The sequence below is a fragment of the Kitasatospora sp. NPDC092286 genome, assembly GCF_044755565.1.
Lineage (GTDB): Bacteria > Actinomycetota > Actinomycetes > Streptomycetales > Streptomycetaceae > Kitasatospora.
The window spans coordinates 113,268-165,940 of the sequence record NZ_JBIVRD010000009.1 but is presented as its reverse complement, the minus strand read 5'-3'; the positions used below and the strand labels follow the sequence as shown (position 1 = coordinate 165,940).

The 52,673-nt window shown below is 72.4% G+C and carries 57 protein-coding genes and 3 tRNA genes; 40 read left to right on the top strand and 20 right to left on the bottom strand.

The features are described 5' to 3' along the window. Together ACIQIB_RS11900 and ACIQIB_RS11895 are read right to left on the bottom strand one after the other, a co-directional pair. Positions 1-460 (bottom strand): ALF repeat-containing protein (locus ACIQIB_RS11900; RefSeq protein WP_400757728.1); only part of this gene is annotated, 460 nt, incomplete at its 3' end. Between the two features lie 170 nt (positions 461-630). Further along, positions 631-1,971 (bottom strand): hypothetical protein, encoded by a 1,341-nt coding sequence (locus ACIQIB_RS11895; protein WP_363607207.1) that lies wholly within the window; start codon positions 1,969-1,971, stop codon positions 631-633. A gap of 211 nt (positions 1,972-2,182) precedes the next feature. Between ACIQIB_RS11895 and ACIQIB_RS11890 the strand changes: the two genes are divergently transcribed. Beyond that, positions 2,183-2,674 (top strand): ATP-binding protein, encoded by a 492-nt coding sequence (locus ACIQIB_RS11890; protein WP_363607205.1) that lies wholly within the window; start codon positions 2,183-2,185, stop codon positions 2,672-2,674. 63 nt (positions 2,675-2,737) lie between these two features. Beyond that, positions 2,738-2,965, top strand: coding sequence for a hypothetical protein (locus ACIQIB_RS11885; protein ID WP_363607204.1), 228 nt, complete (start codon positions 2,738-2,740; stop codon positions 2,963-2,965). 83 nt (positions 2,966-3,048) lie between these two features. Here ACIQIB_RS11885 and ACIQIB_RS11880 read toward each other — a convergent pair whose 3' ends face one another. Continuing rightward, positions 3,049-3,522: a hypothetical protein gene (locus ACIQIB_RS11880; protein ID WP_363607203.1), complete on the bottom strand. Its 474-nt coding sequence runs from the start codon at positions 3,520-3,522 to the stop codon at positions 3,049-3,051. Positions 3,523-3,544: 22 nt separating this feature from the next. Next, a complete protein-coding gene (locus ACIQIB_RS11875) occupies positions 3,545-4,789 on the bottom strand; it encodes a helix-turn-helix domain-containing protein (protein WP_400757727.1) in 1,245 nt (414 codons plus the stop codon). Positions 4,790-4,836: 47 nt separating this feature from the next. Here ACIQIB_RS11875 and ACIQIB_RS11870 point away from each other — a divergent pair, with 47 nt between their 5' ends. Then, positions 4,837-5,487 carry an ATP-binding protein gene (locus tag ACIQIB_RS11870; RefSeq protein WP_400757726.1) on the top strand — a complete coding sequence of 217 codons (651 nt, stop codon included), beginning with the start codon at positions 4,837-4,839 and terminating at the stop codon, positions 5,485-5,487. 149 nt (positions 5,488-5,636) lie between these two features. Next, positions 5,637-6,146 (top strand): DUF3592 domain-containing protein, encoded by a 510-nt coding sequence (locus ACIQIB_RS11865; protein ID WP_400757725.1) that lies wholly within the window; start codon positions 5,637-5,639, stop codon positions 6,144-6,146. A gap of 14 nt (positions 6,147-6,160) precedes the next feature. On the opposite strand, the gene ACIQIB_RS11860 is transcribed toward ACIQIB_RS11865, so the two are convergent. After that, positions 6,161-7,666 carry an MFS transporter gene (locus ACIQIB_RS11860; protein ID WP_400757724.1) on the bottom strand — a complete coding sequence of 502 codons (1,506 nt, stop codon included), beginning with the start codon at positions 7,664-7,666 and terminating at the stop codon, positions 6,161-6,163. A gap of 89 nt (positions 7,667-7,755) precedes the next feature. Here ACIQIB_RS11860 and ACIQIB_RS11855 point away from each other — a divergent pair, with 89 nt between their 5' ends. Next, on the top strand, positions 7,756-8,640 hold the full coding sequence (locus tag ACIQIB_RS11855; protein ID WP_363607197.1) for a helix-turn-helix transcriptional regulator: 885 nt from the start codon (positions 7,756-7,758) through the stop codon (positions 8,638-8,640). On the opposite strand, the gene ACIQIB_RS11850 is transcribed toward ACIQIB_RS11855, so the two are convergent. After that, positions 8,580-9,053, bottom strand: a complete 474-nt coding sequence (locus tag ACIQIB_RS11850) for a hypothetical protein (RefSeq protein ID WP_400757723.1) — start codon at positions 9,051-9,053, stop codon at positions 8,580-8,582. The two genes, ACIQIB_RS11855 and ACIQIB_RS11850, sit on opposite strands and share 61 nt — an antisense overlap. Further along, complete coding sequence (locus ACIQIB_RS11845; RefSeq protein WP_400757722.1) at positions 9,050-9,781, bottom strand: hypothetical protein; 732 nt, start codon at positions 9,779-9,781, stop codon at positions 9,050-9,052. The genes ACIQIB_RS11850 and ACIQIB_RS11845 overlap by 4 nt, the downstream gene beginning before the upstream one ends. 134 nt (positions 9,782-9,915) lie before the next feature. Between ACIQIB_RS11845 and ACIQIB_RS11840 the strand changes: the two genes are divergently transcribed. The 9 genes from ACIQIB_RS11840 to ACIQIB_RS11800 all read left to right on the top strand — a co-directional run bounded on the left by ACIQIB_RS11840 (position 9,916) and on the right by ACIQIB_RS11800 (position 19,683). Further along, entirely contained in the window at positions 9,916-11,145 is a 1,230-nt protein-coding gene (locus ACIQIB_RS11840; protein ID WP_400757721.1) for a histidine kinase, read from the top strand. Further along, a complete protein-coding gene (locus tag ACIQIB_RS11835; protein WP_363607192.1) occupies positions 11,133-11,777 on the top strand; it encodes a response regulator transcription factor in 645 nt (214 codons plus the stop codon). The genes ACIQIB_RS11840 and ACIQIB_RS11835 overlap by 13 nt, the downstream gene beginning before the upstream one ends. A 2-nt stretch (positions 11,778-11,779) precedes the next feature. Beyond that, positions 11,780-12,556, top strand: a complete 777-nt coding sequence (locus ACIQIB_RS11830) for a DUF4097 family beta strand repeat-containing protein (RefSeq protein ID WP_363607191.1) — start codon at positions 11,780-11,782, stop codon at positions 12,554-12,556. A 95-nt stretch (positions 12,557-12,651) separates the two neighbouring features. After that, positions 12,652-13,821, top strand: a complete 1,170-nt coding sequence (gene dusB / locus ACIQIB_RS11825; RefSeq protein ID WP_363607189.1) for a tRNA dihydrouridine synthase DusB — start codon at positions 12,652-12,654, stop codon at positions 13,819-13,821. Positions 13,822-14,384: 563 nt separating this feature from the next. Continuing rightward, on the top strand, positions 14,385-17,093 hold the full coding sequence (ppdK, locus tag ACIQIB_RS11820; RefSeq protein WP_363607188.1) for a pyruvate, phosphate dikinase: 2,709 nt from the start codon (positions 14,385-14,387) through the stop codon (positions 17,091-17,093). A 210-nt stretch (positions 17,094-17,303) separates the two neighbouring features. Beyond that, positions 17,304-17,855, top strand: coding sequence for a ribonuclease (locus ACIQIB_RS11815; protein WP_400652056.1), 552 nt, complete (start codon positions 17,304-17,306; stop codon positions 17,853-17,855). Between the two features lie 71 nt (positions 17,856-17,926). Continuing rightward, positions 17,927-18,397, top strand: coding sequence for a hypothetical protein (locus ACIQIB_RS11810; RefSeq protein WP_400757720.1), 471 nt, complete (start codon positions 17,927-17,929; stop codon positions 18,395-18,397). Continuing rightward, a complete protein-coding gene (locus ACIQIB_RS11805) occupies positions 18,397-18,750 on the top strand; it encodes a transcriptional regulator (RefSeq protein ID WP_363607184.1) in 354 nt (117 codons plus the stop codon). The genes ACIQIB_RS11810 and ACIQIB_RS11805 overlap by 1 nt, the downstream gene beginning before the upstream one ends. A gap of 54 nt (positions 18,751-18,804) precedes the next feature. Continuing rightward, positions 18,805-19,683, top strand: coding sequence for a hypothetical protein (locus ACIQIB_RS11800; protein ID WP_400757719.1), 879 nt, complete (start codon positions 18,805-18,807; stop codon positions 19,681-19,683). 48 nt (positions 19,684-19,731) lie between these two features. Here ACIQIB_RS11800 and ACIQIB_RS11795 read toward each other — a convergent pair whose 3' ends face one another. Next, the gene (locus ACIQIB_RS11795) at positions 19,732-20,727 is read right to left on the bottom strand and encodes a hypothetical protein (protein ID WP_400757718.1); all 996 of its coding nucleotides are present in this window, start codon (positions 20,725-20,727) and stop codon (positions 19,732-19,734) included. Between the two features lie 109 nt (positions 20,728-20,836). Between ACIQIB_RS11795 and ACIQIB_RS11790 the strand changes: the two genes are divergently transcribed. After that, on the top strand, positions 20,837-22,096 hold the full coding sequence (locus ACIQIB_RS11790) for an ADP-ribosylglycohydrolase family protein (RefSeq protein ID WP_400757717.1): 1,260 nt from the start codon (positions 20,837-20,839) through the stop codon (positions 22,094-22,096). Positions 22,097-22,099: 3 nt separating this feature from the next. Here ACIQIB_RS11790 and ACIQIB_RS11785 read toward each other — a convergent pair whose 3' ends face one another. After that, on the bottom strand, positions 22,100-22,828 hold the full coding sequence (locus ACIQIB_RS11785) for a GNAT family protein (RefSeq protein ID WP_363607178.1): 729 nt from the start codon (positions 22,826-22,828) through the stop codon (positions 22,100-22,102). A gap of 669 nt (positions 22,829-23,497) precedes the next feature. Here ACIQIB_RS11785 and ACIQIB_RS11780 point away from each other — a divergent pair. After that, entirely contained in the window at positions 23,498-24,442 is a 945-nt protein-coding gene (locus tag ACIQIB_RS11780; RefSeq protein WP_363607177.1) for a PAC2 family protein, read from the top strand. A gap of 179 nt (positions 24,443-24,621) precedes the next feature. Then, the gene (locus ACIQIB_RS11775) at positions 24,622-25,617 is read left to right on the top strand and encodes an SGNH/GDSL hydrolase family protein (RefSeq protein WP_400757716.1); all 996 of its coding nucleotides are present in this window, start codon (positions 24,622-24,624) and stop codon (positions 25,615-25,617) included. Positions 25,618-25,725: 108 nt separating this feature from the next. Here ACIQIB_RS11775 and ACIQIB_RS11770 read toward each other — a convergent pair whose 3' ends face one another. Beyond that, positions 25,726-26,151 carry a YjdF family protein gene (locus ACIQIB_RS11770; protein WP_400652075.1) on the bottom strand — a complete coding sequence of 142 codons (426 nt, stop codon included), beginning with the start codon at positions 26,149-26,151 and terminating at the stop codon, positions 25,726-25,728. A gap of 327 nt (positions 26,152-26,478) precedes the next feature. On the opposite strand from ACIQIB_RS11770, the gene ACIQIB_RS11765 reads away from it, so the two are divergent. The 3 genes from ACIQIB_RS11765 to ACIQIB_RS11755 all read left to right on the top strand — a co-directional run bounded on the left by ACIQIB_RS11765 (position 26,479) and on the right by ACIQIB_RS11755 (position 31,033). Then, entirely contained in the window at positions 26,479-27,789 is a 1,311-nt protein-coding gene (locus tag ACIQIB_RS11765; protein ID WP_363607173.1) for a deoxyguanosinetriphosphate triphosphohydrolase, read from the top strand. A gap of 41 nt (positions 27,790-27,830) precedes the next feature. After that, the gene (dnaG, locus tag ACIQIB_RS11760; RefSeq protein WP_363607171.1) at positions 27,831-29,738 is read left to right on the top strand and encodes a DNA primase; all 1,908 of its coding nucleotides are present in this window, start codon (positions 27,831-27,833) and stop codon (positions 29,736-29,738) included. Positions 29,739-29,938: 200 nt separating this feature from the next. Further along, a complete protein-coding gene (locus ACIQIB_RS11755) occupies positions 29,939-31,033 on the top strand; it encodes an RNA polymerase sigma factor (RefSeq protein ID WP_400652336.1) in 1,095 nt (364 codons plus the stop codon). On the opposite strand, the gene ACIQIB_RS11750 is transcribed toward ACIQIB_RS11755, so the two are convergent. The 4 genes from ACIQIB_RS11750 to ACIQIB_RS11735 form a co-directional block, all read right to left on the bottom strand. Next, a complete protein-coding gene (locus ACIQIB_RS11750; protein WP_363607169.1) occupies positions 31,030-31,209 on the bottom strand; it encodes a hypothetical protein in 180 nt (59 codons plus the stop codon). The two genes, ACIQIB_RS11755 and ACIQIB_RS11750, sit on opposite strands and share 4 nt — an antisense overlap. A 67-nt stretch (positions 31,210-31,276) precedes the next feature. Continuing rightward, the gene (locus ACIQIB_RS11745) at positions 31,277-32,680 is read right to left on the bottom strand and encodes a glutamate decarboxylase (protein WP_363607168.1); all 1,404 of its coding nucleotides are present in this window, start codon (positions 32,678-32,680) and stop codon (positions 31,277-31,279) included. An 85-nt stretch (positions 32,681-32,765) separates the two neighbouring features. After that, on the bottom strand, positions 32,766-34,196 hold the full coding sequence (locus ACIQIB_RS11740) for an FGGY family carbohydrate kinase (protein ID WP_363607166.1): 1,431 nt from the start codon (positions 34,194-34,196) through the stop codon (positions 32,766-32,768). 118 nt (positions 34,197-34,314) lie between these two features. Beyond that, positions 34,315-34,611 carry a hypothetical protein gene (locus tag ACIQIB_RS11735; RefSeq protein WP_400652338.1) on the bottom strand — a complete coding sequence of 99 codons (297 nt, stop codon included), beginning with the start codon at positions 34,609-34,611 and terminating at the stop codon, positions 34,315-34,317. A gap of 243 nt (positions 34,612-34,854) precedes the next feature. Between ACIQIB_RS11735 and ACIQIB_RS11730 the strand changes: the two genes are divergently transcribed. Next, positions 34,855-34,927: transfer RNA gene (locus tag ACIQIB_RS11730), tRNA-Asn, on the top strand. Positions 34,928-34,988: 61 nt separating this feature from the next. Further along, positions 34,989-35,061: transfer RNA gene (locus tag ACIQIB_RS11725), tRNA-Asn, on the top strand. Positions 35,062-35,184: 123 nt separating this feature from the next. Here ACIQIB_RS11725 and ACIQIB_RS11720 read toward each other — a convergent pair. Further along, complete coding sequence (locus tag ACIQIB_RS11720; protein ID WP_363607163.1) at positions 35,185-35,931, bottom strand: trypsin-like peptidase domain-containing protein; 747 nt, start codon at positions 35,929-35,931, stop codon at positions 35,185-35,187. A gap of 117 nt (positions 35,932-36,048) precedes the next feature. After that, positions 36,049-36,894: a trypsin-like serine peptidase gene (locus ACIQIB_RS11715; protein WP_400757715.1), complete on the bottom strand. Its 846-nt coding sequence runs from the start codon at positions 36,892-36,894 to the stop codon at positions 36,049-36,051. A 189-nt stretch (positions 36,895-37,083) separates the two neighbouring features. Between ACIQIB_RS11715 and ACIQIB_RS11710 the strand changes: the two genes are divergently transcribed. After that, a tRNA-Ile gene (locus ACIQIB_RS11710) sits at positions 37,084-37,157 on the top strand. Between the two features lie 287 nt (positions 37,158-37,444). Beyond that, complete coding sequence (locus tag ACIQIB_RS11705) at positions 37,445-38,845, top strand: hypothetical protein (RefSeq protein WP_400757714.1); 1,401 nt, start codon at positions 37,445-37,447, stop codon at positions 38,843-38,845. A 61-nt stretch (positions 38,846-38,906) separates the two neighbouring features. On the opposite strand, the gene xerC is transcribed toward ACIQIB_RS11705, so the two are convergent. Further along, complete coding sequence (xerC, locus tag ACIQIB_RS11700; protein WP_400757713.1) at positions 38,907-40,532, bottom strand: tyrosine recombinase XerC; 1,626 nt, start codon at positions 40,530-40,532, stop codon at positions 38,907-38,909. A 290-nt stretch (positions 40,533-40,822) separates the two neighbouring features. On the opposite strand from xerC, the gene ACIQIB_RS11695 reads away from it, so the two are divergent. Both ACIQIB_RS11695 and ACIQIB_RS11690 read left to right on the top strand, forming a co-directional pair. Beyond that, positions 40,823-41,080, top strand: coding sequence for a DNA-binding protein (locus ACIQIB_RS11695; RefSeq protein ID WP_400757712.1), 258 nt, complete (start codon positions 40,823-40,825; stop codon positions 41,078-41,080). Positions 41,081-41,155: 75 nt separating this feature from the next. Next, positions 41,156-42,160: a recombinase family protein gene (locus ACIQIB_RS11690; RefSeq protein ID WP_400757711.1), complete on the top strand. Its 1,005-nt coding sequence runs from the start codon at positions 41,156-41,158 to the stop codon at positions 42,158-42,160. A 16-nt stretch (positions 42,161-42,176) separates the two neighbouring features. On the opposite strand, the gene ACIQIB_RS11685 is transcribed toward ACIQIB_RS11690, so the two are convergent. Then, positions 42,177-42,947 (bottom strand): hypothetical protein, encoded by a 771-nt coding sequence (locus ACIQIB_RS11685; RefSeq protein WP_400757710.1) that lies wholly within the window; start codon positions 42,945-42,947, stop codon positions 42,177-42,179. Positions 42,948-42,990: 43 nt separating this feature from the next. Further along, positions 42,991-43,521 (bottom strand): hypothetical protein, encoded by a 531-nt coding sequence (locus ACIQIB_RS11680; RefSeq protein WP_400757709.1) that lies wholly within the window; start codon positions 43,519-43,521, stop codon positions 42,991-42,993. A 620-nt stretch (positions 43,522-44,141) separates the two neighbouring features. Here ACIQIB_RS11680 and ACIQIB_RS11675 point away from each other — a divergent pair. The 11 genes from ACIQIB_RS11675 (at position 44,142) to ACIQIB_RS11625 (ending at position 48,843) form a co-directional block, all read left to right on the top strand. Beyond that, positions 44,142-45,239, top strand: coding sequence for a ParB/RepB/Spo0J family partition protein (locus ACIQIB_RS11675; protein ID WP_400757708.1), 1,098 nt, complete (start codon positions 44,142-44,144; stop codon positions 45,237-45,239). A gap of 149 nt (positions 45,240-45,388) precedes the next feature. Next, on the top strand, positions 45,389-45,787 hold the full coding sequence (locus ACIQIB_RS11670; protein ID WP_400757707.1) for a hypothetical protein: 399 nt from the start codon (positions 45,389-45,391) through the stop codon (positions 45,785-45,787). Further along, positions 45,784-46,176, top strand: a complete 393-nt coding sequence (locus ACIQIB_RS11665; protein ID WP_400757706.1) for a hypothetical protein — start codon at positions 45,784-45,786, stop codon at positions 46,174-46,176. The genes ACIQIB_RS11670 and ACIQIB_RS11665 overlap by 4 nt, the downstream gene beginning before the upstream one ends. Then, a complete protein-coding gene (locus tag ACIQIB_RS11660) occupies positions 46,173-46,625 on the top strand; it encodes a hypothetical protein (protein WP_400757705.1) in 453 nt (150 codons plus the stop codon). The genes ACIQIB_RS11665 and ACIQIB_RS11660 overlap by 4 nt, the downstream gene beginning before the upstream one ends. Continuing rightward, positions 46,622-47,056 (top strand): hypothetical protein, encoded by a 435-nt coding sequence (locus ACIQIB_RS11655; protein ID WP_400757704.1) that lies wholly within the window; start codon positions 46,622-46,624, stop codon positions 47,054-47,056. Before ACIQIB_RS11660 ends, ACIQIB_RS11655 begins: the two co-directional genes overlap by 4 nt. A gap of 265 nt (positions 47,057-47,321) precedes the next feature. Beyond that, positions 47,322-47,489: a hypothetical protein gene (locus ACIQIB_RS11650; protein WP_400757703.1), complete on the top strand. Its 168-nt coding sequence runs from the start codon at positions 47,322-47,324 to the stop codon at positions 47,487-47,489. A gap of 269 nt (positions 47,490-47,758) precedes the next feature. Next, entirely contained in the window at positions 47,759-48,001 is a 243-nt protein-coding gene (locus ACIQIB_RS11645) for a hypothetical protein (protein WP_400757702.1), read from the top strand. Beyond that, positions 47,998-48,120 carry a hypothetical protein gene (locus ACIQIB_RS11640; protein WP_400757701.1) on the top strand — a complete coding sequence of 41 codons (123 nt, stop codon included), beginning with the start codon at positions 47,998-48,000 and terminating at the stop codon, positions 48,118-48,120. Before ACIQIB_RS11645 ends, ACIQIB_RS11640 begins: the two co-directional genes overlap by 4 nt. After that, entirely contained in the window at positions 48,117-48,359 is a 243-nt protein-coding gene (locus tag ACIQIB_RS11635) for a hypothetical protein (RefSeq protein WP_400757700.1), read from the top strand. Before ACIQIB_RS11640 ends, ACIQIB_RS11635 begins: the two co-directional genes overlap by 4 nt. Then, positions 48,356-48,595 (top strand): hypothetical protein, encoded by a 240-nt coding sequence (locus ACIQIB_RS11630; protein WP_400757699.1) that lies wholly within the window; start codon positions 48,356-48,358, stop codon positions 48,593-48,595. The genes ACIQIB_RS11635 and ACIQIB_RS11630 overlap by 4 nt, the downstream gene beginning before the upstream one ends. Then, positions 48,592-48,843 carry a hypothetical protein gene (locus ACIQIB_RS11625; RefSeq protein WP_400757698.1) on the top strand — a complete coding sequence of 84 codons (252 nt, stop codon included), beginning with the start codon at positions 48,592-48,594 and terminating at the stop codon, positions 48,841-48,843. The genes ACIQIB_RS11630 and ACIQIB_RS11625 overlap by 4 nt, the downstream gene beginning before the upstream one ends. Before the next feature lie 98 nt (positions 48,844-48,941). Here the strand turns inward: ACIQIB_RS11625 and ACIQIB_RS11620 are convergent, their stop codons facing one another. After that, positions 48,942-49,133, bottom strand: a complete 192-nt coding sequence (locus ACIQIB_RS11620; protein ID WP_400757697.1) for a hypothetical protein — start codon at positions 49,131-49,133, stop codon at positions 48,942-48,944. Between the two features lie 573 nt (positions 49,134-49,706). Between ACIQIB_RS11620 and ACIQIB_RS11615 the strand changes: the two genes are divergently transcribed. From ACIQIB_RS11615 to ACIQIB_RS11605, 3 genes are all read left to right on the top strand, one after another. Beyond that, entirely contained in the window at positions 49,707-50,375 is a 669-nt protein-coding gene (locus tag ACIQIB_RS11615) for a ParB N-terminal domain-containing protein (RefSeq protein ID WP_400757696.1), read from the top strand. Then, positions 50,368-51,780, top strand: coding sequence for a ParB N-terminal domain-containing protein (locus ACIQIB_RS11610; protein ID WP_400757695.1), 1,413 nt, complete (start codon positions 50,368-50,370; stop codon positions 51,778-51,780). Before ACIQIB_RS11615 ends, ACIQIB_RS11610 begins: the two co-directional genes overlap by 8 nt. Before the next feature lie 78 nt (positions 51,781-51,858). After that, positions 51,859-52,527, top strand: coding sequence for a hypothetical protein (locus tag ACIQIB_RS11605; RefSeq protein ID WP_400757694.1), 669 nt, complete (start codon positions 51,859-51,861; stop codon positions 52,525-52,527). Positions 52,528-52,673 lie beyond the last annotated feature (146 nt).

Here is a 52,673-nt window from a genome sequence, read left to right as displayed (position 1 = left end):
CGCGGTCGTCGTCCTCGGCGCGGGCGGTGTACTGGCCCTCCTTGAGGAACTTGAGGATGTCCTCGTGGGTGCCGCCGAACGCGGCGTTGGCGGCCTTCTGGACGGCGGGGCCGCCGGCGCTGAGGATCTGGGCGACCTTCACCCGGTCGTCGTGCTCGCGCCGATTCGGCAGTTCGACCTCCAGGAAGTGCCGGAGGTCGGCGGCGGTGCCGTCGAGTGCCTTCTGGGCGGCTTCGCGAACGCCGGGCCCCGACTCCTTGTCGGCCAGGATCCGCTGCACCTCGGCGCGGTCCTGCGCCTCCTGGGCCGAGTCGTGGTCCGCCGCGGCGTCGGACGCCGTGTCCGGACCGGAAACACCGGTGGGCTTCGGCTGCTCGGCAGCGGAGGCCATCGACGGGAACAGGACGGTGGGCGCCAGCGCAGCCGCAGCGAGGACTGCGGACACCTTGGGCAACTTCATCAAGCAAACCTGCTTCTCAAGCGGAGATCACGGGGAGAGTTCGTGAACCCGGTCAGCATAGATCGTTTTGCATGATTGGCATATCGACTTTCTTTGCCTGGAGAGCGCCGCCGGACCGGCCAACTCGACGCCCCGCCGTCGTTCTGTTTCCAGGAGTGAGAGGCCACCGGTCAGGCCGCCTTCTGCCGGGCCACCTCGCCGGTGCGCTGGTGGAGCTGGCGGACCGTCCGGTTGCCCAGGTGGGCGGGGAGAGCGGCGTCGAGGGCGCGGAAGTGCTCGTCGCCGCGGACCGAGCTGATCGTCACGTAGTCGTCCAGGAAGGTGTCCCAGGTCGCGCAGGCGGCCTCGATGTGGCCGAGCTCCATCTGGCGCCGCGCGAGCAGCCCGTTGGCGTGGACCCGGCCCTGTTTCCCGTTGGCGGGCCGGGCCCGGTTGGAGAACTGGAGTTCTCTGATGGCCCCGGGGAGGTCGCCGAGTTCGTACAGGACGTGTGCGACGTGGAAGTGATAGGAGGACTGGTCGTAGCCGCCGACGGCGTCGTTGCGGCCGTCGGCCCTGGAGAGCGCCGTCTCGGTCTCCGCCAGCCGGGCGAAGGCCTGTCTGCGGTCCTTCACCATGGCCGCGCCGTGTGCCTGCTGACCGGTCAGGAAGGCCCGCAGGCGCGGGCCCGCGACGGGGGCCGCCTGGGCGGCCGAGTCGGCGAACTCCAGGGCCTTCGAGCCGTAGCCGAGGTTGGCGGCCTGGAGGGCCATGCCGCGCAGGGTGCGGCAGTAGGTCACATGGTCCTGGGCCTCGCGGGCGAGCCTGAGGGCCTGGACGTAGTACTGCTGGCCGAGCCCGTGCGCGGTCTCGTACATCGCCATCCACCCGGTGAGATAGGTGAGATCGGCCGCGGCCGCGAGCAGGTCGGCCTTCACCCGGTCACTGCCGGACGCCTGGAGCCAGGGCCCGACCGAGTTGACCAGGAACGCCGCCGCCATCGGCCGGGCGTGGGCCGCGCCGAGCTCGTCGAGGATGCCGGCGATCCGTTCGGTCACCGCCCGGACGGTCTCGACCTCGCCCTGGCCGATGCGGACGGTGCGGCCCGCCGCCGCGCGGTCGACCGGTTCGGCCGCGCCGTCGAAGCCCGGCAGCGTCAACGCGACCGAGTACAGCCCGGCGGCGAGGACGCCCCGGCGGGACGGGTCCATGTCGGCCCGGCCGATCGACATCAGCTCGGACAGGACGCCCTTCCTGCCGCTGGGCTGGGCGGCGTCACCGAGGCCGGTCTCCTCGGGCGTCACCGGGCGGCCGAGCCTGCGCGACAGCGTCTCCCGGATCACCTCCTGGACCTCGGCACGCGGCCGGGCTCCCGAAAGCCAGTGTGAGACGGACGACTTGTCGTAGGTCAGATGGAGGCCCGCCTCGTTCCCGACGCGGTTCACCGCCCGCGCGAGCTGGTCGTTCCCCCAGGTCGCCTCGTGCATGAGCGAGGCGAGTTCGGTGTTCGGTGTGCGCGGTCGTTGCGCCATCGCGACCCCCGTTCTTCGTTCAACCGGTTCAACGCGGGCACCAGCATCGCCGGTTCTCTCAGGCTCTGTACCCGCGTTGAATCAATGTCAGGCTCCCGGGTGACGCGGCTGTGTTCGCACGATCGTGGTGGGCGGGGGCCGGGTGCTGACGCGGCAGACGAGTCCCGGGCCTCGGCCGGCGGACACAGGCTCACCATCGGATGGAGAAGCAGTGATCACGCGCAGTCCACTCAACACCGCGAGGTTCCCGGTGCCGTACGCCTGGGAGGTCGCGCCGGACGCGGCCGCGGTGCCGTCGGCGCGGAGGCGGGTGGTGGAGGTCGTCCGGGCCTGGGACGCCCCCCTCTCGGACGAGGCGCTACGGGAGGTGGAGCTGTGCGCGGACGAGGTGATCGCCAACGCCGTGGAGCACACCGGCGGCCGCTGCACGGTGACCCTCCGGTGGAGCGACGGCCGGCTCCGGGTGGAGGTCGCCGACCTGTGTTCGGAGCTTCGCGACCGCCAGGACGAGACGGATCCGACCGGCGGTCGCGGTCTGCTGCTGGTGGCGGGGCTGGCGCACGGCTGGGGCTGGCACCCGTCCGGTGCGGGCAAGGTGGTCTGGTTCGAGTACGCGGCCGATCGCGAGCCGGACGGCTCCCCGCGCCCCGCACACGGGTGGGGTGCGGGGGAGGACCTCCGGCCCCTGTGGCAGGTGGCGTGATGGGGGCACCTCCCGCCCGCGCGCGCACCGTCCTCGTCGGACTTCTCCGGAAGGGACGTCCCGATGAGCGGCGGGAAGCTGCCGACCAGGGCTGAACTGGGCTGCACCGCCCTGACCTTCACGCTCTCCGGGGGCGTCGCGTTCGCGGCCGCGAGCCTGATCGACGCCGACCAGCCGGAGGTCGGCCGCCTGGTCTGGTGGATGTTCTTCGCCGCCGCCCTGATAACCGGGACGAACTGGTCCGCCGCCTGGCTCCAACGCCGCGACGCCGACCGGCACCGCGACCACTGACCCCTGACGAAGGCCCCTGCGAGGAGGAGGACCAGCGATCCTCCTCCTCGTACCATGCGTGGAGGACTTCCGTCGACGTGCGGCTACCTGGCCGCCCCGTGCGGCCAGAGCACCTGAACCGGCACTCCGCGCCGTTCCGCGTATGCCACCACGTCGGCCGTCCCGCCGTAGCCCCGGGCCGGCAGGCCGTCCCAGACAGCGAGGAGTCGCTCCGCCAGGCCGACCACCAGCTCACTCCCGGCCATGTGGGCGGCCTCGTCGGACGGCACCATGCCGGTGCGGTGGACGGCCGAGGCGCCGCGCAGCAGCCGGTCGTAGACCGGGTGGTGCCACACGGGCAGGCTGTTCCGGTACTCCTCGGCCGGGATCACGACCTCGAGCCGTCCGCCGCGCTCGAGGACGGTCCCGGCGAGCCAGCTGTCCGGCCCGTCGGCGATACACGACACGACGGTCAGCCCGGCCGGGTCCTGGTCCCGGACGGCGTTCTCCAGCAGCCGTCGGACCTGCTGCTCGATCTCGGCCGTCAGCCCCCGGTGCCCGGTGATCCCGATACGCATCGCGTCCCCTCCCTGGAGATCCCTACAGATACACGCCGTGCAGATGCTCGTCGAAGTCCCTCACGACCTTGGGCGGTGAGGAGGTGGTGAGCGAACGTCGCAGAGCGCGGGCTCGTTCGACGATTCGCCCCGAACGGTAGTGGAGCCCGGTGTCCATGGCCCGTGAAGCGAGCGCAAAGGCCGCTTCAATCCTTCCCGCCGCAAGGTGCCCCGCGGCGATGTCCAGGACCAGCAGCGCGCGCTGCTTCGCATGGCCGGTGGCGAGAGCGGCCGCATCAGCGGTGACGGCCCATTCCGGAAGACCGAGCTTGGCGCCACAGGTCACCCTGAACGAGGCGACCTTGGCTTCGTCGAACGCGAACACCCAGGGCCAGGGCGGCGGTTCATCGCGGGTGTGGGTCTCCGCCGCAGCCCGGCTCCGTGTCAGTGCGCGGTCGGCGCTGCGCTGGTCGCCCCTGGCGGCGTGCCCAAGAGCCTCGACCGAAGACAACCACGCATCGGCGATCGCAGGACGAGTCGGCCCCAGGAACCGGCGCGCCGCGGCTGCGAGGCCGAGTGCTTGTGCGGCATTGCCCGCGTGGGCTTCGAACTGCGCAAGGCTGCCGGCCTGGTAGGCGGCCAGGAGGGGATCCCCTGCCGATCGGGCAGCCTTGACGGCGGACCCGTAGAACGAGCGCGCCGATCCGTTGTCGCCCATGTCCCAGGCCAGCCATGCGGCAAGGCCGGCTGCCTCGCTGGCGACGGCGGCGAGCTTCGTCCGATGGCCGGGGGTCGGGGCTGAACCCACCAGCGCCTGAATCAGCCGCATATGGGAGTGCACCGCACCGGACAGTTCCCGCGAGGGGGTCGATCCGTCCAGGCGGCGGTACGAGGTCGTGCCGAGTCGGAGTGCCGCAGCCTGTTGCCCGGACTCGTCGGGCAGCTCTGGTATGGCTGCGAGTACAGGGGTCGCAGCCATCGCTGCGACCCCTCCGAGGAATTGCCGTCGTTCCACGTGTTCAGTCCCGTTTCCGGCCCGCACGCCCGTGTCGGCGAGGCCGAGCAAGGCCGCTGGGATTCCGAGGTGCGCCGATACGCGGATGAGCACATCCATGGTGTACGGACTGCTGCCGCGCTTTTCCAGGCGGGAGATTGCCGACTGGGAGAGCCCGCACGCCTCGCCCAGCTGGAGCTGTGTCATGCGATGGTGCGTCCTGGCCAGCTCGATGATCTTGCCGTAGTTCCGCGCCCGGGACGCGTCCCGGAGCGCTGTCGAATTCCAGTTCAACAGCCCACTCCACACTACGAGTTCGACCGGACCAACCATGCATTCGAATGCGCCTCACGCATATCCGTATGCGAGCACCGCATGCCCGATGGTCCCACGAGCGTGATCGGGCATTCACTGAATGTCATCAAGGGTTTGTTGTCGGACTCGGTGAAGGTGGCCGGGGCGGCAGTGCCGCGGTTCCTGAGGGCGGCCGGGCAGCCCGGCTCCGACGAAGGGTGTTCGTAGTGATCAGTCCGCTCAATACCGCGCGGTTCCCGGTCCTTTCGGAGTGGGGTGTCGCTCCGGATGCGGCTGCCGTGTCGTCGGCGCGCAGGCTGGTGGTGGAGGTGGCCAGGGTGTGGGGAGTCCCGTTCTCGGACGAGGCGCTGCGGGAGGTGGAGCTGTGTGCGGACGAGGTGATCGCCAACGCCGTGGAGCACACGGGGGAACGCTGCACGGTGACCCTCCGGTGGAGCGACGGCCGGCTCCGGGTGGAGGTCGCCGACCTGTGTTCGGAGCTTCGCGACCGGCAGGACGAGACGGATCCGACCGGCGGTCGCGGTCTGCTGCTGGTGGCGGGGCTGGCGCACGGCTGGGGCTGGCACCCGTCAGGTGCGGGCAAGGTGGTCTGGTTCGAGTACGCGGCCGACGCCCTGCTCCCCACGCATGGATGGGGAGCAGGGCACGACCTCAGACCCCAGGGCCAGATGGCGTGACGGATTCGCCCTCCGCCCGAGTGACCGTTGGGTATTGGCGTGCCGCCGGCCAGGGCTGAACTGGGCTGCACCGCCCTGACCTTCACGCTGTCCGCGGGTGCGGCTAGCGTGAGCGCGCGTGGGCCGCCGCGCCGACACCAGGGGGAACGATGGAGAACCTGCCGGACCATGGCCGGACGGTGCGGAACGGCTCTCTGGCGATGATCGCCCTGGGGGTCCTGCTGTTCGTCCTCGGCGTCGTCTACCTGATACCGCACGACATGGGCGTGACGTCGGTCCTGCGGAGCCGCGGCGTCCACACCCGGGCGGTCGTCACCGAATGCACCGGGGTGAGCGGGCCGGAGGACAACCCCGCAGGAAACTCCGACTGCCGGGTGCGGTTCACGGCGTCCGACGGGACGTCCGTCGAGACCCGACTGGCCTATGTCACCGGGACCGCCCGAGTACGTGACACCGTGGCCGTGGTGTACGACCCCCGGCACACCGGCACCGCCGCCCTCGAGTCGAGCATCGGCGTCCGGGACTCGCTGGTCCGGAACACGCTCGACGTGGTCGCGCTGATCGCGTCGGTCGTCATGACGCTGCTGGGCCTCGCGGTCCACCTCGCCTACCGCTGGGTCACCCGGGCACGTCCACGGCCGGGGCCGTCCGGAACCTGAGGCCCGGCGGCCGGTCAGCCGATGGAGCGGGGCAGGCGGGTGGTGAGGTAGAGGATGGTGAAGGAGCCGAGCAGCTGGATGCCGAGGACCAGGGCGAGGGCGCGGTCCATGCCCAGGGCCGGGGAGAGCGCCAGGTAGAGGGTGCCGAGGGTGGCGACGCCGAGGGCGAGGCTGGACTGCTGGCTGGTGGCGAGGACACCGCTGCCGACGCCGGCGCGGTCGGCGGGGACCTTGGAGAGAACGACGCGGAACAGCGGGGTGCCGATCAGGCCCTGGCCGATGCCGGCGAGCGCGACGCCGGGAGCCATCCGCAGCGGCGAGAAGTGCTGCCAGTCGGCCAGGACGGTGAGGGCCAGCGTGGCCAGGCCGACGGCCTGGACGACGGCGCCCGCGGTGAGCACCCGGCTGCCGAAGCGGCCGATCAGGCGGGGGCCGGCGAGCGAGGCCCCGAAGTAGCCGACGGCCATCGGGACGAGCGCCCAGCCGGCCGCCACCGGGCCGAGGTGCAGGCCCTGCTGGAGGGCGACCGCCACCACGAACATGAAGCCGCCGAAGCCGGCGAAGTAGGGGAGCGCGATACCGAGCCCGCGTCGCATCTCGGGGATCCGCAGCAGGGACGGCGGCACCAGCGGGGTGCCGCCGCGCAGTTCGGTGCGGCGCTCGACGACCGCGAAGGCGGCGGTGAACACCGGGAAGAGCGCGAGCAGCAGCCAGGACCAGAGCGGCCAGCCGGCCGCGCGCCCCTCCATCAGCGGGACCAGCAGCGAGACCAGCGCGGCGGCGAGCAGGACGGTGCCGGGGACGTCCACCCGGGCGGCCCTCGGGGCGCGGCTCTCCGGGACGTAGCGGACCGCGAGGACGACGGCGAGCAGCGCGAACGGGACGTTCAGCAGGAAGACCGAGCGCCAGCCGGTGCCGAACAGGTCGGCGGCGACCAGCATGCCGCCGAGCACCTGCCCGATCACCACCGAGATGCCGGCCACCGCGCCGTAGACGCTGAGCGCGCGGCCGCGCCGGGCGCCGTGGGTGGCGGCGGTGATGGTGCCGAGCACCTGGGGGATCAGCAGGGCCGCCGAGGCGCCCTGCGCGGCGCGGGCGGCGACCAGGCTCCACGCGCCGGGGGCGAGTCCGCAGGCGAGCGAGGTCAGGGCGAAGGCGACGGCGCCGACGACGAACAGCCGGCGGCGGCCGAAGATGTCGCCGAGCCGGCCGCCGAGCACCAGCAGGACGGCGAAGGCGACGCCGTACCCGGCGGCGACCAGTTCCAGGACGGCGGGCCCGGCGGCCAGGTCGTGGTCGATGGTGGGCAGGGCGACGTTGACGATGAAGAAGTCCAGCATCGGCAGGAACGCCCCGAGCAGGACGGTGACCAGCCCGGCGGTGCCGAGTGCGGCGGCGCCGGGTGCGGTGGTACCGCCGGAAGCGGTGCCGGGGGTGGTGGCGGCCGCTCCGGCGGGTCGGGGTGGAACGGTGACGGTGGTCTTGGCGACGGCGAGTTGTTGGGTCACGGGTCCTACCATCCAGGCCACCACACCCTGGTACCAGAGTGTGCTTATCCGGGTATAAGAAGTACCTGGCAACAGGCTCCCGGGTGGCGCATGCTGGGGTGATGAGCCTGACCACCGCCGCCACCGCTCCCGTCGCGAGCGCCGCCCACACCCCCCTCGCGCCCGCCGAGGCCCGGCGGCACGAGCTGGCCGCCTTCCTGCGCAGCCGCCGCGAGCGGATCGCGCCCGACCAGGTGGGCCTGCCGATGACCGGCCGGCGCCGGACGCCGGGGCTGCGCCGCGAGGAGGTGGCGCAGCTCGCCGCGGTCGGGGTCACCTGGTACACGTGGCTTGAGCAGGGGCGTGACATCCAGGTCTCCACCCAGGTGCTGGACGCGGTGGCCCGCGCGCTGCTGCTCGACCCGAGCGAGCGCGCCCACCTGTTCACCCTCGCCGCGGCGGAGGACCCGGCACCGGTGGTGGAGTGCCCGACGATCACCCCGAGCGTCCGGCTGGTGCTGGACCGGATGGCGCCGTACCCGGCGGGGGTCGTCAACTCCCGCTACGACGTGCTGGCGTACAACCCGCAGTACACCGGGATCGTCGGCGACCTCGACGCACTGCCGTACGAGGACCGCAACCTGCTCTGGCTGGCGTTCACGCCCTCGCGCTTCCGCGAGGTCCTGGTGGACCACGAGAGCGAACGCGAGCTGATGGTGGCCCGGTTCCGCTCGGCGATGGCCGACCACAGTGCCGAACCGGCCTGGAAGGCGCTGCTCTGCCGGCTGCGCAAGGCCTCGCCGGACTTCGAGGCGGCCTGGCAGCGGCACGACGTCCAGCGGCCGGGCAACGGGCTCAAGCGCTTCCACGTCCCGGGCGTCGGTCTGCTGCGCTGCGACTACACCAGCTTCTGGCTGGGCCCGCGCCAGGGACCGCGGCTGATCGCCTACACCCCCAGGGACGAGGAGACCCGTGAGCTGATGAACCGGCTGCCGACTCGGCTCTGAGCGGCACGGCCGGTGGTGGAGCAACCGGCGGCGCGCGCGGCGGCGGCGCGGCCGAGCACCAGGCAGAGGGCGGCCAGCGGCAGTTCGACGCAGCAGGCCATCACCAGGGCGGCGAGCAGCGGCAGACCCGATCCGGCGGTGCCGATGTCGGCGAGGGCGTCGGCGGCGAGCAGCAGCGCCACCGCGACGGCGGGCCGGAGCGCGGCCGGGCTGCGGCGGCGCAGCAGCGCGTCCAGCCGGAGCAGGGCGGACAGCTCCAGCAGATCGAGGACGACCCAGGCGGTCTCGTGACAGACGGCCAGCACCGCCAGCCAGGGCAGCAGCGCCAGCGCGGCCAGGGCGGGCACCTTCTCCGCGCGGGCCGGCAGGGCCGGCAGCGCGGCGGGGCGGGCGGTCAGAACGGCGGTGCTCATGCGGCACCACCGGTCACGCCGCCGTTCACACCGTCGGTCACGTCATCGGCCGTGCCGGTGTCGACGGTCGTGCCGGTACCGACGCGGGTGGCGTGGCGGCGGATCCGCTTCAGCGGCCGCCGCTCGCGCACGCCCTCGCCCGGGTGCTCCACCAGGACGCCGTCGAACGAGCCCTCCGCCCAGGCCAGCCAGAACTCCCCGGCCACCGCGACGACATGTCCGGCCGCGGTGATCCGGGCCGGGCGGCCCAGCCACCGCAGCCGTCCGGCGGTGAATCCCACGGTGGGCGCCGTGCCGTCCTGCGGCAGCCGGCCCCAGGCGACGCCGTAGGCCCGCCGCCCGTTCCCGCCCGAGCCCGGGCGCGGACCCGAGCCCGGGTCCGCGTCGTCGGCCATGCAGCGCCGGGCCGCGCACAACAGCTGCGAGGTGAGCCGCGCGGCGACCAGGACATCCACCAACTCGCCGTGCTCGTACACCTCCAGGGCGGCCCGGCCCCGTCCGGCCCGGACGGTGCGCACCGACCACGGGCCGCGCGGCCCGACGGGCAGCCGCCCGTCGCCGTCCCCAGCCGCCCAGGAGGCGGCCCAGGAGGTCGCGGCGGAGCCGGCGCCGGACGCCGCCGGGCCGGGCACCGAGGCCCGGCCGTGTGCCGTCCCGTCTGCCGTCCCGTCTGCCGGTCCGGGCCGCCCGGGCGGCGGGGCGGCGGAGTGCGATGCGGTGCTCGTCATGCCGTCAAGCCTTCCGCGCACCACGCCCGGTGTCGGTAGTGCGCCGCTCCCGACCGGGGGTGTACCCAGCTGCACCCCCGGCCTGTACACCCCTTCATGGCAGCGGCCGATGATCACGCTCTACGCTGTCGGCCATGCCCTCCACCACGCTGCGCCGAGCGCTCGCCAGGGGCGCCGGTCGGCCTCCGTGGTCGGCGGACGTCTGGCGCGACACCCGTTTCACCGCCGCGGGCATCCCGATGGCACTGCCGGTCTGGATGGCCTTCACCCAGTCCAAGCTGTTCGTGCCGGTGGTCCTCCTGCTCCTGGCCTGTCTCCGCCCGCTGACGGCCGTTCAGCGCGGTCGCCTGCGCACCCTGCGCGGGGTCGAGGTGCCCCTGCTGCTGCGGCCGGCCGACGCCCCGTCCGGCCTGCTGCTCCGGCTGCGGACCGGCGTGAACTGGCGTCAGGTCGGCTACCACCTCCTCGTCGGCCCGGTGCTCGCGATCGGCGCGGTGGCGCTGCTGTACGCGTGGGGCGCCGGTCTGGTGATGGCCACCGTCTACGGCTGGGCCTGGCTCATGCCGCACTCCAGCCCGGTGCGGACGGAGTGGCTCACCCTGAACATCCCGGTCACCTTCGGCGGCGTGGCGCTGCTGGCCGTGCTGCCCGGGGCGACGGCCCTGCTGGCGTGGCTGGAGGAGCGCACGGCCCGCCGGCTGCTCGGGCCGGGCCTGGCGGAGACCCTGGAGCGCCGGGTCGAGGAGATCGCCGAGAGCCGGGCCGGTGTGGTGGACGCCGCGGACGCCGAGCGCCGCCGGATCGAGCGTGACCTGCACGACGGCGCCCAGCAGCGGCTCACCTCGCTCGCGATGAACCTGGGGCTGGCCCGGCGGACCCTCAAGGACGTCCCGCCCGAGGCCATGCAGGTGATCATCGACGCGCACGAGGAGGCCCAGGCGGCCATCGACGAGCTGCGCGACCTGGTCCGCGGCCTGCACCCGGCCGTCCTGGAGGACCGCGGTCTGGACGCGGCGCTGTCCGGTATCGCGGCCCGGGCCCCGCTGCCGGTGCGGCTCGACGTCGACCTCGCCGAGCGGATCGCCCCGACCGTCGAGGCGGTCGCCTACTTCACCGTCTCCGAGGCGCTGGCCAATGTGGCCAAGCACGCCCGCGCGTCCCGGGTCGACCTCTCGGTCCGGGCGGTCGGCGGCCGGCTGCGGCTGGTCATCAGGGACGACGGTGTGGGCGGTGCGGACCCTTCGCGCGGTACCGGGCTGACCGGTCTGCGCAAGCGCACCGCCTCGGTCGACGGCACGCTGTCCGTTCTCAGCCCCCTCGGGGGCCCCACCACCATCACCGTGGAGTTGCCGTGCGCGCTGTGATCGCCGAGGACTCGGTCCTGCTGAGGGTCGGCCTGGTCAAGGTCCTGGAGGCGGTGGGCTTCGAGGTCGCCGCCGCGGTGGGGGACGCCGAGGCGCTGCTCGCCGCGGTCGAGGAGCACCGGCCCCGGGTGGTGGTGGCGGACGTCCGGATGCCGCCCGGTTTCACCGACGAGGGCGTCCGGGCCGCGCTGATGATCCGCCGGCAGTGGCCCGAGGTGGCGGTCCTGCTGCTCTCCCAGTTCGTCGAGGAGCGCTACGCCGCCGATCTGCTGGCCACCAACACCAGCGGGGTCGGCTATCTGCTCAAGCAGCGGGTGGCCAATGTGGACGATTTCGTGGACGCCCTGCAGCGGGTCGCCGAGGGCGGGACCGCGCTGGACCCGGAGGTGGTCGCCCAGCTGCTGCTGCGCCGCCACCGCGACCCGCTGGAGCGGCTGACCCCGCGCGAGCGGGACGTGCTCGGGCTGATGGCGGAGGGCCGGTCGAACGCCGCGATCGCCGCCGCCCTGGTGGTCAGCGACAGCGCGGTGGCCAAGCACATCAACTCGATCTTCACCAAGCTGGACCTGCCGCCGGCCGACGACAGCCACCGCCGGGTGCTCGCGGTGCTGCGCTTCCTGGAGGTCGGGTAGCCGTGCGGGAACGTCGTGGCTGGCAGGTCACCGGAACGCTGGCGCTGGCGCTCGTCATGGCGTTCGGCGTCGTGCAGACCTGGGCGATGGTGGTGCAGCAGCGGACGGTGTCGGAGCGCTCGTACGACGTCGCGGTGACGAAGGTGCAGCTGGACACCGGCAGCGCGGCGGTCCGGATCAGGCCCGGTCCCGAGGGCCGGGTGGTGGTGCACCAGAACCTGGACTGGATGGTGCGCGCGCCGGTCGTCTCGACCAGTTTCGAGGGCACCGTGCTCACCGTCCGGATGCGCTGCAACCAGGTGCTGCCGATGGCGGACCTCGGCTGCGGCGCGATGATCGACCTGGAGGTGCCGGCCGCGGCCTCGGTGGCCGGCGAGGGGACCTCGGGCAGCGTGGAGATCGCGGACCTCCGCGGGGACGTCCGGCTGAGCCTGACCTCCGGCGCGATACACCTGACCGGGCTCTCCGGCCAGGTGTACGCGAGCACCACCTCCGGGATGGTCCAGGCGAAGGGGCTGAGCTCCGCGCGGGCGGAGGTGAGTGTCGCCTCGGGGTCGGTCGAGCTGGAGTTCTCCGCGGCGCCGCGGTCGGTGGACGTGAGCACCAGGTCCGGTTCGCTGGAGCTGACCCTGCCGCGTGACGCGCACTACAACTTCACCGGGGACATCGGCTCGGGCAGCCGCCACATCGACCCGACCCTGGCCGACTCCTCCAGCCCCAACAGCGTCCGGGTCTCGGTGGGCTCCGGTGTGGTGAGCATCGACGCCGCCGGGAACTGAGCGGCGGACGGCCCGGCCACGGGCCCGGGAGGGCGCCCGCCCGGGTGGGGGACAATGAAGAGTCCCGACCCCCCCGTCCCCGAGGTCAGCCGCGCATGACAGTCCCGTCCGCACCCACCGCGACCACCGCCGAGTTCGCGCCGCTGACCATCGGCCCGATGCAGGTGTGGCCGCCCGTCGTGCTGGCACCGATGGCCGGCATCACCAACGCCCCCTTCCGCACCCTCTGCCGCGAGCAGAGCGGCGGGAAGGGGCTGTACGTCTCCGAGATGATCACCACCCGGGCCCTGGTCGAGCGCAACGCCAAGACCATGCAGCTGATCAAGTTCGACCCGACCGAGAAGCCGCGCTCGATCCAGCTGTACGGCGTGGACCCGGTGACCGTGGGCAAGGCCGCCCGGATGATCGCCGAGGAGGACCTGGCCGACCACATCGACCTCAACTTCGGCTGCCCCGTCCCGAAGGTCACCCGCAAGGGCGGCGGCTCGGCGCTGCCGTACAAGCGCAACCTGCTGCGCGGGATCCTGCGCGAGGCGGTGGCCAACGCGGGGGACCTCCCGGTCACCATGAAGATGCGCAAGGGCATCGACGACGACCACCTCACCTTCCTGGACGCCGGCCGGATCGGCGCCGAGGAGGGCGTGGCCGCGATCGCCCTGCACGGGCGCACCGCCGCCCAGCACTACGGCGGCACCGCCGACTGGTCGGCGATCGCCCGGCTGCGAGAGTCCGTCCCGGCGCACATCCCGGTGCTCGGCAACGGGGACATCTGGTCGGCGCCCGACGCGGTGCGGATGATGCGCGAGACCGGCTGCGACGGCGTGGTGGTCGGGCGCGGCTGCCTGGGCCGGCCGTGGCTGTTCAAGGACCTGGTCTCGATCTTCGAGGGCGAGGTGGACTACGCCCGCCCGGCCTTCGCCGACGTGGCGCGGGCGATGGTGCGGCACGCGCAGCTGCTCGGTGAGTGGCTGGGCGACGAGACCCGCGGCGTGATCGACTTCCGCAAGCACGTCGCCTGGTACACCAAGGGCTTCTCGGTCGGCTCCGAGCTGCGGGTGAGGCTCGCCAACTCCTCCTCGCTGGCCGAGTTGGCCGAAACCCTCTCCCTGGTGGAGCAGTCCCAGCTCTGGCCGGCCGGTGCGGACGGCCCGCGCGGGCGGACCAGTGGCAACAACCGGGTGGTCCTGCCGGAGGGCTGGTTGGACGATCCGTATGACTGCGCCCTCCCCAGTGCGGACGCCGAATCGGACACCTCCGGCGGCTGACCTGTCCGATGTGGCGAAAATTCCCCTCGGGGGGTGCTGGTCGCTACGTCGGAGCCCTCTTGGCCCATCTGGCCAAGAGGGCTCCCTTTTGGCGCATCGATGTCACGGAACGAGCACGATTCTGGACGCAGTGCGACGATTGGCGGAGGCCGACTACGTTCGGCCGGTGAGGCGCGCTCGTGACGCTTGCCACACGCGGTGGCGACTGGCGGCCGGTCAGGTGACGAAATGGACAGGTCGGCGGTGAATCGCTTCCCGAAGGGGGCGGCGGGCGATCGGCCGCTCCGGGTGCAGGAAATCAAGCCGGGGCGGCGCGGTGGGCCGTCGGCCGCCACCGTCCGTCTCGCTCGTATGATCTTCAGGTTTCCATGTCTTCAAGAGTTGAAGGCTGGCTAGCGTCAGCCGGACGATTTCACCAACAGAGGTGAACGCCTTTATGCGCATTCGATCTGTTGGGTTACCGGTCGGTACTGGCCTCGTACGGCCTATTGGCGGCGCGGAAGTGCCTTTGAAATGGGTATGTTCTCCGGCGTCAGGGCAACCGTGTGCGAGGAGACAGACCCGTGTCGTCCCAGCAGAAGTTTGTTTACTCCTTCACCGAAGGAAACAAGGACCTCAAGGATCTTCTTGGCGGCAAGGGCGCGAACCTGGCCGAGATGACCAACCTGGGTCTCCCCGTCCCTCCGGGGTTCACCATCACGACCGAGGCCTGCAAGGTCTTCCTGGAGACCGGCAGCGAGCCGGCCTCGCTGCACAAGGAGATCAGCTCCCACCTGGACGCCCTCGAGCGGGAGATGGGCAAGCAGCTCGGCCAGGCGGACAACCCGCTGCTGGTCTCGGTCCGTTCCGGTGCCAAGTTCTCCATGCCCGGCATGATGGACACCGTCCTGAACATCGGCCTCTCCGACGCCTCGGTGACCGGCCTGGTCGCGCAGTCCGGCAACGAGCGCTTCGCCTGGGACTCCTACCGCCGCCTGGTCCAGATGTTCGGCAAGACCGTGCTGGGCGTGGACGGCGAGCTGTTCGAGGAGGCCCTGGACGAGGCCAAGCACGCCAAGGGCACCACCAACGACCTGGACCTGGACGCCGCCGACCTCCGCGAGCTGGTCGAGGTGTTCAAGGGCATCGTCCAGCGTGAGACCGGCCGGGCCTTCCCGCAGGACCCGCGCGAGCAGATGGACCTCGCCATCCACGCCGTCTTCCACTCCTGGAACGGCGACCGGGCCCGCCTCTACCGCCGCCAGGAGCGCATCCCCAACGACCTGGGCACCGCGGTCAACGTCTGCAGCATGGTCTTCGGCAACCTCGGCGAGGACTCCGGCACCGGCGTCGCCTTCACCCGTGACCCCTCCACGGGCGCCCAGGGCGTCTACGGCGACTACCTCTCCAACGCCCAGGGCGAGGACGTCGTCGCCGGCATCCGCAACACCCTGCCGCTGGCCGACCTGGAGCAGCTCGACAAGAAGTCGTACGACCAGCTGATGGCGATCATGCGGACGCTGGAGAACCACTACCGCGACCTCTGCGACATCGAGTTCACCATCGAGCGCGGCAAGCTCTGGATGCTCCAGACCCGGGTCGGCAAGCGCACCGCCGCCGCGGCCTTCCGGATCGCCGTCCAGCTGGTGGACCAGGGCCTGATCGACCTGGACGAGGCCCTGATGCGGGTCACCGGCGGCCAGCTCTCCCAGCTGATGTTCCCGCGCTTCGCCCCCGACGCCACCTCCCGGCAGGTCGCCTGGGGCCTCGCCGCCTCGCCCGGCGCCGCGATCGGCAAGGTGGTCTTCGACTCCTACACCGCCGTCAAGTGGTCCCGCTCCGGTGAGAAGGTCATCCTGGTCCGCCGGGAGACCAACCCGGACGACCTGGACGGCATGATCGCCGCCGAGGGCATCCTCACCTCGCGCGGCGGCAAGACCTCGCACGCGGCCGTGGTCGCCCGCGGCATGGGCAAGACCTGTGTCTGCGGCGCCGAGGAGCTGGAGGTCGACACCAAGCGCCGCCGCTTCACCACCCCCGACGGGCAGGTGGTCGAGGAGGGCGACATCGTCTCCATCGACGGCGCGACGGGCAAGGTCTACCTCGGTGAGGTACCGGTCCTGCCGTCCCCGGTGGTGGAGTACTTCGAGGGCACCCTGCACGCCGGTGCCGACGTCCAGGGCGGGCTCGTCCAGGCCGTCCACCGGCTGATGTCGCACGCCGACGTCCGCCGCCGGCTCGCCGTCCGGGCGAACGCCGACAACGCCGAGGACGGCGGCCGCGCCCGCCGGTACGGCGCCCAGGGCATCGGCCTGTGCCGCACCGAGCACATGTTCCTCGGCGAGGAGCGCCGCAAGGAGGTCGAGCACCTGATCCTGGCGGACAACGACAAGGACCGGGAGCTGGCCCTCTCCACCCTGCTGCCGCTGCAGAAGGCCGACTTCCTGGAGCTGTTCCAGGCGATGGACGGCCTGCCGGTCACGGTCCGCCTGCTCGACCCGCCGCTGCACGAGTTCCTGCCCGACATCACCGAGCTGTCGGTGCGCGTCGCCCTCGCCGAGGCCCGCAAGGACCCGAACGAGAACGACCTGCGCCTGCTCCAGGCCGTGCACAAGCTGCACGAGCAGAACCCGATGCTCGGCCTGCGCGGCGTCCGCCTCGGCCTGGTCATCCCCGGTCTGTTCGGCATGCAGGTCCGCGCCATCGCCGAGGCCGCCGCCGAGCGGAGGCTGGCCGGCGGGGACCCGCGTCCCGAGGTGATGATCCCGCTGGTCGGGACCGTCCAGGAGCTGGAGCTGGTCCGCGACGAGTGCGAGCGGGTGCTGGCCGAGGTCGCCGTCTCGACCGGCGTCCGGCTGGATATCAAGCTCGGCACCATGATCGAGCTGCCGCGCGCGGCCCTGACGGCCGGCCAGATCGCCGAGGCCGCCGAGTTCTTCTCGTTCGGCACCAACGACCTCACCCAGACCGTCTGGGGCTTCTCCCGGGACGACGTGGAGGCCTCGTTCTTCACCGCGTACCTGGAGAAGGGCATCTTCGGGGTCTCCCCGTTCGAGACCATCGACCGCGACGGCGTCGGCGCGCTGGTCAAGCACGCCGTCGAGGCCGGCCGGGCCACCCGCCCCGACCTCAAGCTCGGCGTCTGCGGCGAGCACGGCGGCGACCCGGACTCGGTGCACTTCTTCCACGAGGCGGGGCTGGACTACGTCTCCTGCTCCCCCTTCCGGATCCCGGTGGCGCGCCTGGAGGCCGGCCGCGCCGCCATCGAGACGGCGGGCAGCGACTCGCGCTGAGGAGGCATCCCTCGGCGCGGCTCGGCTGACCGCTCCCCCTCCCGTCGGGAGGGCGTACACCGGAGCTCGGCGCAGGAGACCCGGCGTACGTAGCGCGGCCGGGGCAGGAACGGACAATGGCGTCCGTCCCCGCCCCGGCCGCACACGTGTGTCCGCGACCACAGCGGCGGCTGCCCGGCCGGGGTCCGGCCGCCTGCCAAGCTGGAGCGCATGACCAGCAGAAACCGCCTGTCCGTCCTCGTGGCCGTCCTGATCTGCGTGCTCGCCGCCGCGGCCGGGTACGTCCTCTCGGGCACCGACGGCGGCCACCCCAGGGCCGCCTCCTCCTCGTCCGCCACGGCGACCGCGGCCTCCTCGACGGCCTCCTCCGGGGCCGCCCAGACGGCCTCCACAGCGCCGAAGCCGTCCGCCCCCAAGCCGTCCCCGCCGGCCGGCACCACTCCCGCCCCGGCCGGTACCTGGGTACCCGCCGACCCGGCGCTGGCCGACGTCTGCCGGACCAAGCTGCCCGACCAGGCCGTCGACACCCTCGGCCTGATCGCCAAGGGCGGCCCGTACCCCTACCGCTCGGACGGCATCGTCTTCGAGAACCGCGAGAACCGCCTCCCGCGCAAGGCGAGCGGCTACTACCACGAGTTCACCGTGGTCACCCCCGGCTCCGGCGACCGGGGCGCCCGACGGGTCGTCACCGGCGACTCGGGCGAGCAGTACTGGACGGCCGACCACTACGCCTCCTTCCAGGAGATCGACCCGCGCTGCTGAAAGTACTTTCCAAGTCGGAAAGTAGATGCCATAGTGGAATCTCCGAGAGCGCGAACACTCCAGGGGATCCCATGAGCAGCTCCGAACCCGTCCACCTGCCCGCCGCCGAGGCCCTGCGCCTCGTCGAACGGGCCAAGGCCGCCGCGCAGGGGCCGGGCCGACTGCCCTCGTGGTACGGCCCGGCCTTCGCGGTGGCCTTCGCCGTCTACGGAACGGCGCTCGGCCAGGCCATCGGGGCGGGCGTGTCGTGGCTGAGCGGCGTGTTCGGCGTGGCCTTCGCGGTGCTGACCGGCAGCCTGGCCGCGGTTGCCAACCGCAGCGGCGGCATCGTGCGGCGGATGTCACCGGGCCTCGGCCGCCCGGTGGTGCTGGCCGTCCTCCAGGTCCTCGCGGCGGCCCTGGCCGGCCTGCTGCTGGCCTGGGCGGCCGGCGGCGGCGCGCGCTGGATGGGCGCCGCCGCCGGGGTCGCGGCGGGCGCGGCGTTCTGGGCCGCCTCCCGGTGGCTGAACACCCACGTCCGCCGGTTGCTGGAGGAGCGCTGATGCCCGCGCTCGACCCGCTGCTCCAGCATCCGACCAGGCTGACCGTGCTGGCCTTCCTGAGCGCCTGCACCGAGGCCGAGTTCGCCGCCGTCCGGGATCACTGCGAGGTCTCCGACTCGGTGCTCAGCAAGGCCGCGACCGCCCTGGAGGAGGCCGGCTACCTGGTCGTCAGAAAGGGCTACGTCGGCAAGCGCCCCCGCACCTGGCTCGCCGCCACCCGGGCCGGCCACCGGGCGCTGGCCGCCCACCTCGCCGAACTCCAGCGCCTGGTCGCCGCCGCCGAGGCCGCCGGCGCCCTGCGCGCGAGGCTGTCGGCCGACCCGGTGTCCGGTGAGGCTCCGGCCGCCAAGTAGCCTGCGAGCCTGAGTGGTTCGGTCGACAGCGGACGGGTTGCGGGGGCGGGGTCGATGGGTGTGCGCAGAAGGCTCCACGGGGTGGTCGCGGCCACCGTCCTGGCGGCCCTCGCGGTGGGTTGCGGCGGCGCGGAGAAGCCGGGCGGAGCGGACCGGGAGGCCGTCGCCGAGCCGCCGATCGCCCTGCCGCTCGACGGCTACTCCGTCGGTGCCGACGAGTCCGCGCTGATCTTCCGTGCGATGGGGCAGGCCACCCGGAGCTGCATGGCGGCGAAGGGGTTCGACTACGACCCGGGCGAGGTGCCCGCCGCGCCCCCGGCGACCCCCGTCGACCCGGGCACCCTCGGGCTGCTCTCCGCGACGGCGGCGCGGCAGACCGGCTACCACCGCCCGCCGCGCCCGGCCGGCGGCGTCAGCGGGACGTCCGGGAACGGGCCGGCGCGGAGCGCGGAGTTCCAGCGGGCGCTCCAGGGCGAGGCCGGCCGGAAGGCCGGCCTGGCGGATTCCGGGGCCGATCGCGGCTGCATGGGGGAGTTCGAGCGGCAGTTGCAGGCGGCCGGCGTGAAGAGCACCGCGTCGGACCTGGTCGGGACGCTGCGGACGAAGGCGTACGACCGCACGTCGTCGGACAGCAGGGTGACGGCCGCCCTGTCCGCGTGGCACTCCTGCATGGCCGCGCTCGGCTACGGCTACGCGAATCCGGTGCAGGCCAGTTCGGCGGCCTGGCCCGACCCGGTCTCCCAGCAGGAGAAGGACACCGCGACCGCCGACATGGACTGCAAGGCGCGGACGGGGCTGCTGGAGACCTGGTACGCGGTGCAGACCGCGTACCAGCAGCAGTACATCGCCGGGAACGAAGCCGCGCTGGAGGCGGTCAGGGAGACGTCCGGGCGGCGCGGCGCCGCGGCGAAGAGGGCGCTCGGCCGGCTCTGAGAGCGGCGTCGCCGATGCCCGGTCCGGCGCCTGCGCGGCTCCGGTGCGCTACCGGGCCCGGCGCCGGCTGATCCGGGCGTGCGGGCCGTGCGGGCCGGCGGCGAGCAGGGCGCCCAGCTCCCGCAGCACCGGGGCCGGGTCGCGACGGAGCTGGACGGGGGTGGTGCGGACGACCGGGAGGCCGGCGGCGGTGAGGCGGTTGGCCCGGGCCAGGCCCCGCTCGTGGTCGGCCGGGCGCAGGTGCCAGGCGCGGGAGTCGATCTCCAGGGCCACACAGGCCTGCGGCCAGTAGGCGTCCGGCACGGCGAGGAAGCGGCCGTCCAGGAACAGTACGGCGTTCCAGAGCGGTTCGGGCAGACCGGCCTCCCGCAGCAGCGCGCGGGCCTCGCCCTCGACCACCGAGCGCACCCCGGCCGTCAGGTCCTCCACCACCTGCGCGACCTGCGGCAGCCCGAGCGCGCCCGGCCGGGCGAGCAGTTGGTCCAGCAGCTCGCCGAGCGCGCAGTGGCGCCGCTGCACCGCCTCCGCGCAGAGCGCCCGGAACCGCCGCTGCCCGGTCTCTCGGGGCGCGAGGTCGGCCAGCGCCCGGGCGGCCGTGGTGCTCCAGAGCCCGTCGTCCCGTTCGAAGCCGCCCGGCATCGACCCGGCCGCCCGGTGGATCCGGACGAACCCCCGGTCCGCGACCCGGCGCACGCCCGGGATCAGCACATCGACCTCCGCCAGGTCGGCCGGGTGCCCGGCGCTCGGCAGCCCGGCGTCGGCGAGCACCGCCACCCCGGTCAGCAGCACCTCCCCGGCCAGCGGCGCGCGGCCCTTCGGGCCCGCGTACGCCAGCGCCGCGCGCAGCCGCTGATGCGGGCTCAGCCGCCTGGTCTGCAGGCAGATCACCCGGGGCAGCACCTGCTGCCAGGGGCCGCCCGGCCGCAGCCGGTGGGCGATGGTGCCGGGCGGCACACCGAGCCGCCGCAGCTGGGCCCGGGTGGCGATGTGCTGCTGGTCGGCGCCCAGCAGCAGCAGTGGGTCGATCTGGTCCGCACAGGTCATGCCCCGGGTCCTTCCCGCCCGGATAGGGTGTATGCGAAACATCGCCCGCCCGGGGAGCCGCGGTAAAGATGTTGACGGAGCGTCGGCCGGGCCGCCGAGCTTGGCCGTGATGACCACTTTCCCGAGCAGCCCCGCGCTCGACGTGCTGCACGCGCTCAACGGCCTGTCCGTCGGCGACGCCCTCGGCGCCCAGTTCTTCGTGCCCGCCACCGCCGCGGCCCACTTCGCCGCCCGCACCGCCCCGCCCGGCCCCTGGCCGTGGACCGACGACACCGAGATGGCCTGCTCGGTGTCGGCGGCGCAGATCGAGCGCGGGCACATCGACACCTTCGACCTCACCCACGCCTTCGCCCGCCGCCACGACTTCGACCGCGGCTACGGCCCGGCCGCCAACCGCCTGCTCCGGCTGGTCCGGGAGGGCGGTGACGCCCGGCGACTGGCCGCCGAACTCTTCGACGGCCAGGGTTCGTACGGCAACGGCGCCGCGATGCGGGTCGCCCCGCTGGGCGCCGCCCACGCCGCCGACCCGGCCGCCGTGGTGCGGCCCGCCGCCGACACCGCCGTGATCACCCACACCCATCCGCAGGCCGTGGACGGCGCGATCGCGGTCGCCGTGGCCGCCGCCTGGGCGGTGCGGGCGCGGACCGAGCCCATGACGCCGGAGGGCTTCCTGACGGCCGTCGTCCGGCTCACCCCGCGGGGGGCCGTCCGGGACGGCCTGACCGAGGCGGTCGGGCTGCTGGCCGAGCCGGACCTCACGGTGGCCGCCCGGCTGCTCGGCAACGGCAGCCGGGTGAGCGCCGCCGACACCGTCCCGTACGCCCTCTGGTGCGCGGCCCGCCGGCTCGGCGACTACCCGGCGGCGGTCTGGGAGGCGGTGGGCGCGGGCGGGGACATGGACACCGTGGCCGCCATCACGGGCGGCGTGGTCGCCGCGCACACCGGCACCGCCGGCATCCCCGAGGCCTGGCTGGCGGCCCGGGAACCGCTGCCGGCCTGGGCCTCCCCGGCGCCGGGCGCCGTCTCCGGCGGCCCGGACGACACCGGGGCGGGGATGCGGCTCCCGCGCCCGCACCCCGTGCCGGAGGTGGTCTGGACGGACGAGCAGTGGGAGCGCATCCGGCAGGGCGGGCCGGTGGGCGCGCCGGACCACCGCTGGCACGTCCACACCCGGGAGGGCGTCGTCCGGCTCCGCCACCCCCGCGGCCACACCGTGTGGGAGGTGACGGTCGCCCCCGGCCGCGACGGCTGGCGGCCGGTCTCCGCGCTGGTGGAGGCCGGTCCGGACTGGTACGAGCCAGGCCCGGACGGCCAGGACCCCGACGGCCTCACCCGCGTCCTGCGGGCCGCCGCCACCGGCGAACGGTAGCCCTCAGGCGGTGATCAGGTGCCCGGTGCCGCCGCCGTGTCTAAGGCACTCCTGGTTGATCGCCGGATCCGGGGCGCTCGGGGAGGTGGCGGCGGCGATCCGCAGCTCGATGATGTCCCGGACGGCGGGCCACTCCGAGTCGAGGATCGAGTAGAACGCGGTCGACCGCACCACACCGTCCAGGCCGCGCGAGTGCGCCCGGCGGACGCCCTCGGACGTCGCGCCGAGGCGTTCGATCGCGGCGCGCGAGCGCAGGTTGCGGGCGTCGGCGCGCATCGAGATCCGCTGCACGCCCCACTCCTCGAAGGCGTACCGCAGCATCAGCAGCTTGGCCTCGGTGTTGATGCCGGTGCCCTGGGCGCGCGGCGAGAGCCAGGTGTTGCCGATCTCGGCGGCGTCCGGCACGGCCGTGGCCGGATCGCCGAACGGGACACCGGGGACCGGCGGCCAGACGACCGGGCCCTGCCAGTAGTCGAGTTCCAGGAACCGGGTGGAGCCGACCACCCGGCCGTCCGCGGCGTTGACCGTCGCGAACGGCAGCGACCGGCCCGCGGCCTGGTCGGCGAGCGCCCGCGCGATGTAGTCGCGGGCCGCTTCCAGACCGTGCGGGACGGGGGTGAAGGCGTAGGTCGTACGGTCCTCGGCGCCGGCCTGGGCGATGGCCTCGGCGTGATGCGCGGCGAGGGGCTCCAGCCGCACGGTGCGGCCGGTGAGGATGACAGGTACGGGCACGGAACCTTGGCCCTTCGGCGGTCGGAGGGCGCCTCCCGCACCGGGGTCGCGGCGCGGGTTGCGTGGACGGTCGCCCCGGCCCCGGAGTCCGTCCGCCGGTACCCGTGCAGGCCGGAGACCGGCGGAGCGGGGCGGGGGCGGCGGCCCGGAGGCGGGCAGCGCGGTGCCGGAACGGACACGGGTCGACGGACCGGTCCGGCGGGGATGAGCGAGGGGACAGTGTGCGTCCGCGAAATGGCCGAGGAGGAAACGAGTGCGCGAAGGGAAGCGGGCGGCCAGGTGAAGGCAAGATGCGTCGTGGGTGGCTGGCCGAGCACCGGGCCGGGACGTGATCGACGGCGTTACGGACGACGTGACGACGACGCGACGATGCGAGGCAGCGAGAGGACGATACCCGCCAGAAGGCGGTGCGTCACTTCGCGGTACACGAATGGGCGCGCGGGTCTGCCGGGCCCGCGCCGGAGAGGCGCTTTCAACGCCTGTGACCAGGGGATTCTCCACCAGGTGCGATCATGGTCGAGGCGGCCTTCCGGCGGGGCGCCGAGCGGTCGACGGAGGTGCCGCGCCGCGATGCCCGGCGGTCACGGGAATTCCGGCGGGGCCCGGCACGCTGCAGTCCAGGAGAAGCCGGTACGGGTGTGACGAGTAGAGGACGGGGTTGGGTGCGCGGTGCGTGATCCCCAGGCGCTGTACGAGCTGGATCAGCAGGGCGTGGCGGCCGTGGCCGACGCGATCACCGCGTTGGGCGACACCGGCGCCGGCCTGGTGCTGCTCCACCACTTCGAGGGCTTCATGGACGCCGGCGAGGCCGGCGGCCAGGTGGTGGCCCATCTGCTGGAGCAGGGATCGCCGCAGGTGGTCGCCCGCTTCGACCACGACCGTCTGGTGGACTACCGGGCCCGTCGCCCCGCGATGGTCTTCGACCGCGAGCACTGGTCCTCCTACGACCCGCCGGAGATTCTGCTCCAGCTCGTCCACGACGCGGCCGGCTCGCCGTTCCTGCTGCTCAGCGGGCCCGAGCCGGACGTCGAATGGGAGCGCTTCACCGCCGCCGTGCGCGAGCTGGTCGAGCGCTTCGAGGTCCGGCTGACGCTGGACTTCCACGGCATCCCGATGGGCGTGCCGCACACCCGCCCGGTGGGGCTGACGCCGCACGGCAACCGGCTGGACCTCGCGGCGGGCTACCCGCAGTGGTTCGAGCAGGCCCAGGTGCCCGGCAGCGCGCAGGCCCTGCTGGAGTACCGGCTCGCCGAGGCCGGGCACGACGTCCTGGGCTTCGCCGTGCACGTGCCGCACTACGTGGCGCGCTCGGAGTACCCGGCGGCCGCGGTGCTGGTCCTGGAGGCGGTGCAGTCGGCCACCGGCCTGGTGCTGCCGGGTACCCGGCTGCGCGAGCGGGTCGGTGAGGTCTACGCCGACATCGAGGAGCAGCTGGCCGGCGGGGACGGCGAGCTGCGCTCGGCGATCCGCGGCATGGAGGGCCAGTACGACGCCGTGGCGGGCGCGGAGAGCCGGGAGAGTCTGCTGGCCGAGCCCGCCGACCTCCCCTCGGCGGACGAGCTGGGCCGGCGCTTCGAGCAGTTCCTGGCCGAGCACGAGCGCGGGCCCGAGTAGGCCTTGAGCCCGGGCAGGTCGTGCGACGGCCGGAGGAATTCCCGTCCGGGCGGGAGCCATCCGGCGCCGTCGTTCGTTGGCCCTGAGGTGCCCGGGGGACGGGCCGCCGCACAGAGAGCGACGCCGGCTCCTACCCCCGGGGGGACTTCATGCCAACGCCCAGGAACATGCCCGCGAGCATGCCCACCAGCACGTACCGGACCGCGGCCGGCGCCCTGTCGGCCGTCCTGGCCGCGCTGGTGCTGGCCGGCTGCGCGGGCGGCGGATCGGACGGCGGCCCGGCCGCCGCGCCGGACGGTGCCCGCCCGGCGCGGGCCGGCGCGCCCCCGACACCCACCCCGACGCCCACCGGTCCGTACGTGGCGCTCGGCGACTCGTACACCGCGGGCCTGAAGGTCGCCCCGCAGGTGGGGGAGCCGAAGGGCTGCGCCCGCTCGGCGGCCAACTACCCGTCCCTGGTGGCGAAGGCGCTCGGGTTGGCGGACGGGCAGTTCCGGGACGTCAGTTGCAGCGGCGCCCGTACCGGTGACCTCACCGGCACCCAGCACACCGACAGCGGCTCGAACGCGCCGCAGCTGGACGCGCTCTCCCCGGCCACCCGGCTGGTCACGGTCGGGATCGGCGGCAACGACGCCGGGTTCATGGAGGTCGTCACCCAGTGCGCCAAGGAGAACCTGGTGGACGCGGTGAAGGGCCTGGTCGGCACCGACCGCGTCGACGCGCCGTGCCGGGAGCACTACGCCTCCGTCGGCGGCGCCGCCGACCAGGTGCAGCGCAAGGTGGACACGGCCGGTGAACGGCTGGCCCAGGTCCTCCAGGAGATCAAGCGCCGCTCCCCGCAGGCCAGGGTGTACGTGGTCGGGTACCCGGCGCTGCTCCCGGCCGACCCGGCGAGCTGCGTACCGGTGCTCGGCAAGGCCGTCGCCGCCGCCGACCTGGCCTTCCTGACCGAGAAGCAGCAGCAGCTGAACGCGATGCTGAAGAACCGGGCGGCCGGTGCCGGGGCGGTCTTCGTGGACGCGGCCGCCCCCTCGGCGGGCCACGACATGTGCGCGGGCGAGGCCACCCGCTGGGTGGAGCCGCCGTTCCCGGCGCCCGGTCTGGCCGCGATCCACCCCAACGCCAAGGGCGAGGAGGGCATCGCCGACGCCGTGCTGAAGGCCGTCCGCGGCTGAGGCGCCGCGGCCCGTCACGGCCCGGCGCCACGGCACCCGGGGCCCGGCGCCCCACCGTCCCGACCAGAGCTGTCCCGACCAGGGCCGCCGCGGCGCCGGGCCGCCCGGTCACCGCCCGCGGTGCCGCTCCCTGGCCCGGTGCCGGGCCGCCGCCCGCCGCTCCGCGGCCTCCTGGGCGGCGCGGCGCTTGGCCGCCGCCCGGTTGAGGTGCCCGGCATCCTGGTGGGCCCGCGCCAGCGCCTCCTCGGCGGCGGTGCTCAGCGGGCGGGCCGTCTGCTCCTTCGCGGCCTGCCGGGCGAGGCGTTTGGGGCTCACCCGGGGCTGCCGCGCCCGCCGTTCGACGGCCACCTCGGGCGCCGCCAGCGCGGCGTCCAGCAGCCGGCCGAAGTCCTGGCGGACGAACGCCAGCAGCTCCGCGTTGCCGGGCTCGCCCCCGAAGACATGCCGGGCCGCGCGGACTCCGCCGGAGCCCGCGATCTCCAACACCCCGACCCAGAACGGGTCGTCGAAGAACACGCTGAACGTGCTCGGCATGGTGCGTCCTCCCATGGTCGTGCCGTGTCCCGCGCGCGACCGCGCGACGGGAGGAACACGCCGGACACCCTGGGAGGGGAGGTTACTGACCGCCGGCCGGTCCGACGGCGCCCGGACTACCGACCGGGGCTGTGTTTTCGCGCGTTCCCGCCGCCGATCGTACGAGCGGCCGTGGTACTCGCTCCAGCCGTTTTCCCGCGCGCCCCGGGCCCGTCCGGCCGGGCGTGCCCGGCACGTTCGCGTCCGCGAGCGTTCACCCCCCGGCCCGCGCCCCTTCACGCGCGGCACACTTCCGGTGTCGGGGCCGCGGCGTACCGTGTGGGGCATATGGACGACACCGCGTACCGCCTCACCGCCGCCCCGATCCCGTACGACCACGCCGCCGAGGCCCGTTGGGTGCCCGAACCGGACAAGCGCCCCGGCCGGACGGCGTTCCAGCGCGACCGCGCCCGGGTGCTCCACTCCGCGGCCCTGCGCCGGCTGGCCGGTACCACCCAGGTCGTCGCCCCGATGCGCAGTGACTTCCCCCGCACCCGGCTGACCCACTCGCTCGAATGCGCCCAGGTCGGGCGGGAGTTGGGCGCGGCCCTCGGCTGCGACCCGGACCTCGTGGAGACGGCCTGCCTGGCCCACGACATCGGCCACCCGCCGTTCGGCCACACCGGCGAGGAGGCGCTCGACCAGGCCGCCGAGGCCTGCGGCGGCTTCGAGGGCAACGCGCAGTCGCTGCGCATCCTCACCCGCCTCGAACCCAAGCGCTTCGCCCCGCAGGACGAACAGCCCGCCCGGCTCGCGCCCTGGCCCGGCCGCAGCGTCGGCCTCAACCTCACCCGCGCCGCGCTGGACGCCGCCACCAAGTACCCGTGGACCCGTGGCGCCCACCCCACCGACCCGGCCTCGCCGAAGTACGGGGTCTACGCCGACGACCTGCCGGTCTTCCGCTGGATGCGGGCCGGCTCCCCGGCCGGTCGCAAGTGCTTCGAGGCCACCGTCATGGACTGGGCCGACGACGTCGCCTACTCCACCCACGACGTCGAGGACGGCCTCCAGGCCGGCCACATCGACCCGGCCGTGCTGCGCGCCCCGGGCGAGCGGGCCGAGCTGTTCAAGGTGGCCGAGCGCTACGCCCGGGACGCCGGGCCCGAGGAGCTGTCCGCCGCCCTCGACCGGCTGCTCGCCCAGGAGTGGTGGCCGAACGCGTACGACGGCTCGGCCCGCGCCCGCGCCGGTCTGAAGGACCTCACCAGCCAGCTGATCGGCCGCTTCTGCCTCGCCGCCGAGCAGGCCACCCGCGCCCGCTACGGCCCCGGCCGGCTCAGCCGGTACGCGGCCGAGCTGGTGGTGCCGCGCGAGGTCCGGCTGGAGTGCGCGGTGCTCAAGGCGGTCGCCGTCCGGTTCGTGATGCAGCGCGACGAGCAGGCCCGGCTCCGGGCCCGCCAGCGGATCGTGATCGCCGAGCTGGCCGAGGTGCTGATCCGGCGCGCCCCCGAGGGACTGGATCCGGTGTTCGGCGCCCTCTACCGCGAGGCCGAGGACGACCGCGCCGCCCTCCGCGCCGTGATCGACCAGATCGCCACCCTCACCGACGCCTCCGCGCTGGCCCTGCACTCCCGCCTGGTCGACGGCGTCCGGGCGTGAGAGCCGTCGGGAACCGGCCGGGGTGGACGTAGACTTCCGGAGTGGCCGGGCGGATCAGGGACGAAGACGTACAGGCGGTGCGCAGCGCACTGCCGATCGACGTGGTGGTCGGCGACTACGTACAGCTGACCAACGGTGGCGGCGGCGAGTACAAGGGCGTCTGCCCCTTCCACGACGAGAAGTCCGCCTCCTTCTACGTCAACCCCGCCAAGGGCGTCTTCCACTGCTTCGGCTGCCAGGAGAACGGCGACACGATCGCCTTCCTGATGAAGATCGAGCACTTCACCTTCGCCGAGGCCGTCGAGCGGATGGCCGCCCAGGCGAACATCACGCTCCGCTACGAGGAGGGCGGCTACAGCCCCCGCCACCAGCAGGGCGAGCGCACCCGGCTGGTCGAGGCGCACAAGGTGGCCTCCGCCTTCTACCAGGAGCAGCTGGCCTCGCCGGAGGCGGAGATCGGCCGCCGCTTCCTCGCCGAACGCGGCTTCGACGAACAGGCCGCGCAGACCTTCGGCGTCGGCTACGCCCCGGCCGGCTGGGAGAACCTGGTGCGCTACCTGCGCGGCAAGGGCTTCAGCGACAAGGAGATCCTGCTCGGCGGCCTGGCCTCGCAGGGCCAGCGCGGCGGCCTGATCGACCGCTTCCGGGGCCGGCTGGTCTGGCCGATCCGCGACATCGCGGGTGAGACGGTCGGCTTCGGCGCCCGCCGTCTGCGCGAGGACGACAACGGGCCGAAGTACCTCAACACCCCCGAGACGCCGATCTACAAGAAGTCCCACGTGCTGTACGGGATCGACCTGGCGAAGAAGGAGATCGCCAAGTCGGGCCGGGCGGTGGTGGTCGAGGGCTACACCGATGTGATGGCCTGTCATCTCGCGGGCGTCACCACGGCGGTGGCCACCTGCGGCACCGCCTTCGCCGAGGACCACATCAAGATCATCCGCCGGCTGCTGATGGACACCTCGCAGTACCGCGGCGAGACGGTGTTCACCTTCGACGGCGACGCGGCCGGCCAGAAGGCGGCCCTGCGGGCCTTCGAGGACGACCAGAAGTTCGCCGCCAAGACCTCCATCGCGGTCAGCCCCGGTGGCATGGACCCGTGCGACCTGCGCCTGGCCAAGGGCGACGACGCGGTCCGCGAACTCATCGACAACCCGGTCCCGCTGTTCGAGTTCGCGCTGCGCTCGGCCGTCGCCCGGCACCGGGTGGAGACCCCCGAGGGCCGTTCGGCGGCGCTGGAGGAGGCCGCGCCGATCGTGGCCAAGATCAAGGACCGTTCGATCCAGCACGAGTACGCCGTCCGGCTGGCCGGCATGCTCGGCATCCTGGACGAGCCGTTCGTGATCCGCCGCGTCTCCCAGCTGGCCCGCTGGGACCGCGAGCGCCAGCAGAACCCGCGCGGCAACGGCCGGCCCCGCCGCCCCGAACCCGCGCAGCCCGTCCGCCCCGCCCGTCCGGTGTTCCGGCTCAACCCGCGCGACCCGGCCCAGTTCGTCGAGCGCGAGCTGCTCAAGCTGGCCCTCCAGCACCCGGACCTGGTCAGCCCGGCCTTCGACCACTACGCCGAGGACGAGTTCCCCACCCCGCCGTACACCGCCGTGCGCCGCGCCGTCGCCCAGGCCGGCGGCGCCGCGTACGGGGCCACCCTGGCCGACTTCACCAGTGTGGTGCGCGAGGCGGCCCCGGACGACCAGGTGCGCTCGCTGGTCACCGAGCTGACCGTGGAACCGGTGCGGTCGCGCCGCAAGGTGGACGCGGTCTACGCGGGGGAGTTCCTGGTCAAGCTGCGGATGCTGGCCGTGGACCGGCGGGTGGACGAGGTCCGCGCCCACCTCCAGCGGCTCGGTACCCGGGCCGCCGCCGAGGAACTGCACGCGGTGCAGAGCGAGCTGTGGCAGCTCCAGCAGTACGGGCAGCAGCTCCGGAGCCGGGGCGCCGCGGCGCTGTAGGGCCGGGCGCCGCGGGCCGGGTCCGCCGCAGAAAGTCCGCGCACGAGTCTCGGCCACGGAGCGTGGCGTACCGCACACTGGAGGGCGTCCCACCTTCGTACAGCGCGGGTCCGCCAGAGTCGCGCCCGCCCCGGGGGGTGCCCGTGGAGCAAGGCCTTGCCGCCGCCGGACCGACCACCGCCGGACCGGCCACCGACCCGATCGCCCCCCACGACGACCACGGCCGGGCCGGGGCACCGCCTCCGGCCGGAGCCCGGGTGCCCGCGCAGGGCCACCCCGAGGCCCCGGACCCGCCGGTGGACGCGGACCCCGGGCCCGTCCGCGGTCGTGACCTCGGCCCCGATCCCGACCGCGAGCCCGGCCGCACGCCCGCCGAGGCGACCGGCCCCGCGGCGGACCTGCTCCGCCAGTACCTGCGCGAGATCGGCCGGATCCGCCTGCTCAACGCCGAGGAGGAGGTGGAACTGGCCCGCCGGATCGAGGCCGGCCTGTTCGCCGAGGAGCGGCTGAACCGCGAACCGCCGCCCCCCGAGCCGCTGGCCGCCGAGCTGGACACCCTGGTGCTGGCCGGACGGATCGCCAAACGCCGGCTGATCGAGGCCAATCTGCGGCTGGTGGTCTCGGTCGCCAAACGCTACGTCGGCCGCGGGCTGACCCTGCTGGACCTGGTCCAGGAGGGCAATCTGGGGCTGATCCGGGCGGTGGAGAAGTTCGACTACGCCCGGGGCTACAAGTTCTCCACCTATGCCACCTGGTGGATCCGCCAGGCGATGAGCCGGGCGCTGGCCGACCAGGCCCGGACGATCCGGGTCCCGGTGCACGTGGTCGAGCTGATCAACCGGGTGGTCCGGGTACAGCGCTCCCTGCTCCAGGAACGCGGGGCCGAGCCCGGCCCGGCCGACATCGCGGCCGTCCTGGAGCTCACCGGGGAGCGGGTGCGCGAGCTGCTCCGGCTGGCCCAGGAACCGATCTCGCTGCACACCCCGGTCGGCGAGGAGGACGATGTCGCGCTCGGCGACCTGATCGAGGACGCCGACGCCGCCTCTCCCGCCGAGTCCGCCACCTTCCTGCTGCTGCGCCAGCACCTGGACGCGGTGCTGGCCACCCTCGGCGAACGGGAGCGCCAGGTCGTCCAGCTCCGCTACGGCCTGGACGACGGCCGCCCCCGCACCCTGGAGGAGATCGGCGCGCTGTTCGGCGTGACGAGGGAACGGATCCGGCAGATCGAGTCCAAGACCCTGGTCAAGCTCCGCGACCACGCCTTCGCCGAACAGCTACGGGGCTACCTCGATTAGGACTGCCCGGCGGCGGTCACGGCGGCGCTCGGCTGCTCAGTGGCTACGGCGGCCGGCGGCGAGGCCGGGCCGATCGGGATCGGGGCGGAGGCGACCATGTGCGCCAGGTCGGAGACGGCCATCGTGCAGCCGTTGCCGGCCGGCTGGTGGCCGCAGACCTGGAAGGTGGCGACCACGTCCGCCCCGGAGGTCCCCCGGAGCCGTGAGGCGCCGTCAGAAGCCCCGCCGGGCACCGTCACCGGCTCAGTGGTGGAAGCCCGTCCTCGGTGGCACACCGAGCTCCCGGAGCGGGCCGGGCTGGCGCCGCAGCTCCGGCAGCAGCCGGCCGAGGTCGGCGAGCAGCAGGTCGGCCAGGTCCCTGGAGAAGCCGTTGCGGCAGACCACCCGCAGCACCGAGAGGTCCTGCAGGTTCTCCGGGAAGGTGTACGCGGGCACCTGCCAGCCGCGTTCACGCAGCCGCCGGGAGACGTCGAAGACGTCGAAGGGCACGTCCTCGGTGGTGGTGAAGGCGAAGACCGGCAGCTGGTCGCCGCGGGTCAGCAGCCGGAAGCCGCCGAGCGCCTCGATCCGCCCGGCCAGGTAGACCGCGACCTCGCGGCAGGCGCCCTGGACGGCCCGGAAGCCGTCCCGGCCGAGCCGCAGGAAGACGTAGTACTGCGCGACCACCTCGGCGCCGGGGCGGGAGAAGTTCAGGGCGAAGGTCGGCATCTCGCCGCCCAGGTAGTTGACCCGGAAGACCAGTTCCTCGGGCAGTGCCTCCTTGTCGCGCCACAGGGCCCAGCCGACGCCCGGGTAGACCAGGCCGTACTTGTGGCCGGAGGTGTTGATCGAGGCGACCCGGGGCAGCCGGAAGTCCCAGACCAGCTCGGGGTCGAGGAAGGGCGCGACCATGCCGCCGGAGGCGCCGTCCACGTGCACCGGGACGTCCAGACCGGTGCGCTGCTGGAGCTCGTCCAGGGCCGCGCAGATCTCCGCCACCGGCTCGTAGGAGCCGTCGAAGGTGGAGCCGAGCACGCCCACCACGCCGATGGTGTTCTCGTCGCAGAGCGCCACCGCCTGCTCGGGGCCGAGGTGGTAGCGCTCGCCCTCCATCGGCGCGAGGCGCGGCTCCACCTCCCAGAAGTTGCAGAACTTCTCCCAGCAGACCTGCACATTGACGCCCATGACCAGGTTGGGCCGGGCGCCGGCCGCGTAGCGCTCGGGGTTGCGGCGCATCCAGCGGCGCTTGAGGGCGAGGCCGGCCAGCATGCAGGCCTCGCTGGAGCCGGTGGTGGAGCAGCCGACCGTGCCGTCCGGGTCGGGGGCGTGCCAGAGGTCGGCGAGGATCGCCACGCAGCGCCGCTCCAGTTCGGCGGTCTGCGGGTACTCGTCCTTGTCGATCATGTTCTTGTCCAGGCACTCGGTCATCAGCCGGATGGCCTGGACCTCCATCGACGTGGTGACGAAGGTCGCCAGGTTGAGCCTGGCGTTGCCGTCGAGCAGCAGCTCGTCGTGGATCAGCTGGTAGGCCGTGTCGGCCGGCACCGGCCCGTCGCCCAGCCGGTGCAGCGGCGGTGCCAGCTCCATCGGGCCCAGCGGGTCGGCCGTGCCGACGAACGGACTGACGGTCAGCCGGCGGTCGTCGCCGGCTCCCTTGTGCAGCGCCATGAGGTCGTGCCGCCCTTCACTGCGATGGCCGCGTGGCCTCCCACGCTGCCATCGGCCGGCGGGTGACGCATCTTCACCGGCCCGGCTACGCGGTCTCCGGGTGGATCTGCTCGCGGGCGGCCCGGTACTGCTGGCGCACCGCCGAGCCGACCGGGAGGTCCTGCTCGGGGTCGGGCGTGACGGTGACGGCCTCCGGCAGCTCCCAGCGCGGCGGCTGGGAGGTGCCCGCGAGCGCCCAGGCGGCCTGCCGGGCCGCGCCGCGGGCCGCGTGGGCCCCCGGCGGCGGGACCACGACGGGGATGCCGAACAGCATCGGAGCGATCCGGCGGACGGCCGGCAGCCGCCCGGCCGCGCCGAGCAGGAAGACCCGCTTCACCGCCACGCCCTGGGCGCGCAGCACGTCCAGCGCGTCCGCGATGTTGCAGAGCATGCCCTCGACGGCGGCCCGGGCCAGGTGCTGCGGGGTCATCGACTCGGTCCGCAGCCCGGTGAGCGTGCCGGCCGCGTGCGGCAGGGCGGGCGTCCGCTCGCCGTCCAGGTAGGGCAGCAGCACCACCCCGTACGCGCCGGGGGAGGACTGCAGGGCCAGCTCGCTCAGGCCCGCCAGGTCCTGGCCGAGCAGGGCGGCGGTGGAGCGGAGCACCTGGGCGGCGTTCAGGGTGGCGACCATCGGCAGGTGGCGGCCGGTGGCGTCGGCGAAGGACGAGACCAGCCCGGTGGCGTCCACCACGGCCTGCTCGTGCACCGCGAAGATCGTCCCGGAGCTGCCGAGCGAGACCACGGCGTCGCCCGGCCCGAGGCCGAGGCCGAGCGCGGCGGCCATGTTGTCCCCGGTGCCGGCCGAGATCAGCAGGCCCTCGGGGGTGTGCCCGGCGGGCTCGGCGGGGCCGAGCACATCGGGCAGCCGCAGCTCGTGACCGAGTGCCAGCTCCACCAGGTCCTGCCGGTACTCGCCGGTGATCGGAGACCAGTAGCCGGTGCCGGAGGCGTCTCCCCGGTCGGTGGTGCGCCGCTTGGGGTGGCCGAGCAGCTGCCAGACCAGCCAGTCGTGCGGCAGCAGCACCTCGGCCACCCGGCGGGCCGCGGCGGGCTCGAACTCCGCCAGCCAGCGCAGCTTGGCGATGGTGTACATGGGCCCGGGGACGGCGCCGATGGCGGCGGTCCACGCGGCCGGGCCGCCGAGCGCGTCCAGCAGGGCGGCCGCGGCGCCGCTGGAGCGCGGGTCGTTCCAGAGGATCGCGGGCCGCACCAGCACGCCGCCGGCGTCCAGGCCGATCATGCCGTGCTGCTGCGCGCTGACGCCGATCGCCCGGACGCCCTCCAGCAGGCCGCCGGCGGCCGCGTCGCCCAGCGAGTGCAGCCAGATCTGCGGGTCGGCCTCGCCGGGCCGGACGTCGGGGCCCTCCGGCACGGGGTGCGGCGCCTTGCCGGACCGCAGCACCGCGCCGGTCTCGGTGTCGCACGCGACGATCCGGGTGCGACTGGTCGAGCTGTCTATCCCCGCGACGATGGCCATGTCGAGATCATGCCTCAGCCCGGGCCCGGACGCGGTCGGCGCGGGCAGGTTTTGTCCGTCCGGTACCTCCGGCGTGGGGCCCGGGAGGGCCGGCCGTCACCAGACCGTCACCGTCCCGTCACGGACGGAAGGTACCCCAGCTGTCGTCCTCGACCCGGGGGCGGTTGAAGTACGGCACCCGGTCGGCGACGGACTGCGGCAGCCGGTCGCCCACCTTGCCCGCGACGGCACCGGCCGCCTTCCCGGCCACCGCGCCGGCCTGGTGCTTCGCCTTGTCGGCCGCGCTCTGCACCTTGGGGTTCTGGGCGACCTGCCGGGTCACCTTGGCGATCTGCTCGTAGCGCTGGCGCCCGGCCCGCGAGCCCAGGACGTAGCCCGCTGCGAGCCCGACGATCAACGACAGCTTCCACATGATCGGATTCCACCCTCTCCTGGCGGCCTCTGCCGCATTGCCCTACCCGTCCGCCGGGGCGGCGAACCGTCCGCGCCCCCAGCATCCCCCGGGGTCCTTGTGGGGCGCGCGCGGGGCGCGCCGGGCAGGGGCCCGCCGGGGAGGCCGGGGAAAGCGATTGGCGGACCACCCCCCCGAGTGCGCTAATGTATGTCCCGCAGCGAGCGCCGAGGAACCCGGGAAGCCGGGCCCGAAGCGGAAGCTCGATCCCCCATAGCTCAATTGGCAGAGCAGCCGACTGTTAATCGGCAGGTTATTGGTTCGAGTCCAATTGGGGGAGCTCAGGTGGCAGGCCTCCGGGTCGGCCGTCCTGGCCGTGGTACGGCAGTGGTGTACCGCGATCCCGCATAGCTCAATTGGCAGAGCAGCCGGCTGTTAACCGGCAGGTTTTTGGTTCGAGTCCAAATGCGGGAGCTGCATCGGGTCCGCCCGGTGACTGCTCAGAGCGAAGGCCCCTCGGACGACCGGGGGGCCTTCGTGTTGCCCCGCCCCCCTGCCTCCTGCGTTTCGCCTGCGGCCCCCGGCGGCCCGGCCGGTTCAGGCGGTGGCCTGCCGGTACAGCTCGGCGACCCGGTTGTCGAAGGCGATGCTGTACGAGGTGCCGGGGCTGTCGCCGCCCTCCTGGTAGCCGCCGATCACCCCGATCACCGCGCCCGCCGTGGTGACCCACGGGCTGCCGCTGGTGCCGTCCGTGTAGCCGCGGCAGTCGAACCGCTCCTGGGTCGGGCTCTGCGAACTGGTCAGGGCCGAGCAGGTGATCGGCTCGTCGCCGGTGTTGGGGTAGCCCGTCACCGAGACCGTGAGCCCGAAGCCCTGTCCGGTGCCCAGCGGATTGCCGCCGACCGTGTCCTCGATCTCCCGGCCGTCCACCGGCCGCACGGTGACGAACGCCACGTCGTACTCCGGGTCGTCGCCCTCGGCCCAGCGCGGATCGACGGTGACCGAGGCGACCGGCCAACTCCCATGGGGCGAGTACCCGTTGCGGTAGCCGGGAGTGAACACCAGGCCGTCCAGCAGGCCGATCCGGCGGCTCTGCACGCAGTGCGCGGCGGTCACCAGCAGATTGCGCCTCGGGCTGGTCACCACACTCGCGGTGCAGGCCCGGGGCCCCTGCGCGGTGCGGACCGAGAGGGTGCCGATCCGGTCGCCCGCCGGGGTCTGCGGCGCCACCTCGGCGGTTCGCGACTCCTCGCTCCCGCCGCAGGCGGTACCGGTGGCGAGCAGCAGGGCCGCCAGCGCGACCGTCCGTGCCGCGAGCACGGGCCGTACCGGGCGGGAGGCCATCGGGGTTCCGTCCTGTCCTCGGGGCGGGCACTGCGAGTCGTGCGTACCGCCGTTCGTGAGGAAGATCTACCAGTCCGCGCCCGGCGGCGCCACTGCCGACCCGTCCGGCCCCGGCGGCTATCCCGTGGCGCGGTCGTACAGGGCCTGGACGCGGTCCCCGAAGTAGCTGCTGTACGAGGTGTCCGGGCTGTCGCCGCCCTCCTGGTAGCCACCGATCACCCCGACCACGGTGCCGGTTCTGGTGGCCGGGTCGAAGTCGGTCACCCAGGGGCTGCCGCTGGTGCCGCCGGTGTAGTTGGGGCAGTCGATCCGCAGTTGGGTGGGGCTCTGCTCGACGGTGGTGTTGGCACAGGTGATCGGCACATCGCTGGTGCCGGGGTAGCCGGTGACCCGCACCGGCAGCCGGTGGCCGCGGTTGACGCCCAGCTTGTTCGCGCCGAGCACCTGCTGCACCTGCTGCCCGTTCTGTGACTGGACGACGGCGAAGGCGACGTCCACGTCCGGGTCGGCACCGTTCTTCCAGGCCTGGTCGACGGTGACGGCGAGCAGCGGCCAGACGCCGCTCGGGGTCCCGCCGTCCCGGTAGCCGGGCACGAACACCAGGTCGCCGCGCTGGCCGAGCCGGGGGTCCCAGACGCAGTGCGCGGCGGTGACGATCAGGTTGAGTCCGGCGCTGTCGACCACGCTGGCGGTGCAGAAGTGGTCGCCTTCGGCGTTGCGGGTGAAGACGGCGCCGACCAGCCCGTTGAGCACGGTGGGCTTGGCGGTGCGGGTGACACCGGTCTGCCGGCCGAGCGCGGCCCGCAGCCGCTGCCTGCTCCATCCGTGGGTGTCGGCGGACGCCGAGGGCGGGTGCGAACTCACCGTCGGTGTGCCGCCGCCGGGCCCCGCCGGGGTGGTGCAGCCCGCCGCGGCCAGCACCGTCACCACGACGCCCGCCGCCACCGCCTCACGTACCGTCATCCGCCCAGGCTCCCCGCCTCGTGGTGCCCTCATCAACCGGTTGCTCCGCCCGGGGAGGCGCGAATCCGTGCGTGCCGATGTGCGCCCCCGGCGCGCACCAGGGGTGACCGACCGGCTATGCTGCCCGGGACGGCCATTCGGGGCTGTCTGCTGCTGCCGCGACCGGACCACCGGCGTGCACGGCGAACCGGGGCGGTAGCTCAGCCGGTTAGAGCAGGGGACTCATAATCCCTTGGTCGTGGGTTCGAGTCCCACCCGCCCCACACCTCGGCCAGACGGTTCGTCAGATAAAAGGACCAGCTGACCTGCGAAAACGCTTGCAGATCCGATCGGAACTGTAGAGCATCCAGCCCCTCCGCCACCGCATTCCGCGCCGAAGTTCACCCTCCTAGCGGACATCCAGCGGACATGGCGGAGGAGAGTGGACATCTGACAGGCTGACCTCCGCGAGCGCGCACCACCAGCCGCGCACGCCGACGAGACGCCGCCCTCTCGCCGAGGTGAAGCCCGACGCATCCCCCGGTCCAGGGGCGGGGAGGAGCAGCAGCCGGTGATCAACCTCGAAGAACTGGTGACCCGGGTCCACACTCCCGAGGTCCGTACCCTCGTCCAGGACGCCCATCGCGCCTACACCAACGGCATCCCCCGCGCCGCGATCGTGCTCACCTGGACCGCGGTCTGCGCGGACCTGATCGCCAAGGCGCAGGCCCTCAAGGACGACAAGGACCCTGACGCCAGCGACCTCGTCGAGAAGGTGGAGGAGGCCCAGAAGCTCGCCGCCGACACCAGCGAGCAGCAACGCCGGGCCGCCATCCCGATCATGCTCGAAGTCGAACGGACCATCCTCGACACCGCGCTCAAGCTGGAGCTGATCGACTCCTCCCAGCACATCCAGCTGGACCGGCTGCGCGCCGACCGTCACCAGAGCGCCCACCCGTCGCTGCGCCCGCTCGGTGAGCTGTACGAGCCGACCGGCGAGTACGCCCGCGCCCACCTAGTGGCGGCGCTGGACGCTCTGCTGATCCACCCGCCGAGCCAGGGCCGCAAGGTGGTGGACAGCTTCGCGGCCCACGTCGCCGATCCGGGGTTCGTCCTGCACCCGGGCCACCTCGCCCACACCTACTTCGACCGTGTCCGCCCCTCCACCCGCCACCGGGTGGTCGAGTTCGCGTCGAAGTTCGCCGTCCTGCAGATCGACGCCCCCACCGTCGCGCTGCCGGCGGGCGTGCTTGCTGACCGGATGGCCGACTGCCTGCGCTGCTTCGCCGGGCAGGACGTCACGGTGGTGGAGCAGGCCGTGGCCAAGCAGATGGGCAAGCTCGCGGCGGCAGAGCCAGGTGTGCAGCTGTCGGCGCTCGCCCGGCTGGGTGACCTGCCCGCCTTCTGGACGTCAGTTCCGGAGAGCCTGCGGGGCCTGTTCGATGCCCGGATTGTGCAGATCGGGGTGAACGACAGGACGTTGGCGGACCCGCTCACAACCGAAGAGATCAAGGTGCTCAGCCTGATCACCTACCCCGAGCTGAGGCAATCCCTCCCCGGGCTGGAGGTGGCCTTCACGAAGCTGCATCTCCGGACCAAGACCGACGTGATCAGGCTTCGGCCGGACCCCTACTATGTCGCGCACCTGCCCGAGATCATTGCCCTGGTCGGCAGCTTCGACTCAGGGAACTCCGTGATGCGGAACGCCGTGGCGCCGTGCGCGCCGTTCCTGGATACGACGTCGTTGGGGGCGGTGCTGCGGGCCTGGTGGGACAACAACCAGTGCTGGGGGCGGCGCGTCAACGACTCCTTGGAGGAGGTCTACGAGGCGACCGCCCACCTCGGCCAAGACCGCGACACGGTGTGGAAGCCCTTCGTGGACGAGCTGAGTCAGTACCCCGACCTCCACGAAGACGTTCTTCGGCGCTTCGGGTGGACCACGCCGGAGCAGGCGGCCACCAGCCAGGAGTAGGGGCCCGGAGGCATGCAGAAGGGGCGGTGACCAGGTGGTCACCGCCCCGTGCTGGATCGGGTCAGGCCGGAACCAGCTCGGCGGTCTTCGCCGCGAGCTTCTTCTGCTGGGCGCGGCGCAGCGCGGTGAGTCGGCCGCCGGTCGGCGCCAGCACGGGAACCGGGGCCGGGGCCGGGGCCTCGACGGGGGTGGGCGCGGGGGCCGGTTCGGGGGTGGGGCGGCCGGCGCGGGGGACGACGGCGAGGGCGGCTTCGGCCTGGGCCTGCTTCGCCTCTTCCAGGGTGTTGGTGTAGGTGTCGGCGGTGATCTGGATGCCGGAGTGGCCGAGCTGGTCGCTGATGTCCTTCATGTCGGCGCCGCCGTAGTGGGCGATGCACGCCGCGCCGTGGCGGAGGCCGTGGAGGGTGATCGGGGGGAGCTTGGCTTGTTCGACGAGCTTGGCGAACCGGTAGGTGAGGTAGTCGGGGTGGTACGCCTCGCCGTTTTCCTTGGTGAAGACGAGCCCGGTCTCCTTCCACGCTGGTCCGGCCTTCTTCCGCTGGACGGTCTGCCGGTCGCGGCGGTCGGCCAGGAGGCGGGCGCTCTCGGAGTCGAGGTTGATGGTCCGCTCGGAGTCGGCCTTGGGGGCGGTCTGGTAGAGCTGGCTGGCGATGTAGACGAGCTGCTGGCTGATGGTGACCTGCATCTGGTCGAGGTCGACCTCAGACCAGGGGAGCGCGCACGTCTCGCCGCGGCGCGGGCCGCGCAGGGCCATGAAGTGCCACAGGTCGAACAGCTCGTCGTCGACGTAGGTGTCGAGGAACTCGCCGAGGAGCTGCGGTGTCCACACCATCACCTTGCCGGGGATCTCGCCGGTTGCCCGCCAGTGGGCGACGCGGGCAGGGGTCCACAGCAGTGGCTTGGGGGCCTTGACCTTGGGCAGGGTGACCAGCTCGGCCCAGTTCTTGCTGACCTCCTCGGCAAGGACGGCGTCCGCGAGGGCGCTGCGGAGCGTGGCGAGGATGCGGTGCTGCGTGGTGGGGCCGGTGACCCGTCGCTTCTTCTTGCGCTCGGAGGCCAGAAGCTCGCGGGCCTCCATCCAGGCGGCGCGCAGTACCGGCCGGTCCGCCTTGGAGCCCTCGCGCCAGGCGACGCGCTTGCGCTCGCAGTCGGCGGTGAGGAGGTCGACGTAGTCGCGGTGGAGTTCGATCTCCGTGTTCCGGTCGGCGATCGAGGCGAACATGCCTTCGATGTGGGCCTTGCGGAGGTTCTTGCGGTCGACGAGGCCGACGTACGGGGCGATGTGCAGGTCGATGTGCTCGCGGTACTTGTTGGCCGTCCCGAGCGCGATGTCCTTCTTGCCGGTGATCCACCGGACGAGGAAGTCGCCGGTGGCCTCCCGCACCCCCACGTCCAGGCCGTCCTGGTGCTGCTTCCAAAGCTTCTTGCACTCGGCGGCGGCCTTCTTCTGGGTGGGGAAGCCGCCGGGGCGGAACCGCTGGCGCTTGCCGTCGGGGCCGGCGGGCAGCTCCAGGAAGAAGTGCCAGGTCCCGTGGTTCCGCTCGCTCAGGCGGGGGCATCCGGTGCCCAGGTAGCCGGTCTTCTGGACGCCCTCCTCGTCGAGGACAGGCTTCCCCTTGAGCTTCCCGCGCCGGTGCCACTGGGGACCCTTGCACATGCACTTCTTGTAGGTCTTCTCCTCGAACATGTGTCCGAGCCTTGCCTTTCGCTCCGCTTCTCTGCTGGCCGTGGGCTGCCACGGACAGTCACTCGAATATGTGTTCTATTATGCCTCAATTCACGTCGCCGGTACACGCAACGACCGCTGCCGTCAGGGGACTTGGCGGCAAGGTGGGGGTGTCGTAGGGGTCGGCCGGTTGTTGTATGTCAACTGACTTTCGCTATCCTTGGTTGTCAGTCGCTACCTTTACCGGCCTTTCCGGCCCGGGTAGGCTGGACTCAAGTTGGCGCGGGGGAGAACGCGACAACGAACTGAACATGAAGATCGACAAGCCTGATGAGCGGGTCGTGAAGGCCGAGCGGGGCATGACGCTGCGCGAGGTCCTGAGTCTGCCCGTCACGATCAACGTGACGACGGCGGCGAGCGCGCTCGGGATGGGCCCGAACAAGGCGTACGAGGCGATCAAGGCGGGGACCTTCCCGCTGGACCTGATCGTCGTGAGCGGCACGCGGCGTGTGCTCACCGCATCCTTGTGGAGGTTGCTCCAGGTCGAGGGGCTTGTCATGGATTCGTGACGGACGTCACGTGATGGCGACACTTTGAAGTGTCGCCATCACGTGACGTCGGTGGCGCGATGGGATGGGACAACGGTGGCACCGAGAATCTTCGGCTTCGCGGACGCGGCCAAGCGCGCCCTGCTCGAAGACGAGGCACAGGTCGTGCGGTCGGTCGTAGAGCGCCGCACCGGCGGGGAGCCCTTCGCCGTAGGCGCGGCCTCTCTACGCAACGCGGGCTTCGTCGGCACTCTCGGGTCCCCGTTCACCGGCAAGACGATGGCCCGGCTCCTGAGAAACCCGGCCATCGCCGGTCTCACGTACGACGCGGACGGCAACCTGGTCGACGCCGGCCACCCGGGCATCATCACCCCCGCCCAGTTCGCCGAGCTCCAGAAGCAGGATGCCGCCGAGGCGGCCAAGAAGGAGAAGGACGGCAAGCCCGCCGAGGCGACGCCCGACTACGACTACCTCTTCGGCTCCACCGACCTGGTGACGTGCGGCATGTGCGGCGCCAGCACCCAGGGCCTGCGCACCAACGCGGGCCACCCCGGCTACTGCTGCCCGGACGGGCCCCGCGCCGACCGGCCGGGGGACTGTGGCAAGGTCCGCATCTCCGCCGGGCTCCTCGAAGACCACGCCGGCGAACAGATCGTCGCCCGCCTGATGCTGCCCGGCACCCAGGAAGCCCTGGAAGCCGCGCGTGACGAGGCACGCCGGGAGCTGGAAGTACACCGCGCCCGGCTCGCGGAGGTCCGTGCCACGGTCGACTCCCTCGGCACGATGGTGCTCCGCAAGCAGATCACCGCCAAGAGCGCCGGGATCGCCAAGAACGAGGCCGCACGGGAGACGAAGGCCCTCAACCGGGCGATCCGCCGTCTGGAGCGTGCCGCGGCGACGCCGGTCACCGGCAGCGTGGACGAGTTGGTCACCTGGTGGAACACGGCGCCCTCCGAAGCGAAGGCCGGGCTGGCGCTGCTCATGCTGTACCGCATCGACATCTTCCAGGCAGGCCGGGGGACGCGCACGATCAAGCCCGGCCGGGTGAAGCTGTGGTGGCGCCACCTACCGCCGCCACCCGACCTTCGCACCGCCGCGTAGTCAACCCGCAGGCGGGTCAGCGACTGTTGCGTCTTGCGCGGATCGAGACAGCGATGCCGCTGAACAGGCACAGCGCGAACAGCCCGGCGGACGAGGAACTCACGGCGTCCTGCGTGCTGGTGTTCCACGCGTCGCCCCGGATCTGGGTGACAGCGACGAAGGCGGCCTCGGTGCCTCCCCAGAGTGCGGAGGCGACTCCGCTGGCGGCGATCAGGCCCTGCGCGGCGGCGATGGAGCGGTGGCCCCCTCGGGCGTTGAAGATCGCCAGGGGCAAGCAGTCCCAGGCGACGGCGATGCCGGTCACTGCCCAGTAAGTGTCGATGACCAGCAGGTAGATGGCGGCTGCGCCGGCATCGGCGTACCCGTTGATCAAGTCGATGCCGCTCGGCGCGGAGAGACCCAGCACTGTGATTGCCACGGCGACACCGAAGGCCGCACCGAAGCGGACGCGCAACGCGAGGCGCCAGGCGTCGCGTTGGTAGGTCCAGGTGACGAGGAAGGCTTGGAGGCTCGCCACGGTCAGGATTCCGAGAAGGTGCACCATCACCATGCCGAGGTTGTCGACTCCGGTGATGGATTCGATTCGGGCGCTGACGCCAGGCAGAGCGACGAAGATCGAGGCGGCGCCACCGGAAGCGGCGGCGTAACGGCTCCAGCGGTCCAGGGGCCATCTACCAGCCCGGGAGTACCGGTTTTCCCGGTTTCGTATCGCCAGGCCGATGGTTGCGGCGGCGGTTGCGGTGGCGACGACCAGGGCTGCTCTCAGGATTGGGGCCGCGAAGTCCACGTCGTTCTCGTTTCGGTCGGTGCCGCCGCAGACTGCGGCGGGTTCAGCTGTAAAGCCCCTGGATTTCCTGGCGGCTCGCCTCGGCAGCCTCGGCGCGCGACAGCCGCCCACGGCGTCGGGGCTTGCGACTGTCGTCCCGCGGGGGCGTCGCGTCCGGGGCGGCCTTCAGGCCGCGCGCCGCCCGAAGGGCATGTGCAGCTTGAAGAAGCCCCTCGACACCGCTCTCGCCGAGTTCGGCGACCAGGCGCAGCGCCTCGCGGGCCTGCTCGTAGCCGTAGTAGACCTCCAGCGAATCCAGGTCTTGGGGCCCGGGCAGAAGGAACGCCGGCGGGCATTCGAATGCCTGGCCCAGCCCCACAATGGTACGGCAGGGAGGATTGGCTTTACTCCCGTTCAACGTGTGGTGAATCACTGTGTGGTCGAGGCTCGGCCTACCACTCTCATCCACCGTCCGCGCTGCAAGATCACGGACGGTGGGGGCATTCCCCGTCTCTCCGGCAAGGCGTTCGCGTAGGAACATGAGCTTCGCGGACAGGCTCCACGTACTGTCGGTGGTGGGGGAGCGCGTGGACATCTTGGATTCCCGGTGTGTCTGCACCGCGAAGCGGCTTCTTGTTGGCGATCGGCAACAGGCAGTCTAGTCGCTCCGCCGTTCATGAATGGACGCACCGGCTTTTGACAGCCCCATGGATTCGCATGCAAGCTAAGGCAGGCTGCGGGCCATCCAACCAGCTCAGCGGCCGTTTGGCCTTCGGTGAACCACGCCGGGGCCAGGTCCGCGCGGCTGCATCTAGGCGCCCGTGCCCGCACATGGGGGCTTTCCGGTGGTTATCGACAGCGCAGGGGTGGCGCGCGTGCTCGCAGAGCTTCGCCAGGCCGGGGTGGAATCCGAGCCCGGTGGCGGAAACCCCCTGGCTGGCCGCGCGGCGCTCGGCGCCCTCGTGCTTCTCGGAACTCCGAAGGTGGCGGATCGGATATCGCTGAATGCCCCTGCGGTTCGTACTGGATCCCCTCGCCCGCATGGCAGTTCGTGACCGATTGGCTGATTGTCCAGGCTCTCTGAATAGTCCTGGCAGGTCGACGGGGAATCTCGATCTTGTTCTGTCCCGGTGTTGTGCCCTCATCTGAATGAGTATAGAATCTAAACAAGAGAGAGGGGGACGGACCCCCTCACTACCGGATGGGAACAACGCCATGGCCAAGAAGCTCAAGATGTCGCAGATCCACGCCAACCCGGCCCAGCCTCGCGAGTACTTCGACGAGGAGAAGATGAAGGAGCTCGTTGCCTCCGTGAGGGAGCACGGCGTGATGAGCGCGATCGAGGTCCGCCGGCGTCCCCAGGGCGGCTACGAGATCGTCATGGGCGAGCGCCGCTACCGCGCCAACCAGGAGGTCGGCAACCCCACGATCAAGGCCGAGATCATCGAGGTCTCTTCCGACATCGAGGCGTTCGTCCGCTCCATGGCCGAGAACGTCAACCGGGCCGACATGACTCCGCTGGAGGAGGGCCGGGGCTACCGGCGCATCCTCGACGAGGACACCAACGACGACGGCAGCCCGCTCACCGAGGCGGACGTGGCCCGGTCTTTCGGCAAGACCCCCCGCTACATCAAGATTCGCCTCCAGCTGCTCGACCTGATCCCCGCCGTCCAGCACCACCTGACCCACGGCCACATCGGCACCGCCGCCGCCCACCGCATCTCCGAGCTCAAGCCCGAGAACCAGAAGGCCGTCATCACCAAGTGGGCCAAGGGTGGCGAGGGTGGCAAGCCGATGGACGAGAACGCCCTGCTGCACTTCGCCCACCAGGTCCGCGAGCAGGAGCGCCAGCCCAGCATGTTCGACGTCGAGGAGCTGACCGACGATGAGAAGGCCGAGCGAGCCTCCCGGAAGTGGAGCACTCGCAACAAGCTCGACCAGATCGAGCAGGTGCGCGCCCTGCTGGAGGAGCTGGCCGGGACCCCCCTGGAGGAGCTGGCCTCCGCCCTCGAAGGCCAGATCGGAGCGCGCCTGGAGCAGCTGGAGCGCACCGCCAAGAGCCTCCAGGACGCGAAGTTCCAGATCCGGCAGGCCAAGGCCCTCGCGGATGCCAAGGAGATCGTCACCTCCAGCGCGGCCGAGGCCCCCAACCTGGCCGAGCCCGACGACGAGCAGGGCCAGTCGCAGCCCGCCGACCTCGATGCCGAGTTCGCCGACATGCTGGCCCAGGTCGTGGCCGAGGGCGCGACCGCCGAGGCCGAGACCGAGGCCGACGCTCCCGCCGACGAGACCTCGGTGCCCGTCGCGGCCTGACAGGCTCCCCGCCGGCGGCCCCGCAAGGGGCCGCCCGGGGCCCCGACCCCGGCAGAGCGCCCGCGGGCCTACGTCCCCGCCACCCGGGCCACCCCCGACCAGCACGAAGCCCTCCTCGCCACCCTTCCCACCATCAACTGAGACGAGCCGTGATCACCACCGAGCAGGACCCCCGCCTCCCCGCCAACCCCGCCCGCTGGTCCGCCCGCGTGGACTCCGACCACGCCGCCCGCACCATCTCGTTCAAGATCGGCGGCCCCGAGTTCAAGGGCTACAAGGCCAAGTACAGCCCCACCCTGCTGACCCTGCGGTACACCGCCAGGGACGGCGGCCCGCTCGTCCTCGACACCGTGGCCCTGACCGGACGCCTGATCAAGGCGAACGGTGAGATCGGCGTCAAGGGCCACACCGCCTACTTCTCCGACCTGGAGTTCGAAGGCGCGCCCGAGTGGCTGCTGCCCCTGCTCCACGCCTTCACCACCGTGCCGACCAGGCCGGTCGCCGACGTTCTGGCCGAGCTCTTCGCCGACCTGGTGGTGGAGGCGTGAGGCCCTTCCCGTACTTCGGCCTGCACCGAGTCGGCCCCCACCCCGAGCACCACGACTCGGTGGTGCACCTCACCGACTTCACCGACCTCCCCCGGGCCGCCTACGAGCCGTACGACTCGTGGTGGGCGAAGTGCGGCCGAGGCCTGCACGCCACCGGGGCCCCGCCCGAGCAGCTCGCGGGCCAGGGCCCCCGCGGCCCGTGGCGGTGGTGCACCCGCTGCACCAGCGACGATCCGACCGCCCTCCACGCCAAGATGCACCGGACGGCCGACCTCACGCCGCCGGCACTGCCCGAGCTCTCCGAGCTGTTCCGCCCCAGCGCCCGCCGGGCCGCCCTCAGCCTGATCGCCCGACCCCACCGCCGCACCGAGGAGAACCCCACCCCGTGACCACCACCCCGTGGCGCACCGCCAACACCCCCGGCCCCTGCGCCGAGCAGTGCACCGGCTTCCCGCACTGGCTCGACGACGACCTGTTCGCCCTGGTCAAGGACCAGCACCGACCGCAGATGGAACGGTTCGAACCCGGCCTCTACACCGGTACCTGCGAGTGCGGCAGCCTCCAGACCCCGCCCTGGAACACCTCCGCCGTCCACGAGGCGTACGACCAGCACGTGGCCATCGTCCAGCACGAGCTACGCCACCCCGGCGCACCCGGCCTCGACGGGTGGGGAACCGACGAGATCCACACCGCGCTGGCCGAAGCCGTCGCCGGCCTTCCGGCCGACCACCCCGTTCGCGTCCTGTGGACCTTCCTCGACACCGTGCTGACCGCGGGCGGGAAGGAGTGCCTGCCCGGCCCGTGGGACCACCCCGACACCGACGAGGACAGCGAATGACCACCACCGACGACGTAACCCGCCAGGCCCGCTCGATCACCCAGGCCACTGCCAACAACGTCATCCGGCACGCCCGGGCCCTGAAGCAGGTCCACGAGAGCGCCCACCACGGCACCGCGGCCGCCGACAACGCCTGGGTGGCCCTGGTCCGCGCCCACGAGGTCGTCAAGGCTTGGCAGGCCCTCCACGACTACGCCGTCAAGCGCGGCCGGGACCTGGACTGCAAGGACCTCACCGAAGTCGCCGTACTGGTCCTGGCCGCCCGCGAGCTGCGCAATCACCTCGGCCGCGAGATTCTCGACGGCTCTCTGCTGCCCGCCCTGTCCGGCGACCCGATCCACCGGGTCCGCGACGACGCCCGGCTGCGTGCCGCCCGCGAGTTCCGGGCCGACATTGCCACCATCCTCGACCTGAACCCGGACACCCTCTGACCCGTCCGAAGGCGAGCAGCGAACGCGACCGCTGAGCCTCCGCCGGTGGAGCAGCATCCCGACCGTGAGGTGAGGCAAACCCCGGCGCTCCGCGCTGCGGAGCGCACTTCCACGGAAGGGGCAGCCTGCCGATTCCCCCAGATGTTGGCACAGCGTGACGGGCCGTCACAAATCTGCTGGTCTGTGCCAGTGAGCCCCCGCTGCGCCCGCAGGCCCACCAACTGCACAATGACCCGAACGACTCCGCTTAAGAAGGATGGACCGCATGCCTCGGCCCGACTGGACCCAGATGTCCCCCGCCGCCTGGTACGGGAGGGGGGAGCCGGATGCCCTGTTCGCTCTGCCCGACGACGACCCGGACGCGGACGACTTCGGGACCACCCCGTTCGATGGCTGCACCGTGGAGGAGCTGGAGTCGACTGACATGTCTTAAGCCCTCAACTTGTATGGGGACTCATTGGTGATACGGTCTGCATGTCACCGGGAAGTGGAACTGCCCCATCCGGAACCGCCCCCGGTGACACGCGCCGTGACACCTCCCTCACGGTCCTGGAAGGCGGCACTCCCCCCGCGCCCCACCCTCCAGGACCGGGCCGCTCCCGTGAGCAGGCCACGAGGGGAAACGCCAGCCAGCACGTCACGACCAAGGCCCGCCCGACCGCTCCGCGTCGGGCGGGCCTGCGCACACCCAAGGAGCAACCAGTGCCCGACACCTACCGGGCCGACGGCGCAGCAGACCCCGAGGCGTACGCCCGGCTGATGCAGGAACGGTACGGACCCCTCTCGGCACTCTGTGCAGAACGGGACCACCCCGGACCTCCCCGGCCGACGAAGCCCGAACCCCGGAAGTACAGCAACCGCTGGCCCGACCCGAACGCGGCCTTTCACCGCGAACTGCTGCTCCTGGCCCTCGACTCCCACCGCCAGAGGACGACACCGAAGTGACCACCACCGCAACCACCGAACCCGACCGCACCCCGCCCTGGCCCGGAGCCGTCTGGTGCAAGGCGTGCGACTCCTGGTGCAACCCCGTCTCCGCCCTCTGCCGCTGCAACAACCGATGACCGGCCCCCAACCGGCACCCGGACAGGAATACATCTCCTGCCACCCCCTCGACGAAGGCCGCCGCATCCGGATCATCGCCCTCGCCGGCGGCCGGGCCGAGGTCATCACCCTCGACGGCCCGCCAAGGCGTCGCGACATCCTCCTCGGCGTCCTCCACCCCACCGCCACCACGGCGCACGGGCGCCCCCGGCGGACCGGCTACCGTCTACTCGAACCAGCGGAACGGAGCCCGAAGTGACCGAGCACGACCCCGGCGCCGCCGACCGGCGGGTCACCGCCAGCAACATCACCGACCCCCAGCTCGACCAGCTTTGGGAACGAGTCGAGACCGCCGAAGCCCGCCTCACCACAGCAGCCGACCTCCTGTCTGCCGGATACGCCGACCGGCACGACCGAGTCGCCATCGTCCGCCGCCTCTGCGCCGGGGAGATCACCCCGGAGCAGGCCCGAGCCGAAGACCGCGGCGAACAGTGAAGCCACCCACCCGGCGGGGCCCAGGACTCGCCCACCTCGCCACCGCGCTGACCGGCGCCCTCGCAGCAGCTGCCGAGGGCGCCGTCGCGCTGGAGCGGTACCACGCCCACGCCGCCGCACTCGGCCTCACCGCCAGAGCCGACGCCCTGCCGACCCGGGTCCAAGGGCCCGCCGCCGGCAGCGCGCCCACCGCCGACCACCTCGCTGCCGCCGGGGAACTCCTGAAAGCCGAAGCCGGACGCGCCTGACCCGAGCCCGACCCACGAGGCGGTCCGTGTCTCGGTCAGCTCAACCATCGACCAGAGACGGGTCTCAACCAGTGGCGATCAGAGGCTAGTTACGGTTGTCAGCCGTACACCGCGAGCAGGGCGGCGCACATGGCCATCCATCCGACGAATGCGGTTCCGGCTGCCAGGCCAGAGCCCGGGAGGGACCTCCCGTCCGCCCGGGCGAGCACGGCCGTGACGACGGAGATCAGCAGGCCCGACAGGACGGCGCACGCGATCAGCAGCAGACGGACAGAGAGCGGCTGGTTCATGGAACATCTCCCAACGGGGAGACGGGCAGCACCAGCGCAGGGCAGGCCCGGCCCGATCTCCCGCGATAGCGCGGACAGTCGAACCGAGACCCGCCGGCGCGAGGTCTCGCACACGGTGCCAGGCGTAGCCACATGCACCGGTAACGCTGGGTGGGCACTGGGATGCCCGGACGATCGGCACGCCGCGGTGCCGTACTCTCCTCCACTCGTTGGTGGAGGACGGTGCTACGTTCCCTGCCCACGCCGGTGAGCGCGGGATGCCTAGCCGCCGAAGAGTTGGCCTGGCCGTGTTCGGCCAGACGGGTCGCTCCACCAGAGGTGTCTGCGTACCGGAAGTCTGGTCAATGGTCACGGGCACCGTCAAATCCCCTGTTCAGGCGGCCACTTGGCCGTGCAGCGGTGCCATCCGGCAGTCGCTCTGCACCCGAGGACAGCAGGGGCAGTTTGAAGTAGGGCAGCCCGTCTCCTCACGGCGACGTAGGGAGGAGCGCCCGGACCTGGCCCGACGGTCGTGATCGTCTAGGCTGGTTGCCGCGTAGGGCGCGGGGAATCGGCCTACGAAGGACCAGCTCCGTGCCTCAGCGTGAACCGATCGACCGGATCGTTGACTCCCTGCTGCCGCTCGCCGTCCCGATCGGCGACCTCACCAGGTACCACCGCAACCCGCGGCGAGGCGACGTGAACTCCGTCGCCGACTCCCTCCTCATGCACGGCCAGTTCAAGCCGATCGTCGTCAACAAGGGCTCGCTGACCGGCCGCCTGAACGAGATCTTGGCCGGCAACCACACCTGGGACGCCGCCGTTCAGCGGGGCTGGGACCAGATCGCCGTGACGTGGGTCGACGTGGACGACGACGACGCCGCGAAGATCGTCATCGTCGACAACCGCACCTCCGACCTTGCGGGGTACGACACCGAGCTGCTGGCCGACATCCTGTCCGCCCTGCCCGACCTCGACGGCACCGGCTACGACCAGGACGCCGTGGACGACCTCCTCGACTCGATCGAGCTGCCGTCCCAGCTCGCCGCCGAGACCACCGAGCGGGAGGGCGACAAAACGACCGACGAGCACCTCCAGTGGGGGTTCGTCCAGTGGGGTACGACCCGCGTGCAGATCACCAAGGACGAGGTGGAGCGGCTGAACAACGTCCACGACGCCTTCTACACCGCGCGGGGCACCGACACCGGGTTCGCGCACTACCTCCTCGACCAGCACGCGCAGCGGGAGCTGGCCGATGCCTGAGTTCATCGAGTCCTACCCGATCGGGCAGCTCAAGCCAGCCCCGTACAACCCGCGCCGCCTCACGGAGGAGGCGTTCGACCGGCTCCAGCGGTCCCTGGCCCTGTTCGGCTGCGTGAAGCCGGTCATCGTCAACGGTAACCACATCCTCGTCGCGGGCCACCAGCGGACCAAGTCGTTGAAGGCGATCGGGCAGACCCACGCCCCGGCGATCATCCTCGACGGCCACGTCTCCACGCAGGATGAAGTGCAGTTCAACCTGTTGCACAACTCGATCGAGACGGACGGCTCGAAGGTCCGGGTGCCGGCGTCCGGGCCGGACGGGCACGGCTGGGAGTGGATCGCCCCCGAGGACGTGACCGCGGTGTCGCGCTCCAACCCGGCGATCCAGGCGGAGATCCGCCGCCTGGTCACCCGGTACGGCACGTGGGGGTCCGTCGTCGCCGACGACGCTGGCAGGATCATCTTGAACAACGACTACGCGGTGGTCGTGAGCGACTTGAAGCTGCCGCTGCTGTGCTACCGGCTGTCCGTGCAGGAGGCCGACGAGCTGGCGGTGTGGCTGGACGGCGACTACGGCGTCTACGACTACACCCAGCTCGGCATCCGCGCCTACAACCAGCACTGGTGCCAGATGCACAGGCTGGGAGGCGACGAAGGCGACTCCAACAAGTCCACCACCTACGAGCAGCACGTCCTTCCCGAGCTGCGCCCCGGCCAGCGGGTCATGGACTTCGGCGCCGGAGAGCTGGCCTACATCAAGCAGATCAAGTCGCAGGGCTTCGACGCCCACTGGTACGAGCCGCACGTCAAGGCCGCCGGCAAGCAGAACGCCCTCGATGTGGCCGCGACCGTCAGCCACATCCGCGATCTCCAGCGGGACATCCCCGCGAACGGCCTGTACGACGTGGTCGTGCTCGACAGCGTGATCAACTCCATCACCAGTCTGGAGTTCGAGGCGGCCGTCGTCATCGCCTGCAACTCGCTGCTCGCCAAGGACGGCACCTTCTACGCCGGGACGCGCTCCCTCGGCTCGGTGGAGCGCAGGGTCAGCGGCAAGAAGGCCCGCAACAACGGCCGCTACCGGCGCAGCATCGAGTTCCTGGACGAGGACGGCTTCACCGCGAGCTTCCGCGCCGGCGTCTGGACCATGCAGCGGTTCCACGACCCCGCGTCGCTGCGGGCCCTCATGGAGCGGTACTTCGAGGAGGTCGAGACCCGGGGCAACCCCAACGGCGGCAACATCTACGCCGTGTGCCGGAAGCCGAAGGCCCTGCCGGAGGAGCAGCGGCGGGCCGCGCTGGAGCTGGAGTTCAACATGGAGTATCCGGGGGACTATCGGCACAACCGGCACCGGCCGCTGGTCGAGGCGCTGATGCGGGCCTGCCGGGACCGTGACGGCGCTTAGGACAACTCTCCGAAAGAGTATAGAATAGAGGCATAAGGTAGTCCTCAACTAGCAGATGGGATAAGCGAGTTGCCATCCATGACCGTCCAAGTCGGAGAACGCCGATACCGGCACCTGTGGCTCAAGTACGTCACGGGCATCGACTTGAGCAGACACTGCGCTGTTGCACTCCACGGCCGCTACAGCCGCCTCGTCGACGAACGCAGCCAGGAAGCCACCGTCCACCTGGACGAGTTCCCGCACGCCCTCGCCTGGTACCTGTGCGGCGTCACCACCGCCCCCTACCGCTGGGAGGACAACCCGCACCTCGCCGTCACCGCCGCCCCCGGCCACGCCGAGACCCTGGCCGTGCAGGGCCTCACCGTCCACCTCGACGGCGTCAAGCCCATCCACTTCACCGCCACTGACAACGTCCCCGACGACGACCCGAACGCCAGCGACCCGGCCTACCGCACCTGCCGCAACTGGCAGTTCGCCCACTACCTCCGGGCCCGCGGCGTGCCCGACGTCCACGGCGACCGGCCGCGCATCACCACCCTGCGACCTGGAGTCGGCCAGGTCGAACTTCTCCCGAGGCCCCCGAGGGTCAAGCCCGCCGATGACCGGGGCGCCGGCACCCGCACCAACCGGTGGACCAGGGCGGCCAGCGCCGAGCCGCAGCCCCTGGCCGCCGACCGGCAACTGCCCCTCGCGGTTGCCGACGACCCGCAGCCCGCCCCGTCGGACACCCGGTCACTCGGCCGCTGAAGCTCCGCACGGCGGCGAAGAACGGCTTTCGGCCGGGTCCAGGAGTCCCGGGCCCGGCCGATCGCCGCTCAGCCCGGCCCGGAGTGTTCACGCTCGTTGGCGAGGCGGCCGAGATGGCAGATTGGCGGCCCTGCTCGCGGGCCGCG

What these genes read in the sequence shown, in the direction of transcription:
- ACIQIB_RS11895 (WP_363607207.1), bottom strand. Translation starts at nt 1,971, where the DNA reads ATGGCGCAACGACCGCGCACACCGAACACCGAACTCGCCTCGCTCATG.
- ACIQIB_RS11885 (WP_363607204.1), top strand. Translation starts at nt 2,738, where the DNA reads ATGAGCGGCGGGAAGCTGCCGACCAGGGCTGAACTGGGCTGCACCGCC.
- ACIQIB_RS11880 (WP_363607203.1), bottom strand. Translation starts at nt 3,522, where the DNA reads ATGCGTATCGGGATCACCGGGCACCGGGGGCTGACGGCCGAGATCGAG.
- ACIQIB_RS11870 (WP_400757726.1), top strand. Translation starts at nt 4,837, where the DNA reads ATGCGCCTCACGCATATCCGTATGCGAGCACCGCATGCCCGATGGTCC.
- ACIQIB_RS11865 (WP_400757725.1), top strand. Translation starts at nt 5,637, where the DNA reads ATGGAGAACCTGCCGGACCATGGCCGGACGGTGCGGAACGGCTCTCTG.
- ACIQIB_RS11860 (WP_400757724.1), bottom strand. Translation starts at nt 7,666, where the DNA reads ATGGTAGGACCCGTGACCCAACAACTCGCCGTCGCCAAGACCACCGTC.
- ACIQIB_RS11855 (WP_363607197.1), top strand. Translation starts at nt 7,756, where the DNA reads ATGAGCCTGACCACCGCCGCCACCGCTCCCGTCGCGAGCGCCGCCCAC.
- ACIQIB_RS11850 (WP_400757723.1), bottom strand. Translation starts at nt 9,053, where the DNA reads ATGAGCACCGCCGTTCTGACCGCCCGCCCCGCCGCGCTGCCGGCCCTG.
- ACIQIB_RS11845 (WP_400757722.1), bottom strand. Translation starts at nt 9,781, where the DNA reads ATGACGAGCACCGCATCGCACTCCGCCGCCCCGCCGCCCGGGCGGCCC.
- ACIQIB_RS11840 (WP_400757721.1), top strand. Translation starts at nt 9,916, where the DNA reads ATGCCCTCCACCACGCTGCGCCGAGCGCTCGCCAGGGGCGCCGGTCGG.
- dusB (WP_363607189.1), top strand. Translation starts at nt 12,652, where the DNA reads ATGACAGTCCCGTCCGCACCCACCGCGACCACCGCCGAGTTCGCGCCG.
- ACIQIB_RS11815 (WP_400652056.1), top strand. Translation starts at nt 17,304, where the DNA reads ATGACCAGCAGAAACCGCCTGTCCGTCCTCGTGGCCGTCCTGATCTGC.
- ACIQIB_RS11810 (WP_400757720.1), top strand. Translation starts at nt 17,927, where the DNA reads ATGAGCAGCTCCGAACCCGTCCACCTGCCCGCCGCCGAGGCCCTGCGC.
- ACIQIB_RS11805 (WP_363607184.1), top strand. Translation starts at nt 18,397, where the DNA reads ATGCCCGCGCTCGACCCGCTGCTCCAGCATCCGACCAGGCTGACCGTG.
- ACIQIB_RS11800 (WP_400757719.1), top strand. Translation starts at nt 18,805, where the DNA reads ATGGGTGTGCGCAGAAGGCTCCACGGGGTGGTCGCGGCCACCGTCCTG.
- ACIQIB_RS11795 (WP_400757718.1), bottom strand. Translation starts at nt 20,727, where the DNA reads ATGACCTGTGCGGACCAGATCGACCCACTGCTGCTGCTGGGCGCCGAC.
- ACIQIB_RS11790 (WP_400757717.1), top strand. Translation starts at nt 20,837, where the DNA reads ATGACCACTTTCCCGAGCAGCCCCGCGCTCGACGTGCTGCACGCGCTC.
- ACIQIB_RS11775 (WP_400757716.1), top strand. Translation starts at nt 24,622, where the DNA reads ATGCCCACCAGCACGTACCGGACCGCGGCCGGCGCCCTGTCGGCCGTC.
- ACIQIB_RS11770 (WP_400652075.1), bottom strand. Translation starts at nt 26,151, where the DNA reads ATGCCGAGCACGTTCAGCGTGTTCTTCGACGACCCGTTCTGGGTCGGG.
- ACIQIB_RS11765 (WP_363607173.1), top strand. Translation starts at nt 26,479, where the DNA reads ATGGACGACACCGCGTACCGCCTCACCGCCGCCCCGATCCCGTACGAC.
- ACIQIB_RS11745 (WP_363607168.1), bottom strand. Translation starts at nt 32,680, where the DNA reads ATGGCGCTGCACAAGGGAGCCGGCGACGACCGCCGGCTGACCGTCAGT.
- ACIQIB_RS11740 (WP_363607166.1), bottom strand. Translation starts at nt 34,196, where the DNA reads ATGGCCATCGTCGCGGGGATAGACAGCTCGACCAGTCGCACCCGGATC.
- ACIQIB_RS11720 (WP_363607163.1), bottom strand. Translation starts at nt 35,931, where the DNA reads ATGGCCTCCCGCCCGGTACGGCCCGTGCTCGCGGCACGGACGGTCGCG.
- ACIQIB_RS11715 (WP_400757715.1), bottom strand. Translation starts at nt 36,894, where the DNA reads ATGACGGTACGTGAGGCGGTGGCGGCGGGCGTCGTGGTGACGGTGCTG.
- xerC (WP_400757713.1), bottom strand. Translation starts at nt 40,532, where the DNA reads ATGTTCGAGGAGAAGACCTACAAGAAGTGCATGTGCAAGGGTCCCCAG.
- ACIQIB_RS11695 (WP_400757712.1), top strand. Translation starts at nt 40,823, where the DNA reads ATGAAGATCGACAAGCCTGATGAGCGGGTCGTGAAGGCCGAGCGGGGC.
- ACIQIB_RS11680 (WP_400757709.1), bottom strand. Translation starts at nt 43,521, where the DNA reads ATGTCCACGCGCTCCCCCACCACCGACAGTACGTGGAGCCTGTCCGCG.
- ACIQIB_RS11675 (WP_400757708.1), top strand. Translation starts at nt 44,142, where the DNA reads ATGGCCAAGAAGCTCAAGATGTCGCAGATCCACGCCAACCCGGCCCAG.
- ACIQIB_RS11655 (WP_400757704.1), top strand. Translation starts at nt 46,622, where the DNA reads ATGACCACCACCGACGACGTAACCCGCCAGGCCCGCTCGATCACCCAG.
- ACIQIB_RS11650 (WP_400757703.1), top strand. Translation starts at nt 47,322, where the DNA reads ATGCCTCGGCCCGACTGGACCCAGATGTCCCCCGCCGCCTGGTACGGG.
- ACIQIB_RS11635 (WP_400757700.1), top strand. Translation starts at nt 48,117, where the DNA reads ATGACCGGCCCCCAACCGGCACCCGGACAGGAATACATCTCCTGCCAC.
- ACIQIB_RS11620 (WP_400757697.1), bottom strand. Translation starts at nt 49,133, where the DNA reads ATGAACCAGCCGCTCTCTGTCCGTCTGCTGCTGATCGCGTGCGCCGTC.
- ACIQIB_RS11610 (WP_400757695.1), top strand. Translation starts at nt 50,368, where the DNA reads ATGCCTGAGTTCATCGAGTCCTACCCGATCGGGCAGCTCAAGCCAGCC.
- ACIQIB_RS11605 (WP_400757694.1), top strand. Translation starts at nt 51,859, where the DNA reads ATGACCGTCCAAGTCGGAGAACGCCGATACCGGCACCTGTGGCTCAAG.